The organism is Bacteroidales bacterium, from assembly GCA_018334875.1.
Lineage (GTDB): Bacteria > Bacteroidota > Bacteroidia > Bacteroidales > UBA12077 > JAGXLC01.
The window spans coordinates 1-49,023 of the sequence record JAGXLC010000002.1; the positions used below are offsets into that span (position 1 = coordinate 1).

The 49,023-nt window shown below is 41.6% G+C and carries 44 protein-coding genes and 1 tRNA gene; 13 read left to right on the plus strand and 32 right to left on the minus strand.

The window, feature by feature from the left end:
• From priA to KGY70_00245, 6 genes are all read right to left on the minus strand, one after another.
• A partial coding sequence (gene priA, locus KGY70_00220; protein MBS3773587.1) for a primosomal protein N' occupies positions 1-2,313 on the minus strand: 2,313 nt, incomplete at its 3' end.
• Between the two features lie 19 nt (positions 2,314-2,332).
• Entirely contained in the window at positions 2,333-3,313 is a 981-nt protein-coding gene (gene pfkA, locus KGY70_00225; GenBank protein ID MBS3773588.1) for a 6-phosphofructokinase, read from the minus strand.
• Between the two features lie 144 nt (positions 3,314-3,457).
• Positions 3,458-4,174: a (d)CMP kinase gene (locus KGY70_00230; GenBank protein MBS3773589.1), complete on the minus strand. Its 717-nt coding sequence runs from the start codon at positions 4,172-4,174 to the stop codon at positions 3,458-3,460.
• Between the two features lie 18 nt (positions 4,175-4,192).
• On the minus strand, positions 4,193-5,221 hold the full coding sequence (gene porQ / locus KGY70_00235; protein MBS3773590.1) for a type IX secretion system protein PorQ: 1,029 nt from the start codon (positions 5,219-5,221) through the stop codon (positions 4,193-4,195).
• Complete coding sequence (locus KGY70_00240; GenBank protein MBS3773591.1) at positions 5,218-7,425, minus strand: KamA family protein; 2,208 nt, start codon at positions 7,423-7,425, stop codon at positions 5,218-5,220. Before KGY70_00240 ends, porQ begins: the two co-directional genes overlap by 4 nt.
• 75 nt (positions 7,426-7,500) lie before the next feature.
• Positions 7,501-8,112, minus strand: a complete 612-nt coding sequence (locus KGY70_00245) for a DUF479 domain-containing protein (GenBank protein MBS3773592.1) — start codon at positions 8,110-8,112, stop codon at positions 7,501-7,503.
• Between the two features lie 312 nt (positions 8,113-8,424).
• On the opposite strand from KGY70_00245, the gene KGY70_00250 reads away from it, so the two are divergent.
• Positions 8,425-9,765 carry a hypothetical protein gene (locus tag KGY70_00250; protein ID MBS3773593.1) on the plus strand — a complete coding sequence of 447 codons (1,341 nt, stop codon included), beginning with the start codon at positions 8,425-8,427 and terminating at the stop codon, positions 9,763-9,765.
• A 148-nt stretch (positions 9,766-9,913) separates the two neighbouring features.
• The gene (locus KGY70_00255; protein ID MBS3773594.1) at positions 9,914-10,573 is read left to right on the plus strand and encodes a hypothetical protein; all 660 of its coding nucleotides are present in this window, start codon (positions 9,914-9,916) and stop codon (positions 10,571-10,573) included.
• Positions 10,574-10,620: 47 nt separating this feature from the next.
• On the opposite strand, the gene aroB is transcribed toward KGY70_00255, so the two are convergent.
• On the minus strand, positions 10,621-11,691 hold the full coding sequence (gene aroB / locus KGY70_00260) for a 3-dehydroquinate synthase (protein ID MBS3773595.1): 1,071 nt from the start codon (positions 11,689-11,691) through the stop codon (positions 10,621-10,623).
• Positions 11,692-11,716: 25 nt separating this feature from the next.
• On the opposite strand from aroB, the gene KGY70_00265 reads away from it, so the two are divergent.
• Entirely contained in the window at positions 11,717-12,883 is a 1,167-nt protein-coding gene (locus KGY70_00265) for a proline dehydrogenase family protein (GenBank protein ID MBS3773596.1), read from the plus strand.
• Positions 12,884-12,894: 11 nt separating this feature from the next.
• A complete protein-coding gene (locus KGY70_00270; protein MBS3773597.1) occupies positions 12,895-13,371 on the plus strand; it encodes a hypothetical protein in 477 nt (158 codons plus the stop codon).
• On the opposite strand, the gene alr is transcribed toward KGY70_00270, so the two are convergent.
• The 3 genes from alr to KGY70_00285 form a co-directional block, all read right to left on the minus strand.
• Positions 13,361-14,512 carry an alanine racemase gene (gene alr / locus KGY70_00275; protein ID MBS3773598.1) on the minus strand — a complete coding sequence of 384 codons (1,152 nt, stop codon included), beginning with the start codon at positions 14,510-14,512 and terminating at the stop codon, positions 13,361-13,363. The two genes, KGY70_00270 and alr, sit on opposite strands and share 11 nt — an antisense overlap.
• An 18-nt stretch (positions 14,513-14,530) precedes the next feature.
• Entirely contained in the window at positions 14,531-15,667 is a 1,137-nt protein-coding gene (locus KGY70_00280; protein ID MBS3773599.1) for an amidohydrolase, read from the minus strand.
• Positions 15,668-15,747: 80 nt separating this feature from the next.
• A complete protein-coding gene (locus tag KGY70_00285; GenBank protein MBS3773600.1) occupies positions 15,748-16,224 on the minus strand; it encodes a MarR family transcriptional regulator in 477 nt (158 codons plus the stop codon).
• A 145-nt stretch (positions 16,225-16,369) separates the two neighbouring features.
• On the opposite strand from KGY70_00285, the gene KGY70_00290 reads away from it, so the two are divergent.
• The gene (locus KGY70_00290) at positions 16,370-17,293 is read left to right on the plus strand and encodes a DMT family transporter (protein MBS3773601.1); all 924 of its coding nucleotides are present in this window, start codon (positions 16,370-16,372) and stop codon (positions 17,291-17,293) included.
• Positions 17,286-17,777: a YkgJ family cysteine cluster protein gene (locus KGY70_00295; protein ID MBS3773602.1), complete on the plus strand. Its 492-nt coding sequence runs from the start codon at positions 17,286-17,288 to the stop codon at positions 17,775-17,777. The genes KGY70_00290 and KGY70_00295 overlap by 8 nt, the downstream gene beginning before the upstream one ends.
• Positions 17,778-18,078: 301 nt before the next feature.
• On the opposite strand, the gene KGY70_00300 is transcribed toward KGY70_00295, so the two are convergent.
• The 9 genes from KGY70_00300 to dprA all read right to left on the minus strand — a co-directional run bounded on the left by KGY70_00300 (position 18,079) and on the right by dprA (position 25,249).
• Positions 18,079-18,552, minus strand: coding sequence for a biopolymer transporter ExbD (locus KGY70_00300; protein ID MBS3773603.1), 474 nt, complete (start codon positions 18,550-18,552; stop codon positions 18,079-18,081).
• A gap of 18 nt (positions 18,553-18,570) precedes the next feature.
• On the minus strand, positions 18,571-19,149 hold the full coding sequence (locus KGY70_00305; protein MBS3773604.1) for a biopolymer transporter ExbD: 579 nt from the start codon (positions 19,147-19,149) through the stop codon (positions 18,571-18,573).
• Between the two features lie 74 nt (positions 19,150-19,223).
• Positions 19,224-19,649, minus strand: a complete 426-nt coding sequence (locus KGY70_00310) for a hypothetical protein (protein ID MBS3773605.1) — start codon at positions 19,647-19,649, stop codon at positions 19,224-19,226.
• 21 nt (positions 19,650-19,670) lie between these two features.
• Positions 19,671-20,489 (minus strand): MotA/TolQ/ExbB proton channel family protein, encoded by an 819-nt coding sequence (locus KGY70_00315; protein ID MBS3773606.1) that lies wholly within the window; start codon positions 20,487-20,489, stop codon positions 19,671-19,673.
• Between the two features lie 71 nt (positions 20,490-20,560).
• A tRNA-Ser gene (locus KGY70_00320) sits at positions 20,561-20,648 on the minus strand.
• A 59-nt stretch (positions 20,649-20,707) separates the two neighbouring features.
• Positions 20,708-21,745 (minus strand): asparaginase, encoded by a 1,038-nt coding sequence (locus KGY70_00325; GenBank protein ID MBS3773607.1) that lies wholly within the window; start codon positions 21,743-21,745, stop codon positions 20,708-20,710.
• The gene (locus KGY70_00330; protein ID MBS3773608.1) at positions 21,745-22,512 is read right to left on the minus strand and encodes a TatD family hydrolase; all 768 of its coding nucleotides are present in this window, start codon (positions 22,510-22,512) and stop codon (positions 21,745-21,747) included. Before KGY70_00330 ends, KGY70_00325 begins: the two co-directional genes overlap by 1 nt.
• Positions 22,513-22,612: 100 nt before the next feature.
• Entirely contained in the window at positions 22,613-23,950 is a 1,338-nt protein-coding gene (gene gdhA, locus KGY70_00335) for an NADP-specific glutamate dehydrogenase (GenBank protein ID MBS3773609.1), read from the minus strand.
• A 177-nt stretch (positions 23,951-24,127) separates the two neighbouring features.
• Positions 24,128-25,249 (minus strand): DNA-processing protein DprA, encoded by a 1,122-nt coding sequence (dprA, locus tag KGY70_00340; GenBank protein ID MBS3773610.1) that lies wholly within the window; start codon positions 25,247-25,249, stop codon positions 24,128-24,130.
• A gap of 259 nt (positions 25,250-25,508) precedes the next feature.
• Here dprA and KGY70_00345 point away from each other — a divergent pair, with 259 nt between their 5' ends.
• Positions 25,509-26,369: a sigma-70 family RNA polymerase sigma factor gene (locus KGY70_00345; protein ID MBS3773611.1), complete on the plus strand. Its 861-nt coding sequence runs from the start codon at positions 25,509-25,511 to the stop codon at positions 26,367-26,369.
• A 111-nt stretch (positions 26,370-26,480) separates the two neighbouring features.
• Here the strand turns inward: KGY70_00345 and KGY70_00350 are convergent, their stop codons facing one another.
• The 8 genes from KGY70_00350 to KGY70_00385 form a co-directional block, all read right to left on the minus strand.
• The gene (locus KGY70_00350) at positions 26,481-27,281 is read right to left on the minus strand and encodes a DUF1080 domain-containing protein (protein ID MBS3773612.1); all 801 of its coding nucleotides are present in this window, start codon (positions 27,279-27,281) and stop codon (positions 26,481-26,483) included.
• An 80-nt stretch (positions 27,282-27,361) separates the two neighbouring features.
• Entirely contained in the window at positions 27,362-28,273 is a 912-nt protein-coding gene (locus KGY70_00355) for an extracellular solute-binding protein (protein MBS3773613.1), read from the minus strand.
• Between the two features lie 213 nt (positions 28,274-28,486).
• Positions 28,487-31,210, minus strand: coding sequence for a formate dehydrogenase subunit alpha (gene fdhF, locus KGY70_00360; protein ID MBS3773614.1), 2,724 nt, complete (start codon positions 31,208-31,210; stop codon positions 28,487-28,489).
• Positions 31,211-31,221: 11 nt separating this feature from the next.
• Positions 31,222-32,469: an SLBB domain-containing protein gene (locus tag KGY70_00365; GenBank protein MBS3773615.1), complete on the minus strand. Its 1,248-nt coding sequence runs from the start codon at positions 32,467-32,469 to the stop codon at positions 31,222-31,224.
• On the minus strand, positions 32,466-32,945 hold the full coding sequence (locus KGY70_00370; GenBank protein MBS3773616.1) for an NAD(P)H-dependent oxidoreductase subunit E: 480 nt from the start codon (positions 32,943-32,945) through the stop codon (positions 32,466-32,468). Before KGY70_00370 ends, KGY70_00365 begins: the two co-directional genes overlap by 4 nt.
• A gap of 188 nt (positions 32,946-33,133) precedes the next feature.
• Positions 33,134-35,290, minus strand: a complete 2,157-nt coding sequence (gene scpA, locus KGY70_00375) for a methylmalonyl-CoA mutase (protein MBS3773617.1) — start codon at positions 35,288-35,290, stop codon at positions 33,134-33,136.
• An 18-nt stretch (positions 35,291-35,308) separates the two neighbouring features.
• On the minus strand, positions 35,309-37,192 hold the full coding sequence (locus KGY70_00380) for a methylmalonyl-CoA mutase small subunit (protein MBS3773618.1): 1,884 nt from the start codon (positions 37,190-37,192) through the stop codon (positions 35,309-35,311).
• An 85-nt stretch (positions 37,193-37,277) separates the two neighbouring features.
• A complete protein-coding gene (locus tag KGY70_00385) occupies positions 37,278-38,321 on the minus strand; it encodes an endonuclease/exonuclease/phosphatase family protein (GenBank protein ID MBS3773619.1) in 1,044 nt (347 codons plus the stop codon).
• A 269-nt stretch (positions 38,322-38,590) separates the two neighbouring features.
• On the opposite strand from KGY70_00385, the gene purQ reads away from it, so the two are divergent.
• Positions 38,591-39,286, plus strand: coding sequence for a phosphoribosylformylglycinamidine synthase subunit PurQ (purQ, locus tag KGY70_00390; GenBank protein MBS3773620.1), 696 nt, complete (start codon positions 38,591-38,593; stop codon positions 39,284-39,286).
• Between the two features lie 7 nt (positions 39,287-39,293).
• On the opposite strand, the gene KGY70_00395 is transcribed toward purQ, so the two are convergent.
• On the minus strand, positions 39,294-39,695 hold the full coding sequence (locus KGY70_00395; GenBank protein MBS3773621.1) for a hypothetical protein: 402 nt from the start codon (positions 39,693-39,695) through the stop codon (positions 39,294-39,296).
• Positions 39,696-39,741: 46 nt separating this feature from the next.
• Positions 39,742-40,260, minus strand: a complete 519-nt coding sequence (locus tag KGY70_00400; GenBank protein ID MBS3773622.1) for a DUF4190 domain-containing protein — start codon at positions 40,258-40,260, stop codon at positions 39,742-39,744.
• 179 nt (positions 40,261-40,439) lie between these two features.
• Here KGY70_00400 and KGY70_00405 point away from each other — a divergent pair, with 179 nt between their 5' ends.
• Positions 40,440-41,645 (plus strand): ATP-dependent 6-phosphofructokinase, encoded by a 1,206-nt coding sequence (locus tag KGY70_00405; GenBank protein ID MBS3773623.1) that lies wholly within the window; start codon positions 40,440-40,442, stop codon positions 41,643-41,645.
• A gap of 405 nt (positions 41,646-42,050) precedes the next feature.
• Here KGY70_00405 and KGY70_00410 read toward each other — a convergent pair whose 3' ends face one another.
• From KGY70_00410 to KGY70_00420, 3 genes are all read right to left on the minus strand, one after another.
• Positions 42,051-42,320: a 30S ribosomal protein THX gene (locus KGY70_00410; protein ID MBS3773624.1), complete on the minus strand. Its 270-nt coding sequence runs from the start codon at positions 42,318-42,320 to the stop codon at positions 42,051-42,053.
• A gap of 116 nt (positions 42,321-42,436) precedes the next feature.
• Positions 42,437-42,937, minus strand: a complete 501-nt coding sequence (locus KGY70_00415; protein ID MBS3773625.1) for a dihydrofolate reductase — start codon at positions 42,935-42,937, stop codon at positions 42,437-42,439.
• A 53-nt stretch (positions 42,938-42,990) separates the two neighbouring features.
• Positions 42,991-43,785, minus strand: a complete 795-nt coding sequence (locus tag KGY70_00420; protein ID MBS3773626.1) for a thymidylate synthase — start codon at positions 43,783-43,785, stop codon at positions 42,991-42,993.
• Between the two features lie 223 nt (positions 43,786-44,008).
• Here KGY70_00420 and KGY70_00425 point away from each other — a divergent pair, with 223 nt between their 5' ends.
• Genes KGY70_00425 through KGY70_00440 form a run of 4 tightly spaced genes read left to right on the plus strand, consistent with a single transcriptional unit; the run spans position 44,009 to position 49,020 of the window.
• A complete protein-coding gene (locus tag KGY70_00425) occupies positions 44,009-44,620 on the plus strand; it encodes a TetR/AcrR family transcriptional regulator (GenBank protein MBS3773627.1) in 612 nt (203 codons plus the stop codon).
• Positions 44,621-44,632: 12 nt separating this feature from the next.
• Positions 44,633-45,628: a TolC family protein gene (locus KGY70_00430; GenBank protein ID MBS3773628.1), complete on the plus strand. Its 996-nt coding sequence runs from the start codon at positions 44,633-44,635 to the stop codon at positions 45,626-45,628.
• A 20-nt stretch (positions 45,629-45,648) separates the two neighbouring features.
• Complete coding sequence (locus KGY70_00435) at positions 45,649-48,705, plus strand: efflux RND transporter permease subunit (protein MBS3773629.1); 3,057 nt, start codon at positions 45,649-45,651, stop codon at positions 48,703-48,705.
• 9 nt (positions 48,706-48,714) lie between these two features.
• Entirely contained in the window at positions 48,715-49,020 is a 306-nt protein-coding gene (locus KGY70_00440; GenBank protein ID MBS3773630.1) for a hypothetical protein, read from the plus strand.
• Positions 49,021-49,023: the final 3 nt, after the last annotated feature.

Below are 49,023 nucleotides of genomic sequence, written 5' to 3' on the forward strand. Positions count from 1 at the left end.
AGGATCCTGGGGGCCCAGCACGCGATAGCCGAACATTTTCTGCAATTCCTTCTTAAGCAGTTCTGAAGCGTCGTTCAAGACTTCCCGATTCCGGTGTTTGAGCAATATCTTCACCAGCCGGTAGTAAGGGGGATACATAAATTCTTTCCGTTCGCGGAGCTGGCTCTGATACATACCGTAAAAATCATTTTCCAGCACATTTTTAATAATGCTATGGTTGGGCTGGCTGGTTTGTATGACCACTCTCCCCTGTTTCTTTTTTCGTCCGGCCCGACCGCTCACCTGCGCCATAAGGTGATAACTACGCTCAAAGGCCCTGAAATCAGGAAAGTTCAGCATGTTATCGGCATTCAGAATGCCTACCACGCTTACATTATCGAAGTCCAAGCCCTTGGAAACCATCTGGGTTCCCACAAGAATGTCAATCTCATGATTCTCGAAGGAAGCAATGATGTTTTCATAAGCATTCCTGGAACGTGTGGAATCCAAATCCATGCGTTTAACACGGGCATCAGGCAGGAAAAGGGGAATTTCATCCTCCACCTTCTCAGTGCCAAAGCCGCGGGTAGCAATTTGCTGGCTCTCGCAGGCAGGACAGGTTTGAGGTACGCTAACCGAATATCCGCAATAATGGCAAATCAGATTATTGGAACGGCGGTGATAGGTCAGGCTCACATCACAATGCTTGCACTCGGGAATCCAGCCGCACTGTTCGCATTGCATGTAAGGAGAAAAACCCCTTCTGTTCTGGAAGAGAATGATCTGTTCGTTGTTTTTCAGGGCCTCATCCATGTTTTCAATCAACGTTGGGGTAAAATGGGAGCTCATCTCCTTTTTTTTCTTGGCTTCCAGTATATCGCCAATAAGTATCTGTGGTAACTGAATATCAAGATAGCGGGTCATCAGTTCCACCAATCCATATTTTCCCCTTTTTGCATTGTAATAGCTTTCTATGGAGGGAGTAGCCGTACCCAGAAGGGTTTTCGCCCCGTGCATCCGGGCCAGCATGATGGCGGCATCACGGGCATGGTAACGCGGAGCAGGATCAAATTGCTTGTAGGTATTTTCGTGCTCCTCATCTACAATCACCAAGCCAAGCTTTGAGAAAGGCAGAAAAATTGAAGAGCGGACCCCAAGGATCACCCGGAACTTGTCTGTTTCATGCTGATTAAGCAGTTTCTGATAAACCTCTACCCTTTCGTTGTCGGGAAACTTTGAATGATATACCCCCACCTGCTCCCCAAATACAGCCTTCAGCCTGTGGATGATCTGGGAAGTCAGTGCAATCTCAGGCAAAAGATACAATACCTGGTTCCCTTTCTTAAGTTGTTCCCTAATCAGATGAATGTATATTTCTGTTTTCCCGCTGGAAGTAATACCATGCAACAAGGCAACCTCCTTTTCCTCAAACCCCCTTTGAATTTGGTCATAGGCTTCTTGTTGGGCAGAGGTCAGATCTTTTATTCCACCCTGTTTATGATTTCCTTCCCCGATCCGGCTTATCTCCCGATCTTCCTGAATTACAACACCTTTGTCAATCAAACCCTTCAGGGGAGACGTGCCGCCGGAAGTCTCCTTAAGCAATTTTTGCCGTGGAACAAAGCCATCTGAATCATTGCCCTGATTCCTCAATAATTTGATCAGATACATCAGAATTTCAACCTGTTTGGGTGCATTCTTGAGCTGTTTAAACGTCTGATTCAGCATTTGTTCATCTTCCGGGCCAAAGTTCAGCTTCACGAAGCTTTCCTTTCTGGGTTTGTAGGCATCTTTCAGTTTCTCCTCAACAGTGAGGGCCTGCTTGTTCATCAGGGAATTGACAATGGGCAACACATCCTTTCTTCCGGTTTTATCGGCCAGTTCTTTCAATCCAAGCACATTCTCATCCTTAAGCACATCGAGTATCAATGCCTCTTTTTCTGTCAGCGAAGCAGCATGCTCATCGAAAGCAGGCTGATAAACCACCTTTGTCTCACTTTCAAGCTTCAGCCCGGAAGGCAGGGAGGCCTTGTAAACTTCACCCAAAGTACACATGTAATATTGAGCCATCCATTCCCACAACCGCATCTGAAAGGAATTGATCACCGGCTGATCGTCCAGAACCGTTTGCACAGGTTTGGTTTTATATTCCTTTGGTTCATCATAATGCACCCTGTAAATGATGGCGGAATAGTACTTTCGTCTCCCAAACTGTACAATCACTCTTTTACCGGGTTCTACCCGTCCAGCGTGACCGGAATCCACATGGTAAGTAAAGGCACCGGGTAGTGCCAGAGGGAGAAGAACATCAACGTATAAACCGGATTTTGCCATAAACTTTCAAGCTGCCCTCTTAAATAGATAGTATCTCCTGCAGATCCAGTAAATTTCTGTTTACATCTTTCTGATGTTTGATGGTTTTATTGAAAGGCACATGAACAATTTGCCGGTTCATCAAACCCACCATAACACTTTTCTGGTCATCCATCAAAGCGTCAACGGCAGCAGCTCCCATTTGACTTGCAATCACACGGTCAAAAGCCGAAGGGGGCCCTCCGCGCTGAATGTGACCTAAAACCGTGACCCTGATATCAAACCCTTTGAAATCTTCCCTGACCTGTTCGGCTACCTCGAAAGCGCCGCCGGTTTCATCCCCTTCAGCCACCAATACGATGTTGGTCAGCTTTTTCCGTTTATAATATTTGGCCAGGTGTTCTTTCAGATTGGTGGTATCGTAATTGATCTCGGGTATCAGGATGGCTTCTGCACCGGTTGCAATTCCTCCTCTCAGGGCAAGAAATCCGGCATCACGCCCCATTACCTCAATAAAAAACAAACGGTCGTGCGAACTGGCTGTGTCCCTGATCTTATCAACAGATTCCACAATTGTATTCAGCGCGGTATCATAACCAATGGTATAATCCGCACCATACAGGTCGTTATCAATGGTTCCCGGTATGCCTACAAAAGGTATATTAAACTCTTCCGTAAACACCCTGGCGCCTCTGAAGCTACCGTCGCCTCCAATAACCACAACTCCATCAATGTTCTCCTGTTTAAGATTTTCGTAGGCCTTTTTCCGTCCTTCTTCCGTTTTAAACTCTTCGCTCCGGGCTGATTTAAGTATTGTACCTCCCCGCTGAATGATATCACCGACCATATAAGATTCCAATTCCATAAACTGCCCCATAATCATGCCCTGATAACCATTCTTTATACCAACCACACTTATTTCATGATACAGTGCTGTTCTGGTAACTGCCCGTATGGCAGCATTCATTCCGGGGGCATCTCCGCCGGAGGTCAATACACCTATTTTTCTGAATTTAGTCATAATTTAAATCCTTATATGCTTCAAATAAGATACAAAAATACAATCACCATCTGGTATATCTGCATATTTTGCGTGAAAAAACGCTTAGAGATACATTCAATTATATCTCCGTACAACTTTAACAGGGGCTAAACAGAACTTAAATCACCCATCGCCAGTTGTTCCGGTAATTCCTGTTTTGCTTCTTACAATCTCAAGGGCATTTGCCAGTTGTTCTTCCCTGGTAAGATGGCTGTTATCCAACAACACAGCATCCCGGGCTTTCCTCAGAGGACTTTCATCCCGATTCTCATCCATGTAATCTCTTTCCCTGACATTTTGGAATACTTCATCCCAGTTCACCTCATACCCTTTTTCTTTAAGCTCATCAAAACGCCTTTGAGCTTTCACCCCTGATGAGGCGGTAAGAAATATTTTTACATCGGCATCAGGAAAAACTACCGTGCCAATATCCCGTCCATCCATGACCAACCCTCCTTCTTCGGCAAAAGCCCTTTGCTTTTCCACCATTTTTTCCCTGACAAATTTCACCTGACTGATCTGACTCACTGCCTTGTTGACTTCCATTGTCCGTATCAACTGCTCCACATTTTCTCCGTTCAGCATGGTTGACTGCTCCCCGGACTTTTCATCAACATGAAAATCTATATCAATAAAAGGGAGCGCCTCTTTCAGCCTGTCTTCATCCACTATTTCTTTCCGGGGATCATAGAGGCCGTTTCTCAGGGAATAAAGCGTTACAGCACGGTACATGGCACCACTGTCTATATATTTAATCCGGAAATGGCGGGCCAGATCCCTGGCCAGTGTGCTCTTACCCGTTGACGAATACCCGTCCACCGCTATGATTAATCTTTGCACCGTTATCATAAACAATATTTAAAACTCATTCAAATTGATTCTAACTGAGAAATGACTCGTTCCTCCTGCGAGATGATAGGTACCGCGGCCGTAATTCAGATAAAATTTGTATATCCGGATTCCAAATCCCCAGGAAAATCCAACGGTAGAAATCTTTGATTCTACCTTCATCTCTTGTCTTCTGCGATAATGGTAACCTCCCCTGATATAAAAATTCTCCACCGGAGTAAGTTCGACTCCAAATATCATGTGGCGCATCACCTTATCCAAAAAGCTTACATCCTGCCGACCACCCTGATAATAGGTATATATAAGCCTCGTTTTATCGGGTCTTTGAAAAGTCAAATCAGGTTTTTCAAGATGCTCAGCTACAACAATAAAACGAAACGGAGCATGTTTCAATTTTAAAGAGGCTCCGATCTGTATTTCAAAAGGAAGGCTCTCGTATTGATTAGAGGTATAGGGGATAATCTGGGTGCCTAAATTCTCCAAAACCAGAGCTGCGGAGAACAGGCCGGCTGAGTCGGTATACAAAAGGCCTATATCGGCAGCTACTCCAAAAGATCTGTACTCATCAAGGTGGGAATATACGGGTTTTAGATGTACCCCCACTGTAAAATTTGAATCCAGAGGGCGACTCGCAGTCAAATTCAATGCATATTCCGAAGCGCGAAATGTACCTGTTTTGATCCCCTCTTCATCAGCACCCTGAAATTCACCATAATTTAAATAATGCAGACCGGTGGAAACATTATATCTATTGATTTTTCCGGGAGAATAGGCCACATACCCATAATTGATCCCGCCAAAATAATTCACATAGTTCATGCCCAGATGATGTTCCATATTGCCGCTAAGTAAAGCCGGATTATAGTAAACAAGATTCAGGTCATCATCATTAATGGCAATGCTTTTGGTACCCAAAGCCATGGCACGTGCAGAAGTGGTGAGATTCAGAAAACCGTAGGTGGTACCTCCTCCCACCTGTGCATTGGTGCTCAGCGAAAACAACAACAACGGCACAAAGAGAATATTGCGCATGATCATTCAGACGTTTCTTTTTCCGTCATACTGAAGTTAGTGAGATGGTCTGTGACGGAAAAATCATATTCCGGATATTCATATATGGGGATTCTTTCTTCTGTCTCCCCAAGAGAATAACCCCAAATGCTCTCATATTCATTGATATCCTCGCCCATATCTTCCAACTGCTGCATATAATCAGATATCGCCTTGGATTCAACAATTGTTATGCTGCCCATCTTATCGATTACAGGACTGTGTCTCCGGGTATGGTCGTGATCAAAGCTTAATATTCTTCTACCTTGCCGGGTTATTCCCACAGTTCGGAAAGTTAAGCTTTTACCCACACCGGGCATATTCAGTACATTTCGGTCGGTGCCGATAAAAGGAGCATCTTCATCTTCGAGTAAAACCCGAATGGAACGCTTAATGTCAGAAGCTTTCTCAGTGAATTTCTTGATTTTGCGGTAATTCCGGTAGGAAACTTCACCAATCGCCTTCTCTTCAATTTGTTCCTGTATGGAACGGGCATTGGTGGCAAAATTGTGGTAGTTTTCCATAAAACCCTTCACGGAAAATGTATAATAAGGCAACACCCCGATCTCACTGAGTACTTTGCGCAACTTTGCCGTATGGCCTCTTCTGGAAGCGGCAGCGGTGAATACCTGCTGATTGGTAACAATCCATCCGGCTGAAATAAGCTTCTCCACAGCCTTTTTTGCTTCGGGAGTCACTTCCATGGCCGTCTCAAAATGGGTTTGGATAACAAACTGTTTGATTCCAATTTTTGAGGCCTTTTCCTTGAATTCAGACAATACTTCAATCAGTGAACCGTCAATTCTTTGAGGCATATAAATAGGCAGACGGGTTCCCAGTCTCACCCTTACCATCTCAGCATATTTATCTCCGTCGGCTCTTGATTTATTGTCTTCCTTTTTTTGCAATGCCATATCATATACCGCATCCAGGATTCTTTTCAGGGATTTATCGGCACTCATCAGGGCATCCCCTCCAGTTATAAGAATATCTCTCAATTGAGCATCCTTACGAAAATAATCCATTAATATTTGCAGCTTATCGGGCCATGTTTCCCCGGGTTTTAATTTATCCAGGTTGAAATTAAGGTTTCCCCGCTGGAAGTCATACATCCTCTGACAGGAAGCGCATAAACCTCCGCATGCCCTACCCATGGAATCGGGAATCAAAATGGCGACATCCGGGTACCGGCGATGGATATTATGTCCTTCAGGCAGCAGCCATCCGGCGACATTCGGCTTACCCGGCTCTACAATATCTTCCTTCTCCCATGCAACAATATGGCCAAACTCCTTGACAAGCTGCCTGCTGTAAATCACATAATCTCTGATTGCCTGATCGGCTCCGATAAACTTTGGGTTTGCCCTTGTATCCAATAAAGATAAATAGTAAGGATTGACAAAAAAGGGAATACCTGCCTCCCGTGCCTGATAAAGAATATCCATTGTATCCGGATCGAGGGAATGATCCAGCATCTCATTCAACAGTTCAGGTGAGCGAATGGCCATCTTAAGGTGGAATAATTTTGAACTCCACCATTCCTGCATCTTATTTAATTTTTTTTCATGGCTCCAGGATGGGTCCAAATCGAGGAAGGAGCCATTCATCTCTCCTTCGTCTATCTTGCGGATAAAAGTATTAAGTATCCGATCTCTGTTTTCCCGTCTGATTTCAACAATTTCAGGATCCAGGCCCGAAGGATGGCGCTCCATCCATTCCATTATCCGCTGCTTATCTGGGAATTCCCTGTGACTTTTCCCGTTTATCTGCCTGAAAAGATGCAACATATCCGTGAAAAAAGGAGGTTTGCCACCACCTTTACCCTGTGTCGCAGCCAGCCACAAAATGCGGATGGGATGATTGTAGTACCTTTCTCCTCTGAGATTGGGATCATCATATTCCATTCCTTCATGATCAATATAATCCAGTATCCGGATCGCCCCGTACTCCTTCCACTTGAATTTTTTGAAGGCATCCCTCCCGCTTATCTCGTTGGAATAATATTTTAATGCAATGGAATTATCATCTATCTGATCCAGGATCCATTTTCTCAGAGCCGCATACACTTCCTTTTCATCATCAGAGCCGGTTAATATATGACGTATATCCGGGTTTTCATCAAGAATCTGCGCCAATATGCGTTCCGATTTGGGATCGATTTTTACACTTTCAAATGTGTTTTGATTGCTCATGCTATATCATTTATTCAAAATACACACGTTGGTAAATGTTCAAAATTAAAAAAAAATGACACCTGTAAAAAAACGTTATTTCCCTGAATTACAAGAATAACAGATACTGATGCCGTATTGTTTCTTTACATGTTCTATAAGTTGAGGGAAAAATAAGAAAAAGTTGTTGTTGAAAATTTTATAATGTTCGGATAAAATATTCATGGCATCATCGGTTTTATCGGGCAGTGATGTATGTTGCGCCATAATTTTGAGGGCTTTTTTTACCCCCTCCATTTCTCCGTATGAAAGGAGCCTTTTCCGCTCAATCATCCTGGGAACAAAAGATTGTACCGGGGCAGGTAAAATCTGAAATTTATTCCGAAGCACCTGATGAAAGTGCTCCACAAACGCTTCAAGAGATGTAGCCGAAAATTGAGACCAGTTAGTGGTCAGAAAATGATCATAGAAAATATCCACCACTATACCCGAATATTTATGATAGATGGGCCGCAGGAGCTTCTTAACCTTTTTCGGTCTGCTGTGGTGATCGGTAAAACTGTCTATAGCTCTGTGCAAAAGAATACCTTTTTGTAAAGGCTCACGATAATCCAAATATCTTTTACCTTTGACATAATCTCCCATAAAATTACCGATCTTCACCAGATCGTCCTCGCCGGACAAATAAATATGTGCCAGTAAATTCATAATGTTCCATTAATATAGACTTATCAGACCAATTTTTAGTATAAATTGTCTGACTAAATTTTTACCCGAATTATTCCAAAAATAATAAAGAAAGGGGCATTTCCTGAAAAAACCAGAATAACAGTCAGCCATCTATATGTTATTAAACATTCACTGGGCGTAAACCCCCTGTCAATTCAGAAAGACCTTAAGAATTGGCTTCATTGTAGCGGGTTTAAAGAGCCAGTACATATGGCTATATTTTCAGGGAATGATATAAATTTGCCGGAACGAATCAAATTCAATAATCATTATTTCAAAAAAGATATCATTATGGCAAAAAGAAATGTAATCATTCTTGGAGCAGCAGGAAGGGATTTTCACAATTTTAACACATACTTCCGCGGAAACAGCGATTTTAATGTAGTAGCCTTTACCGCAACACAGATTCCCGATATTGAGGGAAGAAAATATCCTGCCAGCCTGGCCGGAGAAGCGTTATATCCTGATGGAATTCCCATTTATGCGGAAGAAGATTTGCCAAAATTAATTCAAGATTTGAAGGTTGACGACTGCGTATTTTCATACAGCGATGTACCTTACCAACATGTTATGAGCGTTAGCTCAATTGTTCACAATGCAGGAGCGAATTTCATGCTGCTGGGCCCAAAGGACACCATGATCAGGAGCACCAAACCGGTTATATCAGTAGGTGCTGTAAGAACAGGCTGTGGCAAGAGCCAGACATCAAGAAAGGTAATTGAAACATTAATGGCAAAAGGATTAAAAGTTGTAGCCATTCGTCATCCCATGCCTTATGGTGATCTGGAGAAACAAAAGGTACAAAGATTTGCAGAACTTGAAGATCTCGGGAAACATGAATGCACCATCGAAGAAATGGAGGAATACGAACCGCATATTGTAAGGGGAAATGTGATATATGCAGGGGTTGACTATGAAGCCATTTTAAGGGAAGCGGAAAATGACCCCAAAGGTTGTGACGTAATACTCTGGGATGGAGGAAACAATGATTTTCCATTTTATCAGGCAGACCTGAATATTACGGTAGCCGATCCTCACCGGGCTGGCCACGAGCTCAATTATTTTCCCGGTGAAGTCAATCTGCGGCTGGCTGATGTAGTAATAATCAACAAAATAGACAGTTCCAATCCACAGGATGTACAAACCGTAAGAGACAACACCGCCAGGGTTAACCCCAATGCTACCGTCGTCGATGGAGCTTCACCGATCCGCGTAGAGGATCCTTCCGTTATCAGGGGAAAGCGCGTATTGGTGGTAGAAGATGGGCCAACACTAACGCACGGAGAGATGAAAATCGGGGCAGGTACTGTTGCCGCCCGAAAATTCGGAGCTTCTGAAATTATCGATCCAAGACCATACACAGTTGGGAGATTGAAGGAAACCTTCCGTAAATATCCGGGGATAGGTGCATTGCTTCCAGCTATGGGGTACGGAAAAGAACAAATCAAAGACCTTGAAAAAACAATCAACAACACGGATTGTGATTCGGTGGTCATTGGTACCCCTATTGATCTTAACCGGCTAATAACCATAAGGAAACCCAATACCCGGGTATATTATGACCTGGATGAGATTGGCAAGCCTGATCTGGACGATATTCTGGAGGAGTTCATGCAGAAAAATAATTTGTAGAAACACTGCTCCTCTCTAATAAACCAAAAAAGCGGCTTTTTAAATTAAAGCCGCTTTTTTTGGCACAATTTTTTCATTTGATTGATCAGATTCTTTGAATTTCATACGATAAAAATTTATTTTTGTAAGACCCCAAAGCAACAAAGAAATGAAAGCTTATTGTTTTAAAATAACACTGCTCCTTTTGCTTTTCATGATTCCGGTGTATCTGTTTTCTCAGGACACAACCAACACTTCCCCTGATACACTAAAACAAAGCACAGATTCTTCGGAAACGAAAGACAACAAATTCACAGAAGAAGAAAAAAAACAACGTGCCGATACTATACAAATGTTTGAAGATGACCCGATGTACGTAAATGTGCTAAAGATAACTTACGACAGCATTATTTACACTGAGGTAGGGGATAGTGATCTAAGGAGACTAGGCAAGGACAGGGTGCATAAGATCATTTACAACTGGGGCCGGGTAGAAACGCTTAATGAATCTCCTCCAAAATATCCGGGAAGGTATAATTGGAGGAAGGTCAAGATACTCAAAAACAAAAATAATACTCAGGGGCTTTATAAGGTAAAAGAAATACAGGCTAAGGTAGAAGGCTCAAGCAGGGGGTACGATACACCCAAATCACTAGAAATGAGGGCGGAAACTATACTTAAGAAAAAGGCAGCCAATATCAACGCCCAATTTGTCCTAATAACCAATAAAAACATTACCATTGCCTTTGGAGAATTACCCAGTGCTACGTTCAAAGGAATTGCCTATAGTAAAGACAAAAAAGTAAGCCAAAACGGGGAAGAAGAATAGCATTTTTCCCGATTCGCTTTCTAACCCAAATCATTCAAGAATAATTCTCACGCTATTTTGTTTATATAAAACTTCAGGGCTTCCTCTATATGCTCCCTGCTGATATACTGGTTGGTTAAAGGTTCTCCGATTTGTCGTATCAGGGTAAAATTGATCTTGTTCCCCGTATTCTTTTTGTCCTGCAGCAAATATTTATAAACCTTATCGAAATCTTTTTCCGACAATTTTATGGGCCGGTATTTACTGCCAATATAATCCGTAACTTCTCTGATGATGTGCTCTTGCGGATCATAAAATTTTGCCGAAAGAAATAATTCGCAAATCAAACCATTGGCCACTGCTTCACCGTGCAAAAGCGGATTTTCAAGGGAAAAAGCCAAACTCTCAAATGCATGACCTATAGTATGGCCGAAATTTAAAACTTTTCGCAGATTCTTCTCATACGGATCTTCTTGCACAAAATAATTTTTTATTTGTACGGATTCGGAAATCAGCCCGGTTAAAGCCACTTCATCAATATCCCCGGGATCTGCATCCAGTATTTTTTGCAAATGGGTCTCAGACCGGATTACTCCATGTTTTAACATTTCTGCCCAACCTGCATATATCTGGCGAATACTTAGCGTTCTCAGAAAAACCGGTGATATCAGCACATATTCCGGTTGGGAAAAGGTGCCAATGTGATTCTTGTAATCGTTTAGATTGATACCTGTTTTGCCGCCCACTGAGGCATCCACCATAGAAAGAAGCGTGGTGGGAATGTTTACAAATTTCATCCCCCGTTTAAAAGTGGAAGCAGCAAAACCACCGATATCCAACAACATCCCCCCTCCAAGATTGACCAACAGGGATTCACGATCTGCTCCGTGGTCTTGTAAGAAATTCCATATTTCTATCACAGTACTGATAACCTTTTGGGATTCCCCTTGCCCAATCTCCAATACAGCAACCTTTTCCCGTTGCATCAGATTTTCAAAATGTGGAAGACAAAAGGAATAAGTATTGTTGTCTGTTAACAGGAATATCTTGCCGGGTTTCAATTCATCGATTACCGACAAAAGTTGCAATTCAATTTCAGAATGGACTAAAATTTTGCTTTTGAATGATAATATTTGCATATTTAAAAATAAAAATCAAAGAAAAATGATTGATTTCGAAAATACAAAAATAGCATTTCAAAATAAAACTAACATAGATTTAAAAAGAGCGCGCTTCCTTTTTAATACCCTGGCCAGACCATACATTGTAAAGACGGGTAAATTATTCACCCATTTCGCTCTTAAAACAAGTTTACCCATAAAATGGATTGTCAAACCCACTGTTTATAAACAATTCTGTGGAGGGGAAACCATTGAAGAATGTAAGCCAGTGGTGGAGTCTATGGCAAAATACAATGTGAAATCCATATTGGATTACAGTGTGGAAGGGAAAGAAGACCCTGAAGACATCAAGGCCGCACTGGAGGAAACACTCAGAGCCATAGAAAATGCAGGTAAAAACGAAAACATTCCTTTTGCAGTTTTCAAACCCACGGCTTTTGCAAGAAGCGCAGTTCTTGAAAAGGCAAGTTCCAATCAAAAACTGACAGATAAAGAACAGACCGAAGTGAATGATTTTCGGAACCGAATTGATACCCTTTGTGGTACGGCATATCAATACGGATTACCTATTTTAATTGATGCTGAAGAGGTATGTTATCAATACATCATTGATGAAGTGGCCAGAGAGATGATGAGAAAATACAACCGCGAGAAAGCCATTGTATTCAACACCTTGCAAATGTACCGGTGGGACAGGCTGGATTTTCTGACAAAAGAATTTGAAGTGGCTCAAAAAGAGAATTTTAAATACGGGGCCAAATTTGTCAGAGGCGCATATATGGAAAAAGAAAGAAAATGGGCTCAACAGTACGGATATCTGTCTCCCATACATCCGGACAAAGCGAGTACTGACCGGGATTATAACGATGCCCTAAAGTTTTCTGTAGAAAATATTGAAAAAATTGCTATTTTTAACGGTACACATAACGAAAGCAGCTCGCTCTATTTGGTGGAACTCATGGACAAACACCAAATACCCAGAGATGATGAGCGCATATACTTTTCCCAATTATTTGGAATGAGCGACCACATCTCTTACAACTTGGCAAATGCAGGTTATAATGTAGCCAAATATTTGCCCTATGGGCCGGTTAAAAATGTAATGCCCTATCTTATCAGGAGAGCGGAAGAGAATACCTCTGCAAGGGGCCAGACAAACAGAGAACTCGAGTTAATAAAAAAAGAACTAAAAAGACGTAAAACCAAATAAATTACGGGAAAATGAGAATTGAAAATTCAAAAAAGACATTAGTTATCAGCCAAATGCGGTATGTAATGGTAATAGCTTTTATTGTAATGGTAGTGGTTTTACTTACAACCGATATGATCAGCAACAAGTTTCTGGGACTTGACAGATATTACTGGGCAGTCATAATCAGTATATTATATGTGGGACAAAACATCTATGAATATCTAAAAGATTATAATTACATTTATTTTGCCGATGAGAACAACAAGCTCCTCTTCAGATATATTCCGCTTCGCCCTTTTAAGAATAAAAGATATTCCATTGAAATCAGCAAAGATAAATTTCAGGGATACAAAATTGAAAGGCCTTCACCATTCAAACAGGAGATTGTGCTTTTTGTAAAAACACCCCAGGGTATAGCCAAATACCCGCCAATCAGCTTATCAGCTCTTAATGAAGAAGAATTCAACAACTTGAAGAAAGCCCTGAATCAACATATTAATCGATGATTTTTCTGGGAATATCAATAGGTAAACGGGCCAGGAGTTCATAATTCAACTGATTATTAAAATCAGCAAAAGATGCCAGCGTAATGGTCACACCATCCTGATCACCGATCAGCACGACTTCATCCCCTTTTCTTACATCTGTCACCTGAGTGACGTCCACAATCAGCATGTTCATGTTTACTATGCCGATTACAGGCACTCTGTGACCGTGAATAAGCACCCGGCCCTGATTACTGAGGGAGCGGCTATAACCATGTGCATAACCTACGGGAATAATGGCTATTGTTTTCTCTTCCTGGGCCATATAGTGCGTGCCGTAACTAACAAACTCCCCTTCTTTAACCTCCTTGAGACTCATGATCTGACTTTTCCAATTCAGCACCCTTTTCAAAACTTCGGATTTTTCCATCCTTTTATGAACGAAATGGATAAAAGTCTCAGGGCTGGGCCAAAATCCATATTGCAGAATTCCCACCCGAACCATGTCCATCCGGGTTTTGGGGTAAACAATGGCCGCAGCAGAACAGGCCGTATGCCGTAGTTCCGGAGTTATACCCCTGTTGGTGATCCATTTATAAACCCGGTTATATTTTTTTATCTGGCGCTGAACCCTGACGTGATTGGCAATACTTTCAGCTCCGGCATAGTGGGTGCATAAACCCCTCACATGAAAATATTCCTGATTGGTATTGATCAGCTTAACTACTTTATGGAGGACCTTTTGACTAAAACCGGTACGGTTCATTCCGGTTTCCACTTCAATGTGAATAATGGCCCTGGTGTTGAATTGTTTGGCCAGTTCGAGGGCTTCTTCCAGCTTTTCCTGTTCGAATACGAAGAATTCCACACCATTTTTCACTGCCCATTCAAGTTCTTCCTGGTTCATCCAGCCCATGACCATGATGTCTGTAGCATCCTGCTTTACATGATATACTCTCTTTGCCTCATCACCACTAAAAACAGCAAAATGATCGATACCTGCAGATTCCGCGATAGGCACAAACTGCTCGATACCATGACCATAAGCATTGGCCTTAACCACCGAGGAAATTTTGGTATCCTTTCCCAGATAATCTTTTAAAAAGGTGAGATTATGGATCAATGCTGAGCGATTGATTTCAATTACCGATGTAGCAGCCATAAAATAAAGTTCTCATTATTATTTCAAATAATGCCGATAAAGCTCAAAGAAAATTTCTATTCCTTTGTCAAGAATACTTTCCGGAAAATCGTAATCCGGACTATGTAATTGAGGATGACTTATACCTGATCCAAGACCAAAAAGCGCCCCCGGATATTTCAATGTAAAGTTTGAAAAATCTTCCGACCATCGCAAGGGTTCCTCAACATAAATGATTTGCCTGTTATTGTGTTTTGCGGCCTGTTCAAGAGTAGCCAGTGCCTCATTGTCATTCACCGTAGCCGGAAATTCTTCGGTCCAGTCAATTTCTACACTCAAATTGAAACGGGAACTATGCGCATTGACCAGTTTAATGGATTGATCAGTCAGCAAGTCCATGTCCCGGTTTGAATAAGTTCTCAGTGTAGCCATTACCTCTGCATAGCCGGGTGTGGTACCAAAGGCTACTTCTCCGAGTTTTGAATGAATGATGGTAGCAAGGGTAAAATCTTCAAATGAATGGGTTTGGGGTAGAAAAGTCAGGTCCCTCACAATATCTGCCATAGCCAGTGCCGGGCTGTTGCCTTTTTCAGGTTCAGCGGCATGGGATGTTCTTCCATATAACCGGTTGATCATCCCTTTTGAAGCTGAAGCAAATACTCCTTTCCGTAAAATAATTGATCCTTCGGGATATCCCGGAAGATTATGAAGGGCAAATACAAAATCAGGCCGAATATGCCGGAATTTTTCATCATCCAGCACATTTTTCGCTCCCTGCCCATTTTCTTCAGAAGGTTGAAAAAGAAGGATAATGCTTCCCTTTCGGGGGGGATCATTGTAAATGGCTTCAGCAACTCCCAATATGATAGCCATATGACCATCATGACCACATTTATGGGCCACACCTTCATAAGAAGACTTATAGCTAAAAGGATTGGTTTCCCGAATGGGCAGGGCATCCATATCACAGCGGAACAACACCGACGGGCCGGTCTCTTTCCCGTAGAATATAGCTGCCACTCCATTTCCGCCCAAATTATCCATGATATGATCCGGCTGGTATGTATGCAGCTCCTGTTTGATTAGCCTGGCAGTATTGTACTCACTACCTGACAATTCGGGAAATTTATGTAGTTTTTGCCTCAGCTCTTTAAGCCTGGATTTATTATATCTCAATCTTATTGGATTCAAATAGTTTCTGTACAAACAAACATGAAAAATTTCTTCATCTAACCTTATCCCTATACTTGCTCAATTTATAACTTATCTTCCACCGTTATAACGGGAGAAGCATCGACATCATCAATACCCAGGTAATCGATGATCAAATCCAGGGCGTCATTGATATCAGAGGTATGGTCATTGGGGACATTTTCCAATTTTTTGGTTAATTTCTCGTGCAGAAGAAGGGGAGTTTTATTCAGTAACTCGGACCCTTTTGAAGTCATTACAATATGGGTTCTACGCTTGTCTGCCCTTTTAGGAAGCCGTGCAATATATCCCCTTTTTTCAAGCCTGTTAATAATTCCGGAAACTGTACTGGAATTAAGGCTTAAATAATCCCGCAGTTCTTTTTGTGTGGCCTGGTAATTATTTGCCCTGTTCAGGTATTCCAGACACAAAATTTGTGGAATGCTTACGCCGTATTCTTTCTGAACTTTTTTCGATTCCAGGTTAATAGATCTGACTATCTTTCTTATCTTCAGCAAAATTTCATTCGCGTTGGCTGCCATTGCTCATGGTATTTAACAGTTATATAAAGCCCGTAAAAATACACATTTTTTACTGCCGAAAAAAATGTTCAACAAAACTTATTTCAATCAACTTTGTCTCCGAACAATTATTTTGAGATATTTGCCGCAACAATTGTGCAAGCCTATGAAAAAAGACCTGATACCGGCATATATAAGTGTAATCATGGCTATGACTTTCTGGAGCCTCACTTTTGTATGGTATAAAATGGTCTTTGAATTTTATGAACCGATAACCACTGTATTTTTGCGTCTGGTGCTTTCCTCTGTCATACTGGTTCTTCTTATGCTTCCCCTCAAGCAACTACAAAAACCCAAACTACATGATTTTAAATACTTTGTATTGGTTACGCTTTTTCAGCCTTTTTTATATTTTCTGTGCGAAAGTTATGGTGTAAAATTTGTTTCTTCCACATTATCTGCTGTAATCATTTCAACCATTCCCCTGTTCAGTCCTTTTGTTACCGCCTACTTCTACAATGAACGTGTAATGAAATTCAATATTATAGGAATCGTTATATCCATTATAGGAGTAGGAATGGTAATTTTCGAAAGAGATAAAAACGTATCGGCCACTCCATTGGGCATATTGTTATTATTTCTGGCGGTTGCTGCAGGAATCGGATACAGTATTGTTGTTAAGAAATTATCCGGCAAATACAATTCCATCAGCATCGTAACGTACCACAATATCATCGGTATCTTTTTCTATCTGCCACTTTTCCTCATTTTTGATTTCAGCCGTTTCATCTCAACAGGTTATGTTCAAAAGGCAGTTGTACCATTACTCGAACTGGCGATATTCGGATCCTCTTTTGCCTTTATCTTTTTTACTTATTCCATAAAAAAGATCGGGGTTACAAAATCCAATGCATTCACCAATGCAATTCCTGTATTAACGGCCATATTTGCATTTTTTCTTCTGGGAGAATCGCTTACTGTTATAAAAATGTCGGGCATTGGCCTGGTGATCAGTGGTCTGTTTATGTCTCAAATAACAAAGATTCCCAGATTAAGGAAAGGAAAAATATACGTTCGGCCCAATGAATAGGCAAGAAAGGGAAAAATTAAGACAAAAAGCCGCACAGGCAGAACCTGAAACGCGAAAATTTTTCAAGAAACTCCTTAAAAAAAGGAACTTTAGGCCCGAACATGTTCTGTACGAGTTACATGAAGAAGCATTTGCCAGGTACGATTGTCTGGATTGTGCAAACTGTTGCCGTTCTATAAGCCCTATTATTTATGAAAAAGACATTGACCGTATTTCCAGATACCTGAAGATAAAACCTTCAAAGGTCACTGAACAATATTTTCAAAAAGACGAAGAAGGGGATTTTGTTTTCAGAAGTAAGCCTTGTCCCTTTCTTTTGCCGGATAATTATTGTTCAATCTATGAGGTTCGACCGAAATCCTGCCGTGAATACCCCCATACCCATCAAAGGGAATTCATCAAAAATTATCATGTAACCATTAAAAATACCTATATCTGCCCCATCGCATTTTATGTGGTGGAAAAGTTAAAGAATAAAGAATGAGGGGCTTAATGATATGGAAATGGTCAAAATAAAAATTTTGATTCAGCCTTTCCGCGATCAGCTTTCCGGCTGAAACAAGTCTTTCATTTTTGCCGGTTAGCCGGTTTATGAATGTCAAAAGTGGATCCCACAGCCAGAAGATTTACTTTTGGGGCACTAAGAGGACGTACCCGCACGAAAAGTACTCATATTCCCGGTATAAAATATAAGGTTTATATCTTCATGTACTGTCATTTTCTGCACATTAAAAAAGGGAACCCTTTAGTAGATTCCCTTTCTTAAAAAAATGCAGCTAATGTAGCTAATACACTTGATCCACCTCTCTGGAGGCATATTGAATCTTCAACGCGCTCGCTCTTCTCAAGGCAGTCTTTACATCCGTAACAAGTCCCATTTTGGTATCTCCGTCAACTTTCAGGGAAACGGTCATTTTGGGACGCTCTCCTTCAGAAAGTTGCTGCCGTTCTGTGACGATATAGTCTTGTATATCATCAACCCCTGCAAAAGCATCATTCAACTGGATTCTGGGTTCGCTTCCGTAAAGGTTCTGGAATTGCCTTTTCGGTTCACCAATGTAAATATAGCTCACCAGGTCTTTTCTTTCCAGCTTTTTCACTTCCGTTGCTTCGGGCATCATGTTCTGAACCATCAGGTTGGTTTCGCGAATGGTTGTACTTACCATGAAGAAAAAGATAAGCATAAAAATAATATCCGGCAACGAAGCGGTTGATATTTTGGGAATTGATTTTGACCCTTCTTTTCTAAATTTACCCATAATGTAATTCCTCCTGTTTTATTGTCCAACGTTTTTAGGCTCAGCTTCCGAAATAATCATCGGATAGATCTCATCTATTGCATCCTGCTCTTCTTTTTCCAATTCACTGTATTCCTCACCAAATTGCTGCGTGGCAAGTTGTTGCTTAAGTTCATTATAAGCTGCTGTAAGCTCATTCTGTACTTTGATGTACATCCCATACGAAGTACCCCTGTCGTTCTGCAGAGAGATAATTCCCTTCGTACATTCGGTTTGTCCGAAAAAGGGTACTTCCTTAACTTCCATTTCAGGTAGATCGGGCTCATTGTTGGGATTGGCAATAAATTCCTTTGCCTGTTCCTTCAGATTGCTAATATCAGCCCGCTCTCCTCCTACCAATAATTGATCGCTTGAATTAATCAACACCTCAAAAACATTTCTCTCCTTGATCTGCTGGTCTTCCTGTTGCTGTCTTTGCTGTTCATCGGGTATGGGAGGAAGCCTCCTCATAATTCCGGAATCTACATCGAATGTTGTAGCCACAAGGAAAAATATCAGAAGCAAGAAGGCAATGTCTGCCATTGGTGCTGCATTGAATTCACCGCTTGGTCTTGCCATAATTCAATATTTTTTAATGTTTATTGATGTATAATGTCCGATTAATTAAACGGACATTATACATAATATATTTTTTATTTAAAAGATTTTGACACCTCAGTAAATAATATCGCACCGACTCCTACCCCGATCAACAGATACAGGGTAATTAAACCTGTGCCGACCTGTTTCAGTATGGGCGCCACATTATTGGGATTAGGGCTTGCGAAATTCAATGGTTGAGCAGATGCGAGATTGTAAGCCATAACCACCAAAATAGCCAGAGCGACAATCCCAATGAGGGTGCCTTTACCCCGCTTGGGTTGGGCAATAATCTGTGCCAGAGGAAAAAGCAGCGCCATTAAACCGGCAAGTGCTGCCAGAATAGCTCCCCAAATCAAAATATGATTGGTGTAAACGGGTTCTCCGCCTGCCATTTCGCCCCCGGCATAGTATAGGACTCCCAGAATGACGGAGCCTGCCAAAAGCAAAATTTCTATAATTCTTCTTAATATACCCATATCTAATAATAATTTATTTTATTATTTTTTACCATATTTATAAATAAGGTCTACCAGTGATATAGAAGCATCTTCCATATCATTCACGATACTGTCAATCTTCGATACAATATAATTATAGAATAACTGAAGAATTACAGCAACGATAAGACCTGACGCTGTAGTAATCAGGGCAACACTAATACCGCCTGCAACAACGGACGGGGAAACGGTTCCGGCAGCTTCAATGTTGTCAAATGCTTCAATCATACCGATAACGGTACCAAGGAATCCCAGCATTGGAGCAATGGCAATGAAGAGGGAAATCCAGGTTAAACCCTGCTCCAATAAACCTGCTTGTACACTGCCGTAAGATACGACTGACTTTTCAGCCACCTCAACACCTTCATCGGCCCGGTCCAGTCCCTGATAGAAAATGGAAGCAACAGGCCCGCGGGTGTTACGGCATACCTCTTTTGCATCTTCAATACCACCTTGTTCAAGGGCATTTTCAACCTTCTTCAGTAGCTTAGTGGTATTGGTGGTTGAAAGATTCAGATAAATGATCCTTTCAATGGCCACGGCCAGACCAAAGATCAAAGCCAATAGAACCACACCCATAAAAGCGGGTCCTCCATCAATAAACTTCTGTTTTACCTGTTTGTGTAATGAACTAGGTTCTTGTTGTGCTTCTTCTTCTCCCGCAGCTGCTGCAGCAGTGTCAGCAGCAGCTGTGTCGGCTGCCATAGCTGTGTCTTGAACAGCTGTGTCCTGTTGTCCTTCTTCTTGAGCAACTGCAAATGCTGAAGTTCCCAAGATAAATAATCCGATTACTGCGATAGTTCCTAATAATCTTTTCATGGTTTGTCTTCTGTTTTGATTAATGAATTGAATGTTAAAATTAATAAAAAAAATTTTATTTGCAAAATCGGCGGAGAAAGAGGGATTCGAACCCTCGTGGCGCTTGTGGCGCCAACACGCTTTCCAGGCGTGCGCCTTCGACCACTCGGCCATTTCTCCGGGATAAGCCCCTCTAATTTTGCGGCACAAATTACAAAAAAATATAATTCACAAAATATTTATGGATTAATTTCTCCCCTAATTGACTTATTTAAAAGCATTCTAATCTTCTCTCTATTAATACCCAAGCCAAGAAGAAACATCAGCTTTGTTAAACCCGCTTCCGTGGTCAAATCATACCCATTCAAAACCCCTATTTCCTTAAGTTTTCGTCCGGTTTCATAATGGTTCATATCCACCGTACCTACCAAACACTGCGTAATATTCAGCAAAATTTTATCCGCATCGATTGCCTCGCGAAGCAAATTTATGAACCAATCTTTTGTAAGGGCATTTCCTGAACCATAAGTTTCCAGAATAATGGCCCGGATTTCCGTGTTATGTGCCAACGCACTTACAACATTTTCATTAATACCCGGATGAACCTTTAAAATAGCTATATTGGTTTCCAGATTTCTATGCACTTTCAGCTTTAAAGAACTTGTAGGATAACGAATGGCCTCGTAATTGTATTTTATATTGATCCCAATCTCAGCAAGATTCGGGTAATTCGGTGATGAAAAGGCATTAAAATGTTCTGAACTGATTTTGGTGATACGATTGCCCCGGAATAAGCGATTCTCAAAATACAAGGCAACCTCTGGCACCAGCATCCGGCCATTTTTATGGGCTGCAGCGATTTCAACTGCCGTAATGAGATTTTCCTTGCCATCGGTCCGTAAGGTACCGATGGGTAGTTGCGAACCAGTGAGAATAACTGGTTTTTGAAGATTCTCAAGCATAAAGCTCAATGCAGATGCAGTATATGCCATGGTATCCGTACCATGTAAAATCACGAATCCATCATAATTTTCATACTGCCGGGCAATTATATCTACCAGCCTTACCCAAAACTCTGGTGTAATATCCGATGAATCAATAACCGGAGAAAAAGTAATACTATCTACTTTATATCCAAAGCTTTTTATATCAGGTACCTGTTCTTCAATATGAGAAAAATCGAAAGGATATAACCTTTGCGTTTCAGGATCTCTTATCATCCCAATGGTTCCCCCTGTATAAATAATAAGAATCGAAATATCCCCCTGTCTCTCCATCAACTTCTGAATACCTTTAAAGCATTTCTTGTTGTGATCTCTGCCACTTCTTCCAAACTTATATTTTTTACTTCTGCTATCTTCTTGGCAATATATTTTATATATGTACTTTCATTTCTTTTTCCTCTGTGGGGAACAGGTGCCAGAAAAGGAGCATCAGTTTCCAGTACCAGATGATCCATGTCTATCTCCGCAACCACTTCATCCAATGAAGAATTTTTAAAGGTCACAATTCCGTTAATTCCTATTTTAAATCCCAAACCAATGATATGTTGTGCATCCTCAACTGTTCCTGCGAAACTATGAAAAATTCCATAAAGTTGCTCATCATTTAGTCTGTCTACCACATCAAAAATTTCCCGAAAAGAATCTCTCGAATGGATCACAATAGGCATACCTTGTTCTTTTGCCCATCTTATCTGTATTTCAAAAGCCTTTTCCTGCTCTTTTTGATGGGTCTTGTCCCAGTAAAGATCAATTCCGGTTTCTCCAATAGCAGCAAAAGAACGCTCATGAAGCCAATTTTTCAGTATCTCAAGTTCTTTTTCATAATCTTTTTTAACCGAGGTAGGATGCAAACCAATCATGGGATAAAAAAATCCTGGATAAAGCGCCTCCAATTGAATCATATCTTCGATGGTCCCGGAATCAATATTGGGAAGATATACCCGCCCAACACCTGCCTCTTTGGAGCGCTGAACTACATCCTGAACCGCATTGTCAAATTCATCAAGATATATATGAGCGTGTGTATCAATTAAATCCATAATTTACCCAATAATTTATGCACCGCAAACTTGAGAAAAATTATTCAAATAAAAAAGAGGGGCAAGAACCCCTCTTTTCAATGACGGTCTGATAATATTATCAAACGGCTCCCTGCGCCAGCATGGCTTCGGCAACCTTAACAAAACCACCGATATTGGCACCTTTTACATAATTAATGTAATCTCCTTCCTTTCCATATTTCTGACATGTGTTATGAATATTGGTCATAATCTCTTTCAACCTTTGATCTACGTCATCACGTGACCAGGGAAGCCGCATGGAATTCTGGGTCATTTCCAGGCCGGAAACTGCAACACCTCCTGCGTTAGCAGCTTTCCCAGGTCCAAAAAGTATTTGTTTATTCAGAAATACTTCGATGGCCTCTGGAGTACAAGGCATATTGGCGCCTTCTGAAACACATATACAACCAGTTTCGACCAGTTTTTCAGCGTCTTCCTTCTCGATCTCATTCTGAGTGGCACAGGGAAGGGCTATATCACAACTGACCTCCCAGGGTTTTTTCCCTTCATAATATTCAACTCCGTATTTTTCGGCATATTCCTGGATTCTGCCACGCTTGATGTTCTTAAGTTCCATAACATAATGCAGCTTTTCATCATCAATGCCATCCGGATCGTATATAAGGCCGCCGGAATCGGAAAGGGTAATGACTTTACCCCCCAGCTCATTAATCTTTTCAGTAGCATATTGGGCTACATTACCTGACCCGGATACGGCCACTTCTTTATTCTTTATCTCCTCGCCACGAGTCTTTAGCATCTCCTGGGCAAAATAGGTGGCTCCATACCCTGTAGCCTCCGGTCGAATTAAGCTTCCTCCGAAGGGAATGCCTTTCCCGGTTAAAACACCGGTAAATTCATTCTTTAAACGCTTATATTGACCAAAAAGAAAGCCGATCTCCCTGCCTCCTACACCGATATCGCCGGCGGGAACATCCGTATGCGGGCCAATGTGCCGATAAAGCTCCGTCATGAAGCTTTGACAAAATCTCATTACTTCATTATCCGATTTACCTTTGGGGTTAAAATCAGAACCACCTTTACCTCCCCCCATAGGCAAAGTAGTCAAGCTATTCTTAAATACCTGCTCAAAGGCCAGGAATTTCAAAATGCTTATATTTACCGTAGGATGAAACCTTAATCCTCCTTTATAGGGACCGATAGCACTGTTCATCTCTATACGGTATCCTTTATTGATCTGGATTTCACCCTTATCATCCTGCCATGGTACTCTAAAAATCACAGCACGTTCAGGTTCGGCAATTCTTTCCAGAATTTTGGCATGCTTATACTTGGGGTTCTCTTCAATGAATGGCATCAACGATTCTGCAACCTCCTGCACAGCCTGGTGGAATTCTTCCTCCCCGGGGTTTTTTGCAGCAATTCTCCCCATGAACTCTTCTAGACTTTGTTCCATAAGATATCTGATTTTAATTTTAAATTGACTATATGTAATTCTTAGCTTAAGTATCGGGGTTAAAAATATCGCCCAATTTTAAAAAAAATTTAAAGGAGTTAATAATCTACTCATAACTATTTTCGTGCAACTTTAACAAATCAAGAAAGGATTCAGTTTAATAATAAAATGTTAACGTTAAATTGTCAGCAATTTATAACGATTACCCGGAAGGCATCTGGTAATGCCTTCAAATTCCAGATCCAAGAGCATGGGAGATACTTTGCTAATGGGCATATTCAAACGTGAACTGAGCTCATTAATGGATAGCTCTCCATTTTCTCTTAGCAAAGTTACTATATTTTTCTCAGCGGGCCCAAGTTCCTTAAAAATCTCCCTTTGAACAATCTTTTCCTTATACTTATTTATCTCCCATCCCATCACATATTCCAAATCGGCTGCACCTTCAATAAGGGCTGCTTTATTGGTTTTAATCAGTTGATTGCATCCTTTAGAACGCGGGTCATTTATTCTTCCCGGAAAGGCAAAGACATCACGGTTATAGGAATTTGCCAGATCAGCAGTAATAAGGGCTCCACCACGTTCACCCGATTCAATCACCACTGTAGCATCAGCCAATCCGGCAATAATTCTGTTGCGGCTTACAAAATTGCTCTTGATAAATTTGGTATGGCTTGAAAATTCAGTAAGGAGCGCTCCCTGTTTTATGATTTTTTCGGCTACTGTACGATGAACAGAGGGATAGATGATATCCAAACCATGTCCAAGGACGGAGATCGTTTTCAGACCATTACCCAGGGCAGCTTTATGAGCGCATACATCAATACCATAAGCCAAACCACTAACAATAACAAGATCCTTACCATTCTCCGACAAATCGGCAATGAGCTTCCGACAGGCCTCAATGCCCCGGTCGGTTGCCCTCCTTGTACCTACTACACTCAATATCCTGAAGTCTTCAAAGTTGACGTTCCCCTTAGAATAAAGAATTATAGGTGCATCCTCACAGTTTTTCAGTCTTTGCGGATAATTTTTGTCCAGATAAAAATATACATCGATCTGGTAATGCTCAATAAAAGCCATTTCTCTTTCCACCTTTTCAAAAATACCTTTCTCTTTTATATTCCGGACAAGATTTTCACCAATATTAGGAATTTTTAACAATTTGCTCTTAGGTTCTTCAAACAGTGCTTTTGGGCTGCCAGTGTAGGCAATTAACCGTTTGGCCAGCATGGGTCCCACTTTAGGGATTAAACTCAAGGCAATTCGATAGAACAGTTCCTCGTTATAATTTTTCATAGGTCGATTATGAAAAAAGAAATCGTATGTTATACAAAACAAAACCTTTTCATACCATTTGGCGTAAAACCGCCGTAAATAAAATGAATTTCCTTACAACACCGGATTTCATCTATTCATTTTTAGATATTATTAATGCATTATAAAAATGATTGGAAATTTATTAAAAATTTTTATTACTTTGTAAAATTTGTGCCATTATTTTCCGTTAACCATAAGAAATTAATTAGTTGGGAATTAATAAAAATCAAAAGCCAAGATGAGACAATTAAAAATTACCAAATCGATTACCAACAGGGACAGTTCATCATTAGAAAAGTACTTGCAAGAGGTTGGGAAAGAGGAGCTTTTAACACCAGATGAAGAAGTAGAATTAGCGCAGCGGATAAAAAAAGGAGACAAAACTGCATTGGAAAAGCTGACCAGAGCGAATTTGCGATTTGTAATCTCTGTAGCAAAACAATATCAATTTCAGGGATTGAGTTTACCGGATTTAATTAATGAGGGGAATCTTGGCCTTATAAAAGCTGCAGAAAGATTTGACGAAACCAAAGGTTTTAAGTTTATCTCATATGCCGTTTGGTGGATCAGACAATCCATACTTCAGGCAATTGCCGAGCAATCCAGAGTGGTCAGATTACCTCTGAACAAAGTAGGATCCATCAACAAATTACATAAAGCTTATGCAAAGTTGGAGCAGGAAAATGACAGGACTCCCACTTATGAAGAGCTTGCAGAGATGGTGGATCTGCCGAAGGAAAAAGTGGAAAAAACCTTACAGCTTTCGGGTAAATCCTTATCCATGGATGCCCCCTTTGATGACGATGAGGACGGCAGTCTTCTGGATGTAATGGAAAACTCTGATGCACCCGAAGCAGACGGTACACTGATGAATGAATCCCTTAGCAGGGAAATAGAAAGAACGTTGAGCGTGCTTCCCGAAAAGGAAAAAGCCGTGATCAAGTATTTCTTCGGGTTGGGCGTCCAGGAAATGTCCCTTGAAGAAATCGGGCAAAAACTTAATCTGACCAGAGAAAGAGTTAGGCAGATTAAGGAAAAAGGCATCAGAAGATTGCGGCACTCCTCAAAAAATAAGCTGCTCAAAAAATATCTCGGATAAAAAACTTATCCAGTTTAAAAAGAGGCGATTACAAATGTTTTTGTAATCGCCTCTTTTTTTTGGTTGGTGGTTTGAAGTCAATGAATACCCTGCAAATAGCTCCAAAGTGTATTAAGGTAGTACTTCACCGGGGATTTCTTCAATATCCCTTACCTCTATCTTTCTGATGAACAATTCCCCACCTTCTGACTGGATTTGAATCTGACCGGAAGTAAGCGGGTTTACCTCCCCATTTTCGTAGCTTCCGGAATTGTAATTGACCATCACGGTTTCGCCATTAACGACGTGAACAGACTGCCGTCCATAGCAATAGAGGTCGATCTCATTCCATTCACCAATGGGATTTTCATAATCACTGCTTTTAGCGGCAATTTTGCTTACTCCATCTTTGCCGAATGCCTGCCTTTCACCCTCCGGATCATACTGGTAATTGCCGTCTCCGGTTTCTCTGACCGGAATTTCACAATAAGTCTCCCCCATTCTGTAGGAATCACCTATATTACCTGTCATAAGCTGCATTTCGTGCGAATTCATCCAGGTATCAAGGCCAGCGCCAAAGGGGCCGTAACTATGGTAAAGCAAACCACTGTTCCGATTGCCGTATACATTCTCTCCCCATTTGAATTCCATGTGAAGATGGTAATTTTCAAATTTTTCTCTGGTAGCAAGGGAACCATTTACTTCTCCGGAGATCCTTATCACATTTTCTCCTTCCACTTGAGTCACTGAAAATACTTGTTCAGGAGTAGCTTTTTCAGCAAGATCTTCATACCCATCTATGGGGGTTCCCAAGTAAGTTTCCCAGTTTTCAAGGTTCTCTCCGTTAAATACAGGTTCCCACTCTGTTTGCTGCTGACAGGCAGATCCCAGAAACAGAACGACGGTTGTTAAAATGATGGCTAAAAATTTCATAACATTATTAATTTATGGATTTATGGATTTACAAAATTACCGGATTCGAAAATAACATTTTAATTTTACAATTACCAATATTACCTTTTAACATATTGGCGAAAATTTTCAGGTACATTTTCGTAATATTTTGTAGAAGCAGGGACCAATACGGACTGGCCGTGCTTTTCCAGGAGCTGCAAACCCTGATGCCGGGAAAGAAGGAAGTGAAGAAATTTCCTGGCAACATCGGGATTGGGTGCTTTCTTCAGCATGCTTACCCCGTAGACCATCGGTTCACCATGAATGGTCAGCTTTTTCCCGGGTCTTTTACCGGCTATATCCACCGATACAGTATTGTACCATTCTTTTAATTCCGGATTTCCAAGATTGATGGAATCCGTAAGGGTTAAATAATTTAATCCGTGCTGTTCAGCAAGGGACCGGTATAAAAAAATATAATCAAGGGTATTTGTTTCAAGCAATGCCAGAAGATCCGTCTCTTTCGGGCGTATATAGCGCTGGTTTTTTGAAAGAATACGATTGGCCATACCCGGCTGATTGTAATATTTTTCTGAAAGCCGCAAGCTTAATACGGTTCTGTAACCACACGGATCCGAATCGAGGTCGCTCCGTCCATAAAGTACCTCCTCCTTTTGTAAAATTTCATGCCAGTTAAACCGGTTAATCTTGTCATGGTATTTGGATTCCTGATGATATACGAGAGCCATTTCATTGGCGGCAAATTTAATAAGCCACTCTGTGTGCTCAGGGATCAGGAATTTATTTATAACCTTATAATCGGCGGAAGCCATGATGTCACAATCCCGGCCGAGATCACTTATTTTACGGGCACATTCTACGCTTCCGGAAACTTCCCGTTGTATATTCACGCTGGGATGGAGTTGCTCAAAAGAATCCGCTGCCTCTTTAAAGGGCACAGATAAGCTACCGGCATGGAAAATGATCAAATCTCCGGATAGCTCACCTCCCGTCTGATTTCCGTCATCCACAACACATCCTGCAAGAAGAAATAACAGAAATGCGAATATTGGAATTCCTCTGATACGGTTGCCATTCAAAAACATTTTACAAATTTTCCTCAGCCTGTTAATTGAATTCCAATATACCCCCATCCCTTTTTCAAGAAGCTTAAATGCTCTTTTTTGGTCATCCACGACGGAGAATGGTTGAATGCCATAAAAAACCCTGTAATTTTTCAGTCTTTAGATTTTCTCTACTTTACACACCGAAAATTTATAGGGAGGTATCCTGGAGTGTGGATCCAGATCTCCCCGGGTTAATTTATTAACCAAGGATTCCCTGAAGTGAAAAGGCATAAACAATTCACCTTCCGCCACGCTTTCACTCTCTCTGATCATAGTTTCCAGTTCACCCCTTTTATTGGACAGTTTAACCTGATCGCCATCACGAAATCCGTTTTTCTTAACATCTGCGGGGTTCATGAGCACAAATGTTTCATTGGCAAAATCATTCAGGGCTTTATTTCTCCGCGACATGGTGGAGGTATGATATTGATAAAGGATTCTGCCGGTATTCAAAACGTAGGGGAAATCCCTGGATGGGGTTTCTGACTGTTGTTCATATTCTACAGGGTTAAGTATGCCTAATCCATGGGAAGTACTGAATTTTTCCAAAAACAAGGTTTTGGTTCCCGGATGATCTATTGTGGGGCAAGGCCATTGAAGTCCGTCCTGCACAATACGCCAATAGGTCACACCAGCCATAATAGGCGTGGCTTCTCTTATTTCCTCAAAAATTTCTTTGGCGTTGTTGTATTGCCCTATATTGTATCCCATCCGTTCAGCAATGTTCACGATGATCTTCCAGTCCTCCTCAGCCTGACCGGGCATTTCCAATGCTTTACGCACCCTCAACACCCTGCGGTCGCTATTGACAAATGTACCGTTTTTTTCTGCATAGGAGGAAGCGGGCAAAATAACATCTGCATAAGGGGTAGTTTCCGTGTGAAATATATCCTGTACTACAAGAAAATCAAGATTTTTAAGGGATTCTTCGGTATGATTCAGATCCGGATCGGTCATCATGGGATTTTCTCCCATAATATACATTCCTTTTATCTGTCCCTCATGAGCTGCATTCACAAGTTGAACCGTGGTGAGGCCCGGCTCCGAAGGCAGGCTTTCAAAGGGCACATCCCATAATCCGGCAAGTTTTCTGCGGTTTTCCTCATTGCCAACAGGTATATATCCCGGGTAATTAATCGGTGAAACACCGATATCTGTTACTCCCTGGACATTGTTCTGTCCCCTCGGGGGATCGATACCGGCCCTTTCTTTCCCAATCTGCCCGGTAATCAACATCATGTTTATAAGGGAAAAGACCATATGGGTACCCACCTGCTGCTGGCTCAGCCCCATTCCGGTAGCTATCATTGCAGTTGAGCTTTTGGCATAAATACGTGCTGCTTCAGTAAATTTTTCCCTGGGAACACCGGTGATCCTTTCAGTTTCTTCAGGAGTATACTTATCAACCACATCCCGCAGTTTCTTATAGGCCTTCATACCACCATCAACTCTTTTTTTGATAAACTCCTTATCAATAAGATTTTCTTTAATAATAATATGTATCATACCATTAAGAAGGGCAACGTCGGTACCCAGGCGGGGTTGCAGCCATATATCTGCATATTTGACCATAGTGGTCCATTTGGGGTCACAAACAATGATCTTGTTGCCTTTGTATTTTCCATTTTTCGCAAAAGTAGCTGTAACCGGATGAGTCTCCACCATATTGTTACCCGTCACGAAAAGACAATCAGTATTGGCAAAATCCTCAATAGAATTGCTACCCGCGCCGCTACCCAAAGATTTCAACATGGCGGTTACAGTGGATGCATGACACAGCCGGGTGCAATAATCAAGGTTATTGTTGCCGAAAACAATACGGATAAATTTCTGGAAAATGTAATTGTCTTCATTGGTACATTTGGCTGATCCATACCCACCCAGAGCTTCGCTGCCATATTTCTCCTTTATCTCACTGAATTTTTTAGCTATCAGATCCAGTGCTTCCTCCCAGGAAGATTCTACAAATTCACCGTTTTTTTTGATCAATGGTGTGGTTAACCGATCTTCACTTTGGACATAATCGTATCCATAACGTCCCTTTACACAAAGTCTGCCATCATTAGGTGCCACGTCTTCCACGCCGTCGGAGCGAACGATTTTACCATCCTGTACGTATAGCATAATCTGACATCCTACGCCGCAATAGGGACAGGTAGTGCGAACCCTCTTGTCAATCCGGTTGAGATTGATTTCATCCCGATGGGGTTTATCAACCAGGGCACCGGTTGGACAAAGCTGCACGCATTCCCCGCAGCCGTCACATTCCGACTCACTCCATTTATCGATGCCTGCCACGATATAAGAAGCAATTCCCCGCTGACTGAAAGAAAGTACATTTTTTCCCTGCACTTCATCGCAGGCCTTTATACACCGGAAACATTTAATGCATTTGGTCCCGTCATACGACAAAACAGGAGAAGTATCATCCACGGGATAATGCATGTGTTTATAAATATTGGGATAGCTTCTCTGGTACTTTCGGTCCAGGTTATAATACTGTACCCAAAACCAGAACTCATCATAATAAGTACCATCATGATGATCATTATGTTCGGCCAGCAAGTATTCCAGGGTACGTTTCCGGGCAGATTCAAGTTCATCATCAAAGGCCGTCACCAACATCCCTTCTTCGGCTTTTACTGTACAGGACATAGTGAGCCCTTTCTGCCCTTCGATTTTTACAACGCACATCCGGCAGGCACCGGTTGGTGAAAGCTTTTTATGATAACAAAGAAAAGGAATCTGGATGCCGTTGTCCAATGCAACCTGTAGAAGGTTTGCTCCTTCAGGGGCTTGTATTTGCTTGCCTTCTATAGTAAGGTTAACTCTTTTACTCATAAATCAAAACTTTAAAATTCATCCTTAAAATATTGTACTGCACTTCCGATGGGTAATATGGGCGAGCCTCCAAGGGGACAAAGGGAAGTCTTCTGCATATATTCAGCTTCCTCTTTCATTTTTTCAAGCATCTCAGCCCGGTTGCCATTCTTCTTCTCTTTGACATCTTTCAGCATCATCACCAACATTCTTGTACCTACTCTGCAAGGCACACATTTGCCGCAGGATTCGTGCTCAAAAAACTCCAGGATGGAATGCATCATATCATAGAGGGATCGCGTTTCATCCATCACCATAATGGCTCCGGAACCAAGAATAGCTCCTATTTCCTTCAGGGTATCAAATCCCATGGGAATATCAAACGCTTCTTCATTTACAAAAGTGCCTGCCGCTCCTCCTAATATAGCCGCTTTAAATGGCTTTCCATTCTTCATTCCTCCTGCCAATTCATATATGAGTTGTTTCAAGGTAACTCCCATTTCGACTTCATAAGTGCCGGGATTTTCAATATCTCCGCTTATGGTAAAAATCTTGGTTCCCGGAGACCTCTCAGTTCCCATTTTCTTATAAGCTTCTGATCCCTCTGTTATAATATAAGGTATATTGGAAAAAGTTTCCACATTATTGATGAGCGTGGGTTGACCAAAAACTCCGACATTAGCCGGGAAGGGAGGTTTAATGCGCGGATATCCCCTTTTTCCTTCAAGAGATTCCAGAAGGGTGAGTTCTTCACCACACAAATAAGAACCGGCTCCGATTTTAAGTTCAATGTCCAATGAAAAGCCGCTACCCTGAATATTTTCGCCAAGATATCCCTGGTCATAACAGTTTTTAATAGCCTGTTCCAACTTTTGGATGGATTCCGTATACTCTCTCCTGATATAAATATATCCTTTTTCAGCCCAGATGGAGTAAGCGGAAATCAGCATTCCTTCAAGCATGATATAAGGATCCTGTTCCATGATAATCCTGTCCTTATAGGTGCCGGGCTCTCCCTCATCTGCGTTGCAAACAATGAATTTGGGACCACATTTATGACACCGGGCCTGGTCAGTGAACTCTAATTTCTTGCCGCTGGGAAAACCTCCACCACCCCGTCCTCTTAAACCGGAGTTTTTCATTTCCTTTATTACATTCCTTGGATCCATTGACAAGGCCATCTTAAAAGCCTTGAATCCGCCGGAATTCATATAATCTTCAATACTTGATGGATTAATCCTTCCGGCATTTTTTAGTGCTATTCTTGTTTCCTGTATCACGACTTAGTTTGTTTTTTGTGTTCTTTTTCACGTAAATAATTGATAATGTTCTTCAACCTGGCTTCATCCAGATTATAGTAAACTGTATCATTCAACATCATTACCGGAGCTTTATCGCAGTGCCCAAGACATTCAGAGGGTTCCAGGGTAAATAACATATCGCTCGTGGTTTCCCCAACACGGATAGTCAACTCCTTTTCAAGAACATTCAAAAGATTAAAAGCACCAACCATCATACAGACCGGTGATTTACAAAAACGAATGATGTATTTTCCTCTGGGATTCATACTAAAAATGGAATAGTACCTTACTACGCCATACACCGAGGCAGTGGTAGTATTCAAATATTTTGCCACCTGCCTGATATCCGAATGGGTGATGTTGTTACCCGGGTTCTCCCGTTGTATCTCATGCAAAATAAGCAGAAGATTATCCCGGGTTGGCGGGTATTTTTGAAGCGTATCCTTTATATCCATATCAAATAATTTAAGTAATGTATAAAAATAATGGATAATGGGATATGAGTCAATAGCATTTAATTATTTATACCCATTCCAGATAACGTTGGCAGCGCTTCCAGGTTACAGGATGAGGCGGATAAATAAAATTTATATCTACTCCGACAAATGGCTTTTTCAATCTTTTTGAAATTATAAATCAAAGGCTAAGAAGAATCTGCCACGCCTTCTTCATTTTCCAAAAGAATATTTAAAATTTTTATGGCTGTATCGGGAATCGGCGTTCCGGGACCAAAAATGCCCATAACTCCGGCATCATACAGAAATTGATAATCCTGGGAAGGAATTACTCCACCGACAATCACCATGATATCCTCCCGGTCAAGGTTACGAAGTTCTTCCATAACCTGCGGTACAAGGGTTTTATGACCTCCGGCAAGGCTGGAGATACCCAATATGTGCACATCATTCTCAACTGCCTGCCGGGCGGCTTCGGCCGGTGTCTGAAATAGCGGACCGATATCTACGTCGAAGCCCAGGTCGGCATAGCCTGTTGATACCACTTTAGCACCGCGGTCATGACCATCCTGCCCCATTTTGGCTATCATTATCCGGGGTTGACGGCCTTCTTCACGGGCGAATTGCTTAACCAGCTCCCGCGCTTTCTGATAGGTAACATCATCCTTTGATTCGGATAAATACACACCTGATACGCTTCGGGTTACAGCCGTATAACGTCCCACCACTTTTTCACAGGCATAGGAAATTTCACCCAGTGTAGCCCGTTTTTTGGCTGCCTCAACCGATAATTCCAACAAATTGCCTTCACCCGTACGGGCACATTCAGTGATCCTGTTCAGGGCCTCTTGTACTTCTTCTTCATCACGCGCTTTCTTAAGTTTTTCCAAACGTTTAAGCTGGGCGTTGCGTACCGCTGTATTATCCACATTAAGCACCTCAATGGGTTCTTCTTTATCCGGTTTGTACTTATTAACACCTACGCGTACTTCCTTACCCGTGTCGAGCCGGGCTTGTTTCTTCGCAGCGGCTTCCTCAATACGCATTTTAGGTACACCGGTTTCTATAGCTTTGGCCATGCCCCCGAGATCTTCAATCTCCCTGATATGTTCCCATGCCCGCCTGGCAATCTGATCGGTGAGCTTTTCAACATAATAAGACCCACCCCATGGATCAAGCGATTTTGTTATGTTGGTTTCTTCCTGAAGAAAAATCTGTGTATTTCTGGCAATTCTTGCCGAAAAATCTGTTGGAAGGGAAACGGCTTCATCCAAAGCGTTGGTGTGCAATGACTGTGTATGGCCTAGTGCAGCACCCATGGCTTCAAGGCAGGTTCGGGCTACATTGTTGTAAGGGTCTTGTTGGGTCAAACTCCAGCCCGAAGTTTGGGAATGGGTTCTAAGAGCCATGGATTTGGGGTTTTGGGGATCAAACTGCTTTACAATTTTAGCCCAAAGCATTCTGGCTGCTCTCATCTTGGCTATTTCCGTAAAATGATTCATACCAATACCCCAGAAAAAAGAAAATCTCGGGGCAAAGGAATCAATATCCAAGCCAGCATCCAGACCGGCTCTCAGGTATTCAAGTCCATCAGCCAAAGTATATGCCAGTTCAATGTCTGCGGTGGCACCGGCTTCCTGCATATGATATCCACTTACCGAGATGGAATTGAACCTGGGCATATTTACCGAGGTATATTCAAATATATCGGCGATAATACGCATGGAAAAATCAGGGGGATAAATATAGGTATTGCGAACCATAAATTCCTTCAATATATCATTCTGAATGGTTCCGCTGAGCTTCTCAAGGGAAACTCCCTGTTCGAGCCCTGCAACAATATAAAAAGCCATTACCGGTAAAACAGCTCCGTTCATGGTCATGGAAACTGTCATCTGATCAAGAGGGATCTGATCGAAAAGCACCTTCATATCCAGTATAGAATCAACAGCCACACCGGCTTTGCCCACATCACCGGCAACCCGGGGATGATCGGAATCATAGCCTCTGTGGGTTGCCAAATCAAATGCTATGGATAAACCTTTTTGGCCTGCGGCCAGATTTCTCCTGTAAAAGGCATTGGATTCCTCGGCGGTCGAAAATCCCGCATACTGCCGGATGGTCCACTTGCGCATGGCATACATAGTGGAATAAGGCCCCCTAAGATAAGGAGGGATGCCTGCGGCATATTCCAGATGCTCTAGATTTTCGATATCTTCACGGGTATACACAGGTTTGAGGGAAATTTTTTCCGGGGTTTCCGCAACTGAGCTATATTCAGCCTTTTTCCGTTCACCGGCTTTCTTAATAAATTCGGGCTGTATATTGTTGAAATTTGGTCGCATAATTTATTGATTGTCTTGTTATTTAATACCCAGTAACTGCTGAAATGTCTTTAAAGATTCAACAAGATTGGATTTAATGTGGATAAAATGCCGTAGTCCTTTTTGCCGGAGCATTTCAATGCTGTCTTTGGGATAACCCGCAACCACAATGATGGAAGTATATTTTAACCGATCATATATTGCCGGGGCTACTTCAGGATACTCCTGATCCGAAGAACAAACTACCACAATTTCAGGTTTCTTCTCCAGAGCTGCCTGCACCCCTTCATCTACGGACTGAAAACCAATGTGATCCAGAATTTCAAACCCTCCAGCGGCAAAAAAGTCCGCAGAGAACTGAGCCCGGGCCCTTCTCATCTTTTTATCGCCAATCGTCAGCATGAATACTTTGGGTCTGCGCCCCTTCATCTTATCGGTTTTCAAGCGCAGTTCCTCCATTTCTTCTGCTCCCCGGTAAGGTTTTATGGGCTCCGCTACAGCATGATCCTTTTTATGAGATTCGAGCCACATAAAGGATTCATCATATTTTCCATCCAGTACTTCCTGAGAATTGGGATAAAGATTGATACCCACCAGCACTTCCTTTCGCATGGCAATATTCATATTCCTTTTGTTGGCAGTTTCCCCTATCTTTTCCTGAATGATGCGTTTCCTGAAAGCTTCAATATAGCCTCCTTCATTTTCAATTTCCTGAAAAAGCTTCCAGGAGTGTTCTGCAATGGATTGGGTCAGTTCTTCAATATAGTATGCACCTCCTGCAGGATCAACTACTCTGTCAAAATGTGCCTCTTCTTTAAGTATAATCTGGGTATTGCGGGCTATCCTTCTGGCAAAATCTGTAGGTTCCTCAAAAGGACTGTCATAGGGAGTTACTGAAATGGAATCAGCACCTCCCAGCGAAGCCGACATCGCCTCTGTGGTATCCCGGATCATATTGACATAAGGATCGTACACGGTTTGATTCCAGAAGGAAGTTTCTGCATGGATCTTCATTTGGGTTGAATTGACCTCGGAGGGACCATATGCTTCCACAACCTTTGCCCAAAGCATCCGTGCAGCTCTGAATTTGGCTATTTCAAGGAAATAAGAAGGTCCAACACCAAATTTAAAATGTATATTCCTGGCAGCAACCTCTACACTTACCCCCTGATCGGTAAGATATGCCAGATATTCGTTTCCCATAGCCAAAGCAAATGCCAGTTCCTGCACAATGTTAGCTCCGGCATTATGAATCCAGGCGGCATCTACCGCAAGCACAGAAAAACCAGGTATATCATCCCCTTTTTCAACGAGCTCCTGTATTTCAGGAAACTCCTGCCCGGCTGTCTCACAAAAATTCCCATATTTATTCAAACACCCAAGTGGATTATAATCAACACTGCCTTTTATCTCATCCTTCTCTATGGATTCTTCTTCTATTTTCTCCCGAAGCAAATCCAACACATGCTGCGAAGCATGGCCTGCCCGAAAATTCAATTCAATAACCTGGATACATATATTATCCAGCAACTCCTCAAACTGTTGCCGGTTAAACTTGGTTTCCCCATCAAGTAAAAAACCGATGGAATCGACGCCACAATTTAGCACATTAAGCGCCTCCTTATTGGCCTTTTCCAGATTCGATCTGGCATCCACATCCTGGCGCACAAACCAACTGTTGTCCCGGTCGGTTTTTCCTCTGACCCAGGGAAATTCTGCAGGACGAATATCAAGGTGCCTTATTTCCTTTAAATCCTCTGCCCTATAATAGGGACGCACAGCAAAACCTCCAAGGGGCCGCCATATCAATTTTTTATTGTAGTCTGCTCCTTTGAGATCCTCCTGTATCTTTTCTTCCCATTCTTCTGTGGAAACCGGGGGAAAATCATCTCTAAACCTCAGTTTATCCTGCAATTTCACCATAAAAAAGTATGTTAGATTTACAGTCCAAAAATATATTAATTACCGATTCCATTGAACCTTAAAAATATGATTTATAGCATAATATTCATTCTATTTTAAAACTCAATGAAACGGGCTGATGGTCTGAATACTCGAATTTCAAATCAGTGGTTTCCACATGCAAAGGCTTTATATTGGGAGAAACCAGATAGAAATCAATGATCCTGATTTCAGAATCCTCATTAAAAGGTTTATCCAGGGCGCGATTGGTAGGCGCCCCGGAATCAAACATCCATTTCCATCCGGAAGTCATGAAATCATCTTCAATAACAGGAGCCTGATCCGTGGCATATCGATTGCTTATTTCCGGCAATGAATCAATTCCGGGAGGATACTGATTCCAGTCACCCCCAACAATGATGTAATTGCCATTGCTGTATTCTTCCAGAAGAAATTCCCTCAAATAACTCATTTCCTGCTTTTTTAACTTACCGTTGTCATAAGCCGAATTGTGGGTGTTGACAACAAGCAATTCGGCATCATCCGGTAGTTTGTATCTTGAAACAATGAAGCATCGGTCAAGCATAAACAGCCGCCTGGGCCAGGGATAATTTCCGGGAAAACTATACCGCGTAACCTGCCCGGGGAAAAAACGAGTAAAAGTGGCCAGTCCGCTTTTCACCTTTCCCAACGGAGATTTTACAGGTACAGGAACAAACTGAACCTGGTAATTCCCGGCAAAATATCCGTAAAATTCTTCCATATGGTTGGTAAGGTTATTGAACTGATTGATGTAATGGCTTCTTTTCGAGGAAGTATCTACTTCCTGTAATAGAATAAAATCAGAACTGCGGTTTGTATCCAATACTCCTTTAATCCCCTGCAGGTTTTTTATTGTATTTTCACGGGAAGTTCTGACCTGATCCCCTCCATCATAAAAAAAGCTCATATCTGACCCCAGTCCGCAATATCCTATATTCCAAATTACGACCTGAAAGGTATCTTTTTTTATAACAGATGCATCCGGGTTGTTTTGGATTACTATTTTTTCATCAGGCCTATATTCGGTTATAGTAAAATACAGGAGAAAAACCAGGAATAAAAAGATTATCCCTCCGAGCATGTAGAAAATAATTTTAAGTGCACCCATAACAATTCTGATTTTCGTTTTCAACAAATTTAAGGTTATTTTTTAAAAGAAAGCCTTCCCAGTTTGTGCTTAATATTAATTTCTCTATATTTGACCCTACGTTTTTCGGTTTTTTTGATATTTAAATTTATTCTTATGAAACCAGCATCCAGGAACCTTCACAACAAGAACATGAGTAAGATGCGGGTTCCATGGTGATACAAGCAAAATACATGAATTTGGCATGTAAATCAATTTGAAATTCAAACTTTTAATAAACTGTTATACTAATGAAATTAGGTGTTGTTGTCTTTCCCGGCTCAAATTGCGATCACGATACCTTTTATGCTCTTGGAGAGATCATGCAACAGGAAGTTATTGAGTTATGGCATAAAGACAGAGATCTAAAGGATGTTGATGCGATTGTGCTTCCGGGAGGATTTTCATACGGGGACTACCTTCGTTCGGGTGCAATAGCACGTTTTTCGCCCATTATGGATAGTATAACTGAATTTGCCAACAGAGGCGGCTTTGTTTTTGGCATCTGCAACGGCTTTCAGGTTTTGTGTGAGGCCGGCCTGCTTCCCGGGGCTTTGCTGCACAATGACAATCAAAAGTTTGTGTGTAAAAACATTTACGTACTGCCCGACAACAACGACAATATATTGACCAAAGACCTGAATAAACAGGAGCCCCTGAAAATACCGGTGGCGCACGGTGAAGGAAAGTATTATGCCCCAAAAGATACACTTCAGGATATGAGGATGAAGGGGCAGATTATCTTCAGGTACTGTAATCGTTACGGTGAGATCACCACTGAAGCCAATCCCAATGGTTCACTTGAAAATATTGCAGGTATCTGCAATAAAAATAAGAATGTGTTTGGCATGATGCCCCATCCGGAAAGAGCAGGAGATGATATGTTGGGCAATACCCAGGGAAAGGCCATTTTCCGGTCGGTTATCAACAATCTGCTGCCCCGGTAAATTCGCTTCATGAATACATCGGGAAAATGAAATCCCTGAAACATAGCAGGAATAGTATAGCCGATCCTGCTGCATCAAAACGGATCATAAGTTTTTTATTCTCTGTACGATTGTAAAGGAAAAATAAGACGATCCTCAACAGCAGTTGCAAAAAGAAAAACCCAAATACCTCCGGGCTGCTCTCATTGTAGGCTTTTGCTTTTTGAAAATTCAACCTGACCATCTCGGAAAAGGCTCTTGAGAGCCCGGTGCTTGGGGTCTCTTCACCGGTTATGATCCTGTATTGGGAAGGGATTGGATAATTTTCTTCCGCACGAAAAAGGCCCGAATAGAGGAAGATCATCAGAATAACAGCAGCAAATATTACATTGATAATCTGATATGAATCACTAAAATCAGGCCTTTTCATTCTTTCTTTTGGCATCTAAAGCAGGCAAACGGGATATTTTTGCCTTTTACCTTTCTTTCCTGAGTTTTTCAAGTTCTTCCTCAGCCTTTTTTACCTCCTCATCCTCCTGACCGGAGTTAGAAGCATTTCCTTCTTCCTCATTAATCTCTCCTTCCAGCTCTTCCATCTTTTTTTCCAATTCTTCCATATCTTTTTCGTCTACCTCATTTTCAACACCTTCTTCCATGTCTCTGGAAATCTCCTCCAGATGCTCCAGTTTGTCAAACCATTTCCCTTTTTGATCCACTGCATCCCTGATGAATGCACCCAAAAACAAGAACCATAAAATTGCAATTACCGAACCAACTATAGAAACAACCAAGCCGGCGGTAGGTACCCCTTTGGAACCATTTTCCTGCTTTGCCTGTGACAAACCAATGGCACTTAATACAATACCTACTGCACCGAAAAGCAAAGCAATTATAAAAGTACACCCCATAACGGCAAGGGGAATAGAGATAATACCAAGAACCAAGCCTGCAATTCCCAGCCCTTGACCCGTGTTTGTTTTTTGTTGTTCAACCATAATGCCCTCCTGATTTTTAGTACCTTACCCGTCAAAAATAAAAAAAATATTGTTCAGGCGAATGAATCAATCAATTTTTCTTGACTTCATAAAAAAAAATCAAAAGAATTTTTTTATAATCTATAATAATGTTTATTTTTATCCCTTGACCAATGTTGTACACTTCAAAATTCTAAATTATGGCAAATTCAAAACAAACCAAAGGTGTTATAGGTATTCTTACAGGGGGAGGCGATGTCCCCGGCCTTAATCCGTCAATTCGTGCAGTAACCGTACGCGCTATCCGTGAAGGATATAAGGTAATTGGAATAAAAAGAGGCTGGGCTGGCCTGGTAGATATGGTCAGGGACAAAGAAGCCGACAATTCCAGTTGTTATTCCGAATTAAGCGAAAGCGTTGTAAACAGGGCAGGCCGAACCGGCGGGACTTTCCTCCACAGTTCCCGGACCAATCCTCAAAATGTACCCAAAAGTGCGGTGCCCAAACACCTTCAAGACAAATACAATAAAGAAAAAAATGATCTAACCAGCGAAGTGTTGAAAAATCTGGACTATCTGAATATTGATTTCCTGATTCCTGTTGGAGGAGATGATACACTATCCTATGCAGTCAGGCTGTATAGAGAAGGTGTTAAACTCATCGGTATTCCCAAGACCATGGATAATGATGTGGCTGGCACGGATTATTGCATTGGCTTTAGTACCTGTGTAACCCGCACCATTTCTATGACACACATGCTCAGAACTTCTGCAGGGTCCCATGAGCGGGTTCTGGTACTGGAAGTATTCGGAAGATATGCCGGTTTTACAGCCATGCTGCCTACAATGGCCGGAGCAGCGGACCGATGTGTGATCCCTGAATATAAATTTGAAATTGAAGATCTTACAAGACTACTGCTTGAAGACCGTGCCAAGCATCCCAGCAACTATTCGGTAGTACTGATCTCTGAAGGTGCGATGTATAAAGGCGGCGAAATGGTTTTTGAAGAGCAGAGTAAAGATATGTACGGACATGCCAAATTGGGTGGAGTAGGTGACCTGGTTTCCGCTAAAATCAAGGAACTTTCACCCAAATTGAATAATGGGGTTAAAGTAAGCACCATCAATCAGAAGCTTGGTTATCTTGTAAGAGGCGGTGATCCCGACTCCATTGACTCGATTGTCCCCATGGCTTATGGTAATCTGGCTCTTGATCTGGTGCTGGAAGGTTTACACGGCAGAATGGTGGTATTTAAACACGGGCACTACGACAATGTACCTATTGAAGTGGTAACCGCAAAAAGCAAAAAAGTAAATGTTAAGGAACATTACAATACAGAAAGATTAAGACCGGAGTATAAGAGCTTTGCCATGAAGCCCCTTTTTATCATGACCAGCGAAGTTTAGTTATTACCATAAAGAAACGCCGGAAATTTCCGGCGTTTCTTATACTTTTCATATATAGAAAAATAATCCCTTCATTTTGTCTAAGTAGAGTCTCTTTCAAATCTCTTTGACTTTATGGACAAACACTAAGTAACAACAGCCTTATGATTCATTAGTGTAACAGTTTATTAAAAAATTGAATTTCAAATTGATTTATTTACCAAAATTACAAACTTTGCTTGTATTACCATGGAACCCGCATGCTACTCATGTCCTTGTTGTGAAGGTCCCTAGATGCGGGTTTCATTCGGATAAAGTTTGATTATATGTTTGTAATTCAATCAAATAGAACCTCAAAATTCAAGCCTTGTGCTTCCTTCGCCATGGAACCCGCATGCTTTATTCATTGCCTTGTTGCGAAGGTTCCTAGATGCGGGTTTCATTGGAAGAATCTGACTTTTTAGATCCTCCGGAACTTTTGCTTCCTGACTTCGAGCCTTTTCCGCTCTTCTTGTCAGACTCTTTTTCTTTCCCAATCTTAATATCTGTCATATTTTCCTGAAGTTCAGGTGCATTTTCCTGCGGATTCTTAGCCAAAGCCATCTTTTTCATTCGCTGTTTCTTCCGGGGTCTGCGAACCCCATATGTGTTCCTGAAAATCTTTCCCCTTTTGGTTTTGATATCTCCTTTTCCCATAAATAATCTGGATTTTGGTTAATAATATCTTCTTTATTTAGCCCAAATAATTCAAGAATTAACTTGCCCAAAATTATAAAAAAATTGCTTATAATGAAATGTGTGAATGATAATCATCAACTTTCCGAATGCCGTTTCTTCCTTTCCAACACCAGAATGGAAAAGGAATAGGCATGCTTTTCATCCTTTTCATGATATTTCCGGCTTACCTCTTTCCACTCATCCCAATCCAAATCCGGAAAAAAAGTATCTCCCTCAAATTCAACATGAATCCTGGTAAGGTAAATTCTGTGGACTTTGGGTAATGCCATCCGGTAAATCTGCTCTCCTCCAATTATAAAAGGCTCATCATCATCTTTAGCCAAATCCAGGGCTTTTTCCAGGGAGTTCACCACAAAGCAGCCCTCTGCCCTATAATTGGAATTTCTGGTGATAATAATATTGGTCCGTTCGGGAAGTGGCTTGCCCTGAGATTCAAAAGTCCTGCGGCCGGCAATTACATGATGGCCCCGGGTTGTTCGTTTAAAATGCTTCAAGTCATCAGGCAGATGCCACAACAACTGATTGTCCTTCCCAATGACATTATTCTCCGAAGCTGCTACAATAATGGCAAGCATAAATTTTCGGTTTGGTTGATTTCAACATATAATGCATTACACAACACCATCCACTAAACAGAGACCTTACCCTTTATATGAGGATGGGGGTTGTAGTTTTCCAGCCTGAAATCGGAATACTCAAAGTCAAAAATATTTTTTTTGTCCGGGTTGATCTCCATAGTGGGTAGCTCCCTTGGTTCGCGTGTCAACTGCAGTTTAACCTGCTCAATATGATTCAGATATATGTGGGCATCCCCAAAAGTGTGGATAAATTCAAAAGGTTCAAGATTAGTGGTTCGGGCCATCATCATGGTCAATAACGCATAGGAAGCAATATTAAAAGGTACTCCGATGAAAAGATCAGCGCTCCGCTGGTACAACTGACAGGACAGCTTACCCTCATTCACATAAAACTGAAAAAGAATATGACAGGGAGGCAAAGCCATATTTTTCAAATCACCAACATTCCACGCGCTGACTAAATGCCTGCGTGATTCCGGATTGTTCTTAATCGAATCAATTACCTGTGAGATCTGATCCACATATTCGCCGTCGGGGCCGGGCCATGAACGCCATTGATATCCATATATATGCCCCAGATCACCGTTTTCATCAGCCCATGGGTCCCATATCCTTACCTTGTTTTCGTTGAGGTAGCGAATGTTGGTATCTCCCCTTAAAAACCAAAGCAACTCATAAATGATCGACCTTACATGAAGCTTCTTGGTGGTAATCAAAGGAAAACCCTTCCGAAGATCAAATCGCATCTGGTATCCAAAAGTACTTATCGTCCCTGTTCCGGTTCTGTCATCTTTACGGGAACCATTCTGGAGTACATGATCCAGTAAATCAAGATATTGTTGCATGATAAAAAATTATCGTATACATAAACCTTATAAAATTAACAAATATATAGCAAGTTCAGCTATATTCAAATCCAATTTTTAAATACTTCCGACTTAATTATTAATCAACGGATTAATCTTTAAATTGTTTCGACTATCTGAAAAAATTGTTCAAATGGTTTGGGTCATTCTTTTTAGAACAATAACTTTGAACCAATTTAATCAAATGGTCAAATGTTCGAATATGGAATCTTCAGAATACACGGAGAAAAAAAACATGAGGGAGCATATCATCGATATTGCCCGGGGTATTTTCGGCAAGTTTGGTTTCAAAAAAACCACCGTTGACGATATAGCTCATGACCTGGGAAAGGGAAAAAGCTCCATATACTACTATTTTAAAAGTAAGGAGGAAATCTACAAAGAAGTGATCAACAGGGAAGCAGAAGCCCTCAGGTCAGAAATCTATAAAAAAGTGATCAATACGGAGGACGATCCCAAGGAGAAATTAAGAAACTACGTATTAACAAGAATGCGCTTTTTACATGAGCTGGCCAATTTCAATGAAGCCTTAAAAAATGATTATCTAAAGAATTTTGCCTTTTTGGAAAAAATACGGGAAAAATACGATAAGGAGGAACACGGGATCATACAAAATATTCTTCAGGAAGGCATGAACAAAAATATCTTCCGTTTAAAGGAGGCCGAATTTGCGGCGATGGCTTTTGTAACTGCAATGAAAGGACTTGAGGTGGGCCTGTTCATAAAAAAAGAATATTCACTGGAAAATCTGGAACAAAGACTTGATGAGATGCTGGAAATTATTTTTTACGGACTGGTAAAAAACAACAAATAAAAAATGATGCACATGCAGTTAATCAAAACAAAACATCCTGTTTTATGGATCATACTATTGTCTTCATTTATCACGGGATCACTGAAGGCACAGGAGCAAATGACACTACAGGAATGCCGGGAGCGCGCCTTAAAGCATAATAAGAAAATTGAAATAGCCACGGAAAATGAACTGGCAGTCAATTCACTTGAAAAGTCAGCCAAAACACTTTATTATCCCAACATAAAGTTCAATGGTGGATACTTCAGAATGAATCAACAATTCAGTCTTTTTAGCGAAAACATGTTCCTTCCTGTCGTACCCCAGGAAGTTTTCAGGAATGGATTATCTGTGCTCGATCCGAGAGAAAATCCGGATCTGGTAAGAGAAACCATGGTTACACAGGATGTCAACGGGGTACCCTTACCCGTCGAGGATCCTGAATCAGGTAATCCTATGTTCGAACAATATGCCTTATTGCCCCGTGATGAAGCAAAATTTAATCTGCAGAATGTTTTTTTCGGCAATATAGGATTAAAACAGCCCATCTATATGGGCGGAAAAATTAAACAAACCAACAACATAGCCAAATATAGCAGCCAAATGATGGAGGCTAAAAAGCACGAAAGTGAAGCGGATGTTATTGTTGAAACGGATGAGCGTTACTGGAAAGTCATTTCCCTGAAAGAAAAGGTGAGACTGGCAGAAGAATATAAGAAAAGACTTGACTCCCTGCTAACCGAAGTACAAAATCTTCATGAAGAGGGAATTATAACCAAAAACAAGGTAATGGAGGTTCGGGTAAAGAAGAACAAGGTTGAACTTCAGTTACTAAAAGCCAAGAATGGTCTGGAAATGGGACGCATGGCTCTGAATCAGACACTGGGATTTTCCACGGACACCACCCTTCATTTGGCGGATAGCCTCGGAGAGGTAACGCAGCTAACCAATCCGGAAAATTTCAGAAAGAAGGCTTTGGAAGAACGCGCGGAAATTCATGCACTAAACAATTACCAAAAATTGCAGTAAACAAACCAGTGGCCACTACAATGGCATTTCTCGCCATTGTACTTTTTGGTCTGGTTTCTCTAAACAGACTGCCTCTTGATATCATGCCGGAAATGGAGCTTCCTACCTTAACGGTGATGACAGTTTACCCGGGGGCTTCGGCAGAAGAAGTAGAAAAACAAGTCACCCGGCCCGTGGAAGAAATACTGGCCGGAACGGAAAATCTTAAAGAGATCACTTCTACTTCCAGGGAAAATGTTTCATTTATTGCATTGCAATTCGACTGGGGAGCAAACATTTCGGAGGCTTCAAACAGTGCCCGTGACCTGATTGAACTGGCAAAAAATGAGCTGCCGGATGATGCACAAAGCCCGGTCATCTATAAAGTAAATTCCGCAATGTTCCCTGTTTTGGTTTATGGAATAACGGCCCAGGAAAATTACGATGCCATCAATAATATCATTAAAAACGATATTGCCTCACCCATCAAAAAGATAGAGGGTGTTGGATCGGTAATATATGTCGGTCAACCCGAAAGGGAAATAAAAATCAGGGTTAATCCGAACAAACTGGATGCATACAACCTGTCTGTGGATGAAGTAGCTTCGATATTGAAATCAGAAAACCTTAACATACCGGGGGGAAACATAAAAGTAGGAACCAATGATTTTTCTGTTAAAGTTCCCGCTCAGTTTGAAAGCACAGATGAAATAAGGGATATTCCATTGGTCAGTTTCAACGAAAGGATCATCAAGCTGAAGGACATCGCCACGGTAGTGGATGGTTTCAGGGATAAAGATGTTTACGCCCGCAATAAAGAAGGAGAAGGCGTCGCAATGATGATACAAAAACAAACCGGGGTTAATACGCTGAATGTGACCTCCTCGGTCAGGGACAGAGTGGAGGAACTGCAGGAAGAACTCCCCGATGATGTACAAATATTTGAGATCATGAATACGGATGAGCTGATCGTCCAATCCATAGGGAACCTCTCGGAAACACTATGGTGGGGTCTGCTTTTTGTATCCATAGTGGTATTCTTTTTCCTGAGGGAATGGAGAAACAGCCTGATCATCATTCTAACCCTTCCTTTCTCCCTTATCATTGCTTTCATCATCATGTTTATAGGAGGGTACACCATCAACATATTTTCGCTGATGTCGCTTGTTATAGCCATTGGTTTAGTAGTTGACAACGCCATTGTCGTATTGGAAAATATTGTACAGCATATTGAAAAGGGAAGCAGGCCCAAACAGGCTTCCATCTTCGGAACCCATGAGATGAGTATGGCCATCTCAGCCGCAACAGCTACCACACTGATGGTATTCATTCCGATGATCTTTGTTGGAGGTATAGTAGGCATCCTATTTAAGCAGCTCGCGGTATTGACATCCGTCACCATGGTGGCCTCACTGGTTACTTCCCTCAGTTTAACGCCAACAGCAGCATCCAAATTGCTTAAAGGCCTCAGGGAACAGAAAAAAAACTACAAGGGAAAATTTTATCAGTGGAGCGAACGGAAATTTGAACAGATCGAAGCATTTTACAAACGATCCCTTCACTGGGCACTGCATCATAAAACCTTCACCCTTCTTGCAGCTTTGGTGGTATTTGCAGGAACACTGTATCTGGGAAGAGGCCTCGGTACAGATTACATCCCGGAATTTGACGCAGGAGATATTGCCGTAGTTATCGAAACCGAAGTTGGAAGCCGCGCCAGCCAGACCGACCGGGCCGCAAAAAAGGTTATGCAAATCATACGGGAAGAAGTTCCTGAACTGGAACCCGGTACGCTTGCTTCTGTCAGCGGTCAGACAGAAGACGGCACGCTCAGCTCAGTGGGGTTTGAAGAAGGGAAAAATGTAGCCACCATTCTTGCCCACCTTAAGTTACCCAGCAACAGGGAGCGCCCCGCCAAAGAGATTGGAGCAGATTTGAGAGAACGGATCAATAAAATACCGGAGATAGAAAGTTTTCATGTCATGGCCGGGAGCATCCTTTCCGATGCCATTACCGGTAATGTTCAACCGATTGAAGTGGAAGTGACCGGTAACAATTTTGATGAGCTCAACTCTACTGCTTCCGATATTTATAATGAACTGCAAACCATCGAAGGATTAACCGATCTGCAGACCACGATTGATCAAGGAAAACCGGAATTACAGGTGATTATAGACAAGGATAAAGCCAAGGACATGGCGCTCAACACAGCAATGATAGGCAAGCAGATACGCAGCAGCATCTATGGTGCGGAAGCCGGGGAATTGACTCAAAGCGGAAATGAATATGCAATCAATGTAAGATATGCACCCAATTACCGGAATAAAATCGAGGCGATAAAAAACATTAAAATTACAAATTTGAAGGGAAAGCAGATTCCACTGAAAGCCTTTGCAAACATCAGGCAGGAGCTCGGTCCTCAACAGATTGACAGGAAATCCCAGCAGCGAATCGTTAAGGTAATGGCCAATCTGCAGGATATTTCGCTGGGAAGGGCGGCCACCAAAGTACAGGCCGAAATTGACGGGATCAGCATTCCCACAGGTGTTGATGTAGAAGTAAGAGGCCAGCTCACCGAGCAGGAGCAAGCCTTTAGTGACTTATATCTGATACTGGCGATAGGCATCGCATTGGTATATATGGTTATGGCAGGTCAGTTTGAGTCATTCAAAGATCCCTTCATCATCATGTTTGCACTGCCTTTCACCTTTGTGGGGATTATCTGGGCTTTCTTCGCCACAGGCCTCACGCTAAGCGTTACAACCTTTTTAGGTGTGATTATGCTTATGGGGATCGTGGTGAATAACGGAATTGTACTGGTAGATTACACCAAATTACTCAGGAAAAGAGGCTACAGTCTTTATGATGCTGTACTGGAAGGAGGGCGCTCGAGAATGCGTCCGGTTCTGATGACCTCATTCACTACCATACTCGCTATGCTGCCTATGGCCCTGAGTCAGGGAATGGGACGAGAGATGTATTCTCCCCTGGGGGTTACCATCATCGGTGGAATGCTAATTTCCACCATCGTAACCCTGATCATAGTGCCTGCAATATATACCGTATTCCATATAAAATCTGCAAATGACGAAAAATAATATTTTGCCATGAAAATGATTTATGTAACCTGTAATGTAAGCGTCAGAGAACCCCTCATCAACATGTTGGAAGACAACAAAGTAAGCGATTACCAGATTATAGAACAGGTACCGGCAAAAAACGTTAAAGGGGAACCAAGGCTGAATACGGCTGTTTGGCCAAGTTACAATTCGTCCATATTCATGCAGTTTATGGATGATAACCGCGCCAAAGCAATCATGGAAAAAATCAGGGAATTCAATCAAAATGCTTACAATGACAACGAACTTGCAACAGCATGTATGTGGACCCTGGATGATTATTTCTATGACTAAATA

What these genes read in the sequence shown, in the direction of transcription:
- KGY70_00300 (MBS3773603.1), bottom strand. Translation starts at nt 18,552, where the DNA reads ATGGGTAAATTTAGAAAAGAAGGGTCAAAATCAATTCCCAAAATATCA.
- fdhF (MBS3773614.1), bottom strand. Translation starts at nt 31,210, where the DNA reads ATGAGTAAAAGAGTTAACCTTACTATAGAAGGCAAGCAAATACAAGCC.
- KGY70_00315 (MBS3773606.1), bottom strand. Translation starts at nt 20,489, where the DNA reads ATGAAAAGATTATTAGGAACTATCGCAGTAATCGGATTATTTATCTTG.
- KGY70_00350 (MBS3773612.1), bottom strand. Translation starts at nt 27,281, where the DNA reads ATGAAATTTTTAGCCATCATTTTAACAACCGTCGTTCTGTTTCTGGGA.
- KGY70_00425 (MBS3773627.1), top strand. Translation starts at nt 44,009, where the DNA reads ATGGAATCTTCAGAATACACGGAGAAAAAAAACATGAGGGAGCATATC.
- KGY70_00265 (MBS3773596.1), top strand. Translation starts at nt 11,717, where the DNA reads ATGATTGATTTCGAAAATACAAAAATAGCATTTCAAAATAAAACTAAC.
- gdhA (MBS3773609.1), bottom strand. Translation starts at nt 23,950, where the DNA reads ATGGAACAAAGTCTAGAAGAGTTCATGGGGAGAATTGCTGCAAAAAAC.
- KGY70_00395 (MBS3773621.1), bottom strand. Translation starts at nt 39,695, where the DNA reads ATGAAAAGGCCTGATTTTAGTGATTCATATCAGATTATCAATGTAATA.
- KGY70_00325 (MBS3773607.1), bottom strand. Translation starts at nt 21,745, where the DNA reads ATGGAGAGACAGGGGGATATTTCGATTCTTATTATTTATACAGGGGGA.
- KGY70_00330 (MBS3773608.1), bottom strand. Translation starts at nt 22,512, where the DNA reads ATGGATTTAATTGATACACACGCTCATATATATCTTGATGAATTTGAC.
- KGY70_00255 (MBS3773594.1), top strand. Translation starts at nt 9,914, where the DNA reads ATGAAAGCTTATTGTTTTAAAATAACACTGCTCCTTTTGCTTTTCATG.
- KGY70_00440 (MBS3773630.1), top strand. Translation starts at nt 48,715, where the DNA reads ATGAAAATGATTTATGTAACCTGTAATGTAAGCGTCAGAGAACCCCTC.
- KGY70_00380 (MBS3773618.1), bottom strand. Translation starts at nt 37,192, where the DNA reads ATGGTGAAATTGCAGGATAAACTGAGGTTTAGAGATGATTTTCCCCCG.
- aroB (MBS3773595.1), bottom strand. Translation starts at nt 11,691, where the DNA reads ATGCAAATATTATCATTCAAAAGCAAAATTTTAGTCCATTCTGAAATT.
- KGY70_00420 (MBS3773626.1), bottom strand. Translation starts at nt 43,785, where the DNA reads ATGCAACAATATCTTGATTTACTGGATCATGTACTCCAGAATGGTTCC.
- KGY70_00295 (MBS3773602.1), top strand. Translation starts at nt 17,286, where the DNA reads ATGAATAGGCAAGAAAGGGAAAAATTAAGACAAAAAGCCGCACAGGCA.
- KGY70_00240 (MBS3773591.1), bottom strand. Translation starts at nt 7,425, where the DNA reads ATGAGCAATCAAAACACATTTGAAAGTGTAAAAATCGATCCCAAATCG.
- KGY70_00415 (MBS3773625.1), bottom strand. Translation starts at nt 42,937, where the DNA reads ATGCTTGCCATTATTGTAGCAGCTTCGGAGAATAATGTCATTGGGAAG.
- porQ (MBS3773590.1), bottom strand. Translation starts at nt 5,221, where the DNA reads ATGATCATGCGCAATATTCTCTTTGTGCCGTTGTTGTTGTTTTCGCTG.
- KGY70_00410 (MBS3773624.1), bottom strand. Translation starts at nt 42,320, where the DNA reads ATGGGAAAAGGAGATATCAAAACCAAAAGGGGAAAGATTTTCAGGAAC.
- purQ (MBS3773620.1), top strand. Translation starts at nt 38,591, where the DNA reads ATGAAATTAGGTGTTGTTGTCTTTCCCGGCTCAAATTGCGATCACGAT.
- KGY70_00345 (MBS3773611.1), top strand. Translation starts at nt 25,509, where the DNA reads ATGAGACAATTAAAAATTACCAAATCGATTACCAACAGGGACAGTTCA.
- KGY70_00270 (MBS3773597.1), top strand. Translation starts at nt 12,895, where the DNA reads ATGAGAATTGAAAATTCAAAAAAGACATTAGTTATCAGCCAAATGCGG.
- KGY70_00430 (MBS3773628.1), top strand. Translation starts at nt 44,633, where the DNA reads ATGCAGTTAATCAAAACAAAACATCCTGTTTTATGGATCATACTATTG.
- alr (MBS3773598.1), bottom strand. Translation starts at nt 14,512, where the DNA reads ATGGCTGCTACATCGGTAATTGAAATCAATCGCTCAGCATTGATCCAT.
- KGY70_00305 (MBS3773604.1), bottom strand. Translation starts at nt 19,149, where the DNA reads ATGGCAAGACCAAGCGGTGAATTCAATGCAGCACCAATGGCAGACATT.
- KGY70_00385 (MBS3773619.1), bottom strand. Translation starts at nt 38,321, where the DNA reads ATGGGTGCACTTAAAATTATTTTCTACATGCTCGGAGGGATAATCTTT.
- KGY70_00245 (MBS3773592.1), bottom strand. Translation starts at nt 8,112, where the DNA reads ATGAATTTACTGGCACATATTTATTTGTCCGGCGAGGACGATCTGGTG.
- KGY70_00405 (MBS3773623.1), top strand. Translation starts at nt 40,440, where the DNA reads ATGGCAAATTCAAAACAAACCAAAGGTGTTATAGGTATTCTTACAGGG.
- dprA (MBS3773610.1), bottom strand. Translation starts at nt 25,249, where the DNA reads ATGAAAAATTATAACGAGGAACTGTTCTATCGAATTGCCTTGAGTTTA.
- scpA (MBS3773617.1), bottom strand. Translation starts at nt 35,290, where the DNA reads ATGCGACCAAATTTCAACAATATACAGCCCGAATTTATTAAGAAAGCC.
- KGY70_00290 (MBS3773601.1), top strand. Translation starts at nt 16,370, where the DNA reads ATGAAAAAAGACCTGATACCGGCATATATAAGTGTAATCATGGCTATG.
- KGY70_00250 (MBS3773593.1), top strand. Translation starts at nt 8,425, where the DNA reads ATGGCAAAAAGAAATGTAATCATTCTTGGAGCAGCAGGAAGGGATTTT.
- KGY70_00370 (MBS3773616.1), bottom strand. Translation starts at nt 32,945, where the DNA reads ATGGATATAAAGGATACGCTTCAAAAATACCCGCCAACCCGGGATAAT.
- pfkA (MBS3773588.1), bottom strand. Translation starts at nt 3,313, where the DNA reads ATGACTAAATTCAGAAAAATAGGTGTATTGACCTCCGGCGGAGATGCC.
- KGY70_00310 (MBS3773605.1), bottom strand. Translation starts at nt 19,649, where the DNA reads ATGGGTATATTAAGAAGAATTATAGAAATTTTGCTTTTGGCAGGCTCC.
- KGY70_00435 (MBS3773629.1), top strand. Translation starts at nt 45,649, where the DNA reads ATGGCATTTCTCGCCATTGTACTTTTTGGTCTGGTTTCTCTAAACAGA.
- KGY70_00285 (MBS3773600.1), bottom strand. Translation starts at nt 16,224, where the DNA reads ATGGCAGCCAACGCGAATGAAATTTTGCTGAAGATAAGAAAGATAGTC.
- KGY70_00400 (MBS3773622.1), bottom strand. Translation starts at nt 40,260, where the DNA reads ATGGTTGAACAACAAAAAACAAACACGGGTCAAGGGCTGGGAATTGCA.